Genomic DNA, 57,671 nt, shown 5'->3' on the forward strand with positions numbered 1-57,671 from the left:
TGACCCTTATTCCGTTCAATCAATAGAGGATGGATTAATAGAGCTAGATAAAAATGAAGCCCTGCGTAAAGATCTTATTCAAAAAGGATTAAAACGAGCAGAAGATTTTAATTGGGACAATACTGCTAAAATAGTTTGGGAAACAATTGTTGCCTTTGACAATTAACGTTTAAGAGCTCGATCCATTTCACGCTTCGTATCCTTGTCTTTCATATCTGTTCGCTTATCATGTAATTTCTTACCTTTTGCGATATGAATTTTAATTTTAGCCAGATTATTCTCGTTGATAAACAAAATTGAAGGAACAATAGTTAAACCTTTATCTTTTAACTTCTTTGTGATCTTTCTTAATTCAGTTTTCTGAACCAATAACTTTCTATCCTGTCTAGGATTGTGGTTATTATACGATCCGTTTTCATACTCGGCTACGTACATATTTCGAATGTAAAGCTCGCCTTTCATAATCGTACAGAAGGCTTCAATTATACTTGCTTTGCCATTCCGAATTGATTTGATTTCTGTTCCGGTTAACATAATACCAGCAACATAATCCTCAATAAATTCGAATTCAAATTTTGCTCTTTTATTTTTAATCTCTTGTTTGGCCATAATATGTATTGACAAAGTTATAAAAAATAGCAATCCGAATAATGAACTGCGCTTTTTTGTCAATTTATAAATATTATATTTGTAAGGATGATTGATTTGAATGTTTACAATAAACTAGAACCTAAAAAAGGTCGATTACTAATTACTGAACCTTTTGAAGAAAGCTCTTACTTTCAGCGTTCTGTTGTTTTATTATGTGAACACAATGAAGATGGATCATTCGGATTTGTATTAAACAATTATACCGATTTGGACTTGTCCGATTTTGAAAACCTACCACAATTCGAAACTAAAATTGGTCTTGGAGGTCCAGTAAGTGCTAAAAACTTGTATTATATCCATACACTTGGAGATAAACTATCTGAAAGCATTCATATCACAGGGAATATATATGCTGGTGGAAATTTTGAGGAATTAAAAAGCTTGATCTCTGCAAGTATTATTAAAAAATCTGAAATTCGTTTCTTTCTTGGTTATTCTGGATGGGTATCCAAACAATTGAATGGTGAATTGAAACAAAATGCTTGGTTAGTAGCTGATGTTGAAAATACGGAAGAAATAATGGACACATCCAATTCTACTTTATGGGAGGATTCTATGAAACGTCAAGGAGGGAAATACAAAGCATTCGCTCATTTCCCGAAGAATCCAGCATTGAACTAAGTAGACTTAACTAACATGCCACTTTTCATTTAAGAAGTTGATTAACCTCTTGGCCACCTCATTCGAATATTCCTTTGTGCGATAAGTACTCACCCAACTGATTCCCTGTATTGCATTCGTTAAAAAGATCTCGTCAGCAGTGAGTAAATGTTGGGGGGAAATATTACACTCGTAGACCTTTATATTATGTTCTAACGCCAAATTAATAATCTGCATCCGCATCGTTCCTCCTAAACAGCCCAAATCAATTCCAGGGGTATACAAAACACCATTACTTACAATAAAAAGATTAGAGCTGGCGCTTTCTATAATGCCCATTTTATCATTCTGAATCAAGAGTTCATCCATTCCTAATTCATTACCTTTAATTTTTGCCATGATATAAATCAGACAATTTTTGGTCTTGTACGGTGAAAGAATGTTTATTTGCTTTTTAATATCTTGAAACAATTCGATCTTCAAACCTTCGCCATTTAAAACATAACGATTTTCGATAACTGGATCTGCTTCAATAAAATACTCAACATCGTTTGACAAAGGCAAATAATGACCTCCTATTTTACGGTCAATTGACAAACGAATTCTTGCACTTGACTTAATATTATTCTTAATGAGTAAGGCTTGGATTTCTCGCTCAAAAAAAGCGACACTAAAATCACTCGGTTTAACCATACTAAGGATTTTCATCCCTTCAAACATCCTATTTAAATGATGTTCTAAATTAACTGGAACATTATTTAATACACGAATTGTTTCAAAGAGTCCATCCCCATAAAGATGCCCCCTATTACCAGCCATTATTGCATGAGAATTCCCATCCAATAAAAGGCCATTACTATTTACAAATCTACTCATAGGCCGAATTGATCAATGAATTTAAATATAAAGTTATAATCTAATGCGATGATAAAAATTATTCCATAAATCGCACCAGCAAGATGCGCATCATGGGCAATACCTGTCCCTCCACGTTTTGCCATTAAGTATTCTAAAAAAAGAATAATTGGACCAAAAATATACGCTGGAATTTCAATCGGTATAAAAAAAAGTTCCAATTCCACATTTGGGTAAAGCATAATAAAAGCAAATAAAATGGCAGAAACAGCGCCTGAAGCACCTAACGAATTATATCCAGGATTATCTTTATGCTTATACAATGCCGGCAATGCTGCGAACATTATTGCCGTTAAATATAATAATGGGTAAAGCATATAGCCACGCGCACCATACGAAGCGATAAAAGTACCTTCTAACGCCACTCCGAACATGTAAAACACATACATATTGAAGAATAAATGGATATAATTGGCATGCACAAATCCATGCGTAAAAACACGATACCATTTGCCATAATGTATTACATCATTCGGATTCAATAATAATTTTCTATTAAAGCTGGGATCATTTATTCCCTTTAATGAAACTAATACCGTGACAGCCAATAAAAAATAAGTTATGTACATTCAAAAATTAAAGTTTAATTTCGCCCAGATTATTATCTTTGCCATCAAATGAAAATCAAGACACAACTTGGTATACTAATCCTTCTCATTTTCGTTACAATTTGTAGCTGTAAAGTGAATTCTAACGATGAAAACGTAGTTACTATTTCATATATTGAAAAAATTCAAAATGTAATAGATACCATCTCCGTTATATCTACTGGTAACGATAGTTTACTTGCTCTAAATGAAGTTAAAGCATATTATAAATCGAACGATTTTGAACCAATTTGGACAGATCAAACAGCACTTAGTACTGCCGGTCAAGAATTATTTGATTTATTAAAAAATGCATATGCTTATGGTTTAATGCCTGAGATGTACCAATTCAACCGAATCAACGCTTCAATTGATTCGACAACGGAACTAACAGAAGTCTTATTGATGAATGGATATTATTTGTTTTCAACACATGTCTCAGTAGGTTGTATCGATACTAGTGATTTCCATTACAAATGGAAAAAAGACTTGATCCCCTTTAATTTTGATGAAGATTTAGCAAAAATAAAAGAAGAAAATAGTTGTAAATCTATTATCCTTAGTCATCAACCACAGTTTTGGGAATATCAACATCTACTGATTGGCTTAAATGATTTTTTAACGAAATATGACATTTCTGATACTTTAAAATTTGATGTACCTAATTTTAAAACGGACAGTCTTTTGTCGCGAGAATTGGCTAAAAAAGCATTAATTGAATATGATTTTTTAGATACAACGGCTAGTAAAGTCGACTCTTTGGTTGATATAGCTTTAAAAGAATTCCAGAAACTAAGCGGTTTAGTGGACGATGCAATCATCGGAACATGGACCAGCAATGCTTTATCGAGAAATCATGCTGATCGTTTTTTTCAAGCTGCATTAAGTCTTGAAAAATGGCGATGGAGAAGCCCTTTTCCAAGTCGATACATGTGGATTAACATTCCGGAATTTAATTTATACTTTGTTGATAGTACAATTGTAAAAAGAAAACATAAAGTAATTGTTGGTGCAAATAAGACGCAAACACCCGAATTTCAAGCAACAATGCGAAGGTTAGTAGCAAATCCATATTGGCATGTCCCCTATTCTATTTCTTCAACTGAAATATTAGCGAACCTTAAAAAGGATACATCTTACAGTAGACGAAGAGGCTATAAATTTTTCAGAGATGACAAAGAGGTTGATCCTCTGACTGTTGATTGGAGTGTTGTGAACAATACAAATTTTCGCTATCGTGTTCGACAAGATGCTGGACATTCGAATAGTTTAGGGTTGATTAAATTTTTATTCCCAAATGACCAATCAATTTTTGTCCATGATACACCTGGGCGATATTTATTTGCGAATGATGTACGCGCATATTCTCACGGTTGCATCCGAGTTGAACATCCTTTTGATTTGGCAAAAGAAATTTTAGCCCTCGATAAACATATCATAGTAGCCGATACGCTCGATAGCCTAATTCAAAGAGGCACACAAAGAGTCGCTGAATTGAACGAACCTTTTGAAGTGTTTATTGAATACTTTACGACTACTGTCGACAGTAGTGATCAAATCATTTTCCATTCAGACATTTATGGAAGAGATGAATCTTATTTAAAAAATAGTTTAAGACAATTTCAAATTCCTTCAAATTCATGGCAAAAGCACCAGTAGCGAAAAAAAAAGAACATTTGCTTACATTACATGGTCATCAAAGAATCGATAATTACTTTTGGTTAAGAGATAGAGAAAACAAAGATGTTATCAAATATATCGAAGCTGAAAATAAATACACCAAGGATATCTTAGCGCCAACCGATGAATTGCAGAAAACACTTTACCAAGAAATGCGTTTACGCATTAAAGAGGATGATTCGTCTGTACCTTATCTAAAAAATGGGTATTGGTATTATACGCGTTTTGAAGAAGGTTTGGAACTTCCTATTAACTGTCGAAAGAAAGGGGAGCTCACAGCGCAGGAAGAGATCTTAATTGATGAAAATCAAGAAGAAAAAGACCATGCTTATTACGAGGTTGTCGCGTTTTCAGTATCTAGAGATAATAAAATATTAGCTTTTACAGAGGATATTACAGGAAGGCGTTTGTACCAAATTCGTTTTAAGAATTTAGAAACTGGTGAAATTTTAGATCATTGCATTGAAAATTCAGGCAGTGATTTGGCTTGGCACAATAACAATACAACTTTATATTATTCGGTAAAGGATCCAGAGACTTTGCGTCCACATCTGATTAAAAAATTCGACATTCTTACTGCAGAACATGCAGATGTATATGAAGAAACTGATGAAACTTATGTGGTTAACGTAAATAAATCAGGGGATTATAAATACATTTTTATTGGATCTCATAGCACATTGACGACAGAGTTCAGATTTATGCTAGCGGATCATGTTGCTGATTTCGAATTGTTCTTACCGAGACAAAACGGACATGAATATTATCCTGAAACATCTGTTGATGGCGGTTTTTATGTAAAATCGAATTTAAAAGCACCGAATTATCAATTGGTATATTGTGATGAAAATAAGCGATCTCCAGAAAACTGGGAAATTATACAAGCGCATAATAAGGATATCCTAATTCAAGATTTTGAAATTTTTGATACACATCTTGTCGTTGAAGAAAAAGAGAATGGCTTAACACGATTGCGTGTCTACGATAAAAAAGACTTATCGACTAGGTTAATTCCGATGGATGAAGAAACATTCACTTTGGATTTTGGTTATAATGTTGAAACTTCAAGCGATGCTGTTCGTGTAACTTATAGCTCATTGACTCAGCCTGCAACTGTCTTGTCTTACGATTTAAAGTCTCTTGAGTCAACAATATTAAAACAACAAGAAGTTATTGGTGATTTTAATCCCGATAATTATAAATCAAAAAGAGTTTGGGCAAAAGGAGCGGATGGTGTTGCTATTCCAGTTTCATTAGTTTATAGAAAGGACAAGTTTAATCAGGACGCAAAAAATCCTTTATTATTATATGCTTATGGTTCATACGGAGTTACTGTTGATCCTTATTTTAGCTCGAATAGATTAAGTTTATTGGATCGTGGATTTGTATTTGCAATAGCACATATTAGAGGTGGTGAATATTTGGGTACAGCTTGGTATGAGGATGGCAAATTATTACATAAGAAGAATACCTTCATTGATTTTGTTACTACAGCCGATTTTTTAATTCAAGAAAAATTTACTGATCCTGAAAACGTATTTGCGATGGGGGGAAGTGCTGGCGGATTATTGATGGGAGCAATCGCTAATTTACGTCCAAATTTATGGAAAGGTGTTGTTGCACAAGTACCTTTTGTTGATGTAGTTTCTACTATGATTGATGATACTATTCCACTTACAACAGGTGAGTATGACGAATGGGGTAACCCGAACGAAAAAGTATTTTATGACTATATGCTTTCCTACTCACCCTACGATCAAATAGAAAAGAAGGCTTATCCAGCGATGCTAATTACAAGTGGATTATATGATTCGCAAGTTCAATATTGGGAACCGACTAAATACGTGGCAAAATTAAGGGAATTAAAAACCAATGACGAGCCAACTTTATTATTTACCAATATGGATGCCGGTCATGGAGGATCAGCAGGACGATACGAATCCCTAAAAGAAACCGCATTGGAGTACGCATTCATTCTTTGGCGAACTGGATTATAAATTCTATCTTTAAAGGACGATGATAAAAAAACGTGCTTCATTTTACAAATTATTCGCTTTACCAGTCATTCTTTTGACCGTTAATAGTTGTGTTGATCAGGAATTTCCGAATGTTATTTCTCCTCAATTAAATGTCAGCAGTCAACCGACTGCGCATCAACAAAGTCCAGTTGATATAATCGATGAAGTTGGGAAAACAATCCTTACTCGTTTTAATGTTCCTCAAGGGTACGAGCGCATTGCGTCAGCAGATAATTCTTTTGGTGCTTATCTTCAAAATCTACCTTTAAAACCACACGGCTCACTTGTTAAATATTATTCAGGTGAAGAGAAGTCCAATTACGGCGTTTATGAAGCTGTTGTTGATCTTGAGATTGGAAAAAGAGATTTACATCAATGTGCGGATGCAATAATGAGATTATGGGCGGAATATTGGTGGGAAAGAGAGATTTATGAACCCATTCATTTTAATTTCACTAATGGTTTTCGCGTTGACTATACCGAGTGGATGAAAGGAAAGAGAATCAGTGTCAAAGGAAGTAAAGCGAGCTGGTATCAAAAGGGATCTGCTTCTAATACCTATAATGACTTTTGGAAATATATGGAAATAGTATTCAGCTATGCTGGAACATTATCCCTATCAAAAGAGCTCAAGCCTGTCCATATAAATGATATGCAAATTGGCGATATATTTATCCAAGGTGGTTCACCAGGACACGCTGTAATTGTTGTCGACATGGCAATAGATACTGTAAACGATAAAAAAGTTTATATGCTGGCACAAAGTTATATGCCTGCGCAAGAGATTCAAATCCTCAAAAACACATCAGGTGATGAAAGTCCTTGGTATGTTTTAAGCGATGTCGAATCTTTCCGAACACCCGAATGGACCTTCAAATCAACTGACCTTAAACGGTTTGAAAAATAATTACTGATAAGTCAATTTCTATCGTCTGCCCTCTATTCGATTAATCTGATTATTTATTGAAGTAATCTATAAATTTTTAAATAGTATTCAATATATTTGAGTCATAGCAACTAAGATATTGAATATGAGTTTTTTTAATTTTTCTAAACGGCAAGAACCAACAGAAGCTCTTGTTCAAATTAAGCATGAATCCTATTTTAACGAATTATTCAATAAAGAATTTAGTCGCTTAGGAAAGCAGAAACATGTTTATCTTGATTATACAGGCGGCGGTTTATATGCAACGATTCAATTAAGAAAACATCACGAAATGCTAGAGAGTTTGGTATTAGGAAATCCTCATTCTTCTAATCCTTCTTCAAAAAAATCAACAGAATTAGTTGAAGAAAGTAGACAAGCTGTACTAGACTTTTTTAATGCTGATGATTATTGCTGTGTCTTTACTCAAAACGCAAGTGGAGCTTTAAAAATTGTTGGTGAATGTTACCCTTTTAATGAAGATGCCTGCTTTAGTTTATTGATGGATAATCACAATTCTGTAAATGGAATTCGAGAATTTGCAGTTAGAAAAAATGCTAAATTCTATTATTGCAATATTCTAAAAGATAACCTGAGACTTGATGAGGATTGTCTTGCTGAACATTTTGATCAACATGATGATGTAAAGAATAAATTATTTGCTTATCCCGCACAATCAAATGTATCCGGTGTAAAACACGATTTAAAATGGGTTAAATATGCTGAAGAAAGAGGATGGGACATATTATTAGATGCAGCAGCATTCGTACCTACTTCAAAATTAGATTTGAGTCAAGTAAAACCATCTTTTGTTGCGATGTCGTTTTACAAAATATTTGGTTATCCAACAGGTTTAGGTTGTTTACTCATAAGAAAAGATAAATTTCATAAATTAGAGAAACCGTGGTTTGCTGGTGGAACAGTCTCAATGGTTTCCAATACAAAAAGCAAACACTTTTTAGCCGAAAGCAATGAAAGGTATGAGGATGGTACTCTTAATTACTTAGATATTCCCGCTATAAAAATCGGCCTAGATTTTATTAAAGGGATCGGTATCGAAAAGATTACTGAAAGAGTTACTGAATTACGAAAATACTTGTACAATGCTTTGAGTGAAATCAAACATGATAATGGCAATGCTGTGGCACGAATTTATGGTCCAACTGATCATCAAAATATTGGTGGAACAATTATTTTTAATGTAATAACCCAAGGGGGTGAAACCATATTTTTTGACGAAGTTGAAAAAGAAGCCAATAAAGAGTTAATCTCACTGCGAACGGGTTGTTTTTGCAATCCTGGAATTGATGAAATCAATAATGAAGTTAGTAGCGCGAAATTAACAGACTTTTATAAGGATCAGAGTAATGTGAACATGAATGATGCTTTAAACTTTTTCGATTTCCAACGCGGTGCAATTCGTATCTCAGTTGGTATTGCAACCAGACAAGTTGATTTAGACAAATTTATTCAATTCATTATCAAGAACTACCAAAATAAATAGCTTGAATTAAGCTTCAAGGCTATATTCAAAAACATTTAAAGCCTCTATCTTTTTAATAAAGTCATTCTCTACCGTTACTTTCATTGTTTTTGAAGGCATTTTAACCCGTGTATTAGATTTATAATCTTTGATCAAAAACTTTAGATGACAGGTTCCTTTATTATCAGAGACCAATGTAAATAAGTTCTCCATTAATTCATCCGTAATATCAGCCGATTCAACTTCTAACCATAGTGATTTTGCTTTTTTACTTTTCAACTCGGTCAACAAGTCCATGGTTTGGATTTTGAATTCTAAACCTTCCCCCCATTTTTTTGCTTGCACACGGCCGACTGTATAAATAAAACGACCAACATCAAGTAAATGTTTGAAGCGTAAATAATCCTCCCCAAAAACAAATAGTCGCGTATTTTCTGTGTAATCTTCAATATCAAAAGTTCCAAAAGGATGTCCATTTTTGGTTCTTCGATGTTGTGCATCTGTAATGATACCTGCCAATCGCAATTCTTGATTCGACAATTTATCCAAGTCAGACAAGTCTGATACGGTACCTTTACAGAAGCTATCTATTTCCAATTTATAATCATCCAATGGGTGACCAGAAATGTATATACCAACTACTTCTTTTTCTTTACTCAATTTGGTCAGCGTAGGCCAATGGTCGACCTTTGGTGGCTGCGGTTCTGGAACATCTACATTTGCTTCACCACCAAACATTGATACTTGCGTCGAATCTTTATTCTCTTGAACACGACTTCCAAACTTCATAATATTCTCTAAGAACATTCGGTTATTTGAATCCTCTGCAAAGTATTGTGCGCGGTGCATTTTGCCAAACGAATCGAAACCTCCTGCTAAGACTAAGCTTTCGAATACCCTTTTATTCATGGCTCTTAAACTCACTCTTGAAGTCACATCGAATACAGAAATAAAATGCCCATTTTCAATTCTTTCTTCCAGAATAGCTTGAACCGGCTTACTTCCAACTCCTTTTATCGCACCCAATCCGAAACGAATAGCTCCAGCTTTATTCACGGTGAACTTATATTCAGATTCATTGATATCAGGACCCAAAACAGGAATACCACCACGTTTACACTCCTCCATAAAAAACGAAACAGACTTGATATCATTCATGTTATTACTCAAAACAGAAGCCATATATTCGGCAGGGTAATGCGCTTTTAGGTAAGCCGTTTGATATGCAATCCAAGCATAACAAGTAGAGTGAGATTTATTAAATGCATAAGCTGCAAAAGCCTCCCAATCAATCCATATTTTCTCTAATTTGGCTTTATCGTGTCCGCGTTCATGCCCTTGTTCCAAGAATTTAGGCTTCATTTTAGCCAGCAAATCGAAACTCTTTTTACCCATTGCTTTACGCAAGGTATCGGCTTCACCTTTAGTAAATCCCGCTAAACTTTGAGACAGGAGCATTACTTGCTCTTGGTAAACAGTAATACCGTATGTTTCTTCTAAGTATTCTTTTGTTGCATCAATATCGTAGACAATTTCTTCGATACCATGTTTACGTCGAATAAATGAAGGAATATATTCTAAAGGACCAGGACGATACAGGGCATTCATGGCAATTAAATCGGCAAATACAGTCGGTTTTAATTCCCGTAAATATTTCTGCATTCCGGCAGATTCGTATTGGAATATACCAACAGTTTCACCGCGTTGGAAAAGTTCATATGTTTTCTCATCATCCAATGGAAAATCATCAGGAATAAGTTCAACACCATGTTTTTCCTTAATTATTTTGACAGCGTCTTTAATTAGGGTCAGTGTTTTTAACCCCAAGAAATCCATCTTCAACAAACCTGCGTCTTCAGCAACTGAATTGTCGAACTGTGTACAGTACATGTCCGAATCCTTTGCTAAAGCAACCGGAACGAATTTTGTAATATCGTCAGGCGTAATAATTACACCACAGGCATGAATCCCGGTATTCCGCATTGAACCTTCAAGAATCACAGCCAACTTCACAACCTCTGCCGACAAATCATTGCCTTCAGCGATTCGTTTTAATTCGTTCGCTCTGTCAATATCATCTTGATTATTACCTAAACTATCTGCTAAAGCCACTTCATCAAAGCTGAAAATCTTTTTCAGTTTCATGTCTGGTATTAACTTCGCTATACGATCGGCTTCATACAATGGTAAATCTAAAACCCTTGCAGTATCCCGAATTGAAGACTTTGCAGCCATTGTACCGTATGTAATAATTTGCGCTACTTGATTCGCGCCATACTTTTCAATTACCCAATCAATAACCCTTTGTCTTCCTTCATCATCAAAATCAATATCAATATCCGGCATCGAAACCCTTTCAGGATTCAAGAACCGCTCAAATAGCAAATCGTAAGCGATTGGATCGACATTCGTAATTCCTGTACAGTAAGCAACTGCCGAACCGGCAGCAGACCCCCTTCCAGGACCGACACTCACGCCCATCTCTCTTGCAGCTGTACAAAAATCTTGTACAATTAAGAAATAACCAGGATACCCAGTATTGGCAATTGTTGCCAACTCAAAATCTAATCTTTCTTTAATTTCCGGTGTTATTTCACCGTATCTTTTTTTAGCTCCTTCGTATGTTAAATGGGCTAAAAAGTTATTCTCTCCTCGTTTTCCACCATCTTCATTATCTTTAGCATCTAGAAATTGCTCAGGAATATCGAAGGCAGGTAATAAAATCTCCCTTGCCAATTCATAAGGCTCACATTTATTGACGATTTCATTCGAATTTTCAATTGCTGTTGGTATATCAGCAAATCGCTTTTTCATTTCGTCAGGTGACTTGAAATAATATTGATCATTTTCTAATCCATATCTAAATCCTCGACCTCGACCAATAGGCGTCGAACGCAATTCACCATCTTTTACACACAATAAAATATCATGTGCAACCGAATCTTTTTGCTCTAAATAATACGTATCATTTGTAGCAAGAATTTTTACATCATGCTCTTTATGGAATCTTAATAAAGTTTCATTAATTCTTGACTCTTCTTCTAATCCATGTCGAATGATTTCTAAATAAAAATCATCACCAAACTGTTCATTATACCACAATAAAGACTCTTCCGCTTGCTTCTCCCCAACATTTAATATTAGACTTGGAATTTCACCACTTGTATTACCAGAAAGACAAATAATATCCTCCTTATGTGCTTCAATAATTGCTTTATCAATTCTTGGCACATAATAAAATCCATCAGTAAATGCTAAAGACGACATTTTTGCCAAATTATGGTAGCCATTTTTATTTTTGGCCAACATAACTACCCTTGCCCCATTGTCCTTATGAGACTTATCGGTATGATCTGCACAAACATTAAATTCACAACCTACAATTGGAACCATCGGTCTTCCTTCAAAAGCTTCCCCTTTTTCCTCTGCAGCAGCTTTTTTCTGTTCAACCGACTTATTATAATTCAATACTTCCCGAACAAAATGGAACGCAGCCATCATATTCCCTGTATCAGTTAAAGCAACTGCGGGCATATTATAAGATGCCGCTTTAGCAACCAAACCTTTAATTTGAATGGTAGACTGTAGGATAGAGAATTGAGAATGATTATGTAAATGTGAAAAACTAACATCTTTTAATCGCTCAGTATTACCAGAAATATCAATTACCTTATCATCGACTTGATCATTCGAACTTAAAGCTTTTAGCTTATCACTTTCTTGCTTTAAATTGACATGCTTAAGTCCTGCAGGCTCTATTTTACTTGTATGTTTTGTGATAAAAGCACGCAAATAATCATCCGTTGCATCAAGTTCTTGACTAGAATAATTACCCGTTCGTAATAATTCAAAGAAACAACGAGTTGTAGCCTCTACATCGGCAGTTGCATTATGTGCTTCGCTAAATGGTATTTGAAATAAATGCTGGTGTAATTCTGTTAGTGTTGGAAGTTTAAATCGACCACCTCTACCTCCAGGTAATTGACATAAGTCTGCCGTTTTTTCAGTACAAGTATCAAGTACTTGCATTTCATTTAATGGTGTTTCCGTTTCTAATCGAACGTACTCACACCCCATTACTTTTAAATCGAAGTCGACATTTTGACCAACCACAAATTTAGCTTTGCCAAGCGCTTCATTAAAACTTTCTAAAACCTCTTTTAGCGGCACACCTTGCTCAGCTGCCAATTCAGTAGAAATACCATGAATTCGTTCTGCATCATATGGAATATTAAATCCATCAGGCTGAATTAAAAAATCTTTATGTTCGATTAATTCCCCTAAATCATCATGCAATTGCCATGCAATTTGAATACACCTTGGCCAGTTATCAGTGTCCGTAATTGGTGCTTTCCAATTTTTTGGTAAGCCCGTTGTTTCGGTATCGAATATTATATACATGGAGACGGTTTTCTACTTTGAAAAATAAGCTCTAAGTTAAGCAAAATAAAGCCCCAATTCGAAATAAGTTTTCAACAGATTTCTAACGAACTGGAACTTCAAAAGGCTCATTACTTTAAGCCCGTTTCAGCAAAATAATTTTAGGTATATTTGAAACAAATAAGAAAATAATGTTTGCATTTCGTTCGATTTTTTCCAGTATTAAATATGCTGTATTATTAGTTTTTAAAAAAAACGTATTGCCTTATTTTATTCCAAGCATTATTCTAGCCGTCTTATTCTACACTGTTGTTTTAGCAGGAGGTTCCATTCAAAGTCGATTGGATTTCATGCAAAATTACTGGGGACTAAAATGGATTTACAGCTTTTTTAATGAGAGTATTAGTTTTATTTCGATCGTCTTTTTTGAATTCATTATTTTAGTTGCCCTCACACCAATCAATTCCATTCTCGCCGAAAAAACGATTGAAGATATAACCGGAATAACCTATCAATTTTCTTGGCGTGTATTAATCAAATCGATTAGAAGAGCTATTGTTGTTTTGACAATTATGTTCTTTTTTCAATTCCTTTTTTTAGCCATTATTTGGATTGCATCAATGTTGCTGGGAAAGGTGTTTTATGAATATGCGAGTATTTTGAATTTATCCTTTTTTATTGGCTTTTCATTTTTTGATTTCGCATTGGAATTGGACGATATAAAAGCAAAGAATAGTTGGGGATTTGCTAAACGAAACTGGTTGTATTGCTTAGTTATTGGGTTGATTTTTTCATGTTCGATTTATATTCCCCAAAAACATGAGATGCTAATGATTTACTTGGTTGGCATAAGCATCGTTCCTCATTTACTTACTATAATCTCAACACATATTTATTATTCGAATAAAGCAAATCTTTAAGAAAAAGAAAAAACAGTTATTGAACAAGTTTAATCTCTTCCGTATAAGAAATAGTGCCACCATCATATTCACCAGTCAAACCTGTCATACCATCAATATTAGTAATATTTAAGGTACTGTGGGCATCAAGTTTCCAAACCATCTCTTTATTTTTTAAACGATCTATATCGTACAATAAGACAAATTCATTTTGGTTAAATTCTCTGACAACAATTTCACGGTCACCACCTTCAAAATCACTGGTTGAAGTATGATTCAATACACTAAATTGAACACGTTCTTTATTCTTGTAATTCCCTTTATTCTTTCCAATAAATGACCAGGTACCTGTCATTTCAAACTGTTCTTTTGTATTGATAATCAAAGTATCATCTGCGATATAAATTTCACTTACCGTTAATCGCGTTAATGATGATGACCAATTACCATCTTTCTCAATAACAAAATTATAATCTGAAATGGTTACATCATCTGGATCTTCAACAATTGACGTTGTCCCTTCATCAACAGTTGTAGTGACTTTAAATACTGTTAATCCGTTAAATACTTCTTCAACCTCAATTTTCTCATCACCATCCACATTCGATGCTAACTTTTCATAACTATCAACTTTCCAAGTACCGGCAAGTCTAGCTTTACGTGAAAGCAAACTAATAAAAGGGTCATTATCACCCTTTTTGCAATTAAACATTGAAAGAGTTACGGTTAACGTAAAAACAAGAATCAGAATTCGCTTCATGCGTTGGTTAAGTTAATTTAAGGAATACTAAATTAACAAAAAAAGCTTCTAGGTGATCATTCTCTAAGAAAATGAGCACTTAGAAGCTTTAAAATATTATATGAATTATTTATCTAGTTTTTAGCTAAATAATCAGCAACACCTTTGTGAGAAGCAGTCATTCCTGACTCACCACTTTGCCAGTTTGCAGGACAAACCTCACCGTGCTCTTCTGTAAACTGTAATGCATCTACCATTCTAATTGCTTCATCAACGTTTCTACCTAAAGGTAAATCATTAACAATTTGATGACGAACAACACCTGCTTTGTCAATTAAGAATAATCCTCTATATGCGATCATTGTATCAGACGCTACTAAACGACCGTCCATATCATAATCATACTCACCTAATAAAACATCATAAGCATCAGCAATTGTCTTATTTGTGTCAGCGATAATTGGATAAGTTACACCTTTAATTCCACCATCATTTTTAGACATTTGCAACCAACCCCAGTGAGATTCTTCTGTATCTGTTGAACAAGCAACGATTTTTACGCCTCGTTTTTCGAATTCATCCAATTTAGATTGAAAAGCATGTAATTCACTCGGGCAAACAAATGTGAAATCCTTTGGATAAAAGAATAAAATCACTTCATTTTTCCCAATAAATTGATCCAATGAAAAATTTTCTACAACTTCTCCGCCATTAATTACTGCTGGTGCAGAAAACGAAGGTGCTTTTTTACCTACTAATACTCCCATTTTTTTTATGTTTTTATATCTAATTTATACTTATGCAAAGATACACAGAATTTGAATGAATATTTATCATTTTTATTTATGCCATGATAAATTTTGTTTATGTCATTGTTATTTTTGATGTAAGCAGATCAAATCGAATTGTTATACTACATTACATCAATAATCCAACAGCAAATCCAGCTATAATCGCAACTAACTTCAGAAAGTTAATTTTATGTCCCTCACTTGATTCGAAAATAATTGTGGTAGCCACATGGAAAAACATACCTATTGCTATTGACAATAGCCAGTTTAAAGACATATTAACAGCAGTTGCAAGCCATTCGCCTAAAACTAAACCTAAAGGTGCCATTAAAGCAAAAACCAATAAATAGAACCAACTTGCCTTTTTAGACATCCCCGAAACATCTAAAATTGTTTTTAGGGCTACAGCAACTGGAATTTTATGCAAAAAAACACCCCAAAAAAGGTTGTCGACATGGTGATGTCCGCCATGATTTAAAGGTATAGCTTCTAGAAAGGCGTGAAGACATAAACTTAAGAAAATAGCTATTGGAAAATGCTTTAAAATTTCATTGCTATGAATATGTGTATGTCCATGTTCTGCCCCTTTTGAGAAGTATTCTAGAATTAATTGCAATAAAAATCCAATCAAGATGAATATACCTGTATTGGGAAATGAGGTATAAGAATCGGGCAAGATATGGGTAAAAATAATGGTCAATAGAAATCCACCGCTAAATGATAAAAGCAATTTAATATTGGTAGATTTCTTTAAAATCGAGACCAATAAACCTCCAATAATTACGGAGCCAATTAAAGTAATTAATTGTTCTACTATTTCCATTATTATAATTTTTCAGCAATAATAATTAATCTTTCCGCATCCTTATCAAAATTGTCTAACTGATAATTACCAAAAGTTTCTTTAATTCTAAAGTTTGCTTTAGTTAGCAATCGCTCAAAATCTTCTAATTCTAATGCTTGAACCTGTTCTTGAAAGGTAAAATCCCTTCCTTTGTCGTTAAAATTTATATCCTTAATTATAAACCCATTCTGCTCAGACTTTTTAATTTCAAATTTGATTCCTTCTATCTCTTTCACTTCGACTGCAAGCATATCTTTTTTGACTTTTATCGCATTAAAAAAATCAATCACCAATAAACCATCAGCGTTTAAGTAAGACGAAATAGAATCAAAAACTTGCAAATTTTCTGAATCATTATTGAAATATCCGAAGCTTGTGAATAAATTTAGCACTAAATCAAACGATCTGTTTTGCATTGGTAAACGCATATCATGAACGAAGAAATCTAAGCGATCATTACTACTTTCTTTCGCTGTTAGAATGCTCTCTTCAGAAAGGTCAACCCCAGTTGTTTTGAACCCTAAAGAATTCACAAGAATACTGTGTCGTCCCTTACCACATGCCAAATCCAAAACAGATTTGTCTTCACTCAAATTTAAATAATTGAATAAATTCCGAATGAAAAGCTCAGCTTCTTCATGGTCCCTATTTTTATATAAAATATGGTAATAATGTGTATCAAACCAAGATTCAAACCACTCCTGCATGCTTATAAATTTGAGCACAAAAGTACAATAGATTTAAATCTAAGCCAAATATCCTGACCTTAAAGCAAAAAAATGAATTTGGAGTATGAATCTTTCTCTTTAGTAACTGGTTGAAAAATATCAATATTGATTGATTCAGAATGGAATTTTAATTTATATATTTGCGAGAAGGATTAAAACTAAGTGAAGACTGTTTACGACATATACCAAATGCTAGAAAAGAAGAATGTGATTCTAGCTTTTCAAGGTGTCATGACGTCTGAATTGTTAACGTCCATTCTTCAGATCATGGAGACTAAAATGGATCGTCTAGAGGAAACACCAAAAATTAAGAAGAAAGTTTTTAATATTTTGGTCGAATGTTTGCAGAATCTTTACCATCATATTGATTTAGATGAAATAGATGATGGTAATAGAGAAGAAAACAGCTCTTTGTTTATGATTGCCAAAACAAATAATATGTATACCATTACGACTGGTAATTACATGAAAAATGCCGAGGTAGAAAACTTAGAGAATAAATTAGGACTTATCAATAGTATGAGTTCTGAAGAATTAAAAACATATTATAAGGAAGTATTAATTCAAGGAACAATGTCTGAAAAAGGGACGGCTGGATTAGGAATGATTGACATTGCTAGAAAATCAGGAAAAAGCCTTGAATTCAACTTCTTAGAAATAAATAAAGACTTAACTTTTTTTAGCCTTTCGGTTAAAATCGCTGATTAATAAAAATGAATTATGGAAAATTTAAATCTAGAAGGATCTGCTAAAACTCCAACAGTAAAATTTGATTCAAAAAGTGGTAAGCTTGAATTGAAAGGAAGATCTATTCCTGAAAATTCAATTGAATTTTATAAACCGCTAAATGATTGGATTGATGGATATGCAACGAATCCAATCGGTGAAACGACTGTTGATATTAAACTAGAGTATTTTAATACATCTTCTTCAAAGTGTATTTTAGATTTATTTAAACAATTAGAAACTTTAAACAAACAAGGCACTGCAGTTAAAGTGAACTGGTATTTTGAGGAAGATGATGAAGATATGGCTGAAGCAGGTGAAGATTATCAAGCGATAATCGATCTACCTTTTGAAATGATTGAAGTAGAAGAAATTTAATTCTATTATGAGATCAATCGGGATAACCGGTGGAATTGGTGCTGGGAAATCAATGATTTGCGGCATTATACAAACTCTAGGTTATCCTGTATTTAATTCCGATAAAGTTGCCAAAAATATTTTGTCGACCGACTCTTCTGTAATTAATCAAATTACTGCCATTTTTGGTGAATCTGCCTATATTAATGGTGTTTATAACAAACCTTTCATAGCCGAATCAATTTTTGGAAATCAAAAATTATTGGAATCTATAAATGCGATTGTACATCCAGCAGTACAAGCCGAATTTAAATCTTGGGCAAGCCAACAATCTTCCAATCTTGTTTTTAATGAAGCTGCCATTCTCTTTGAAACGAACTCTTACCAACGATTCTCAAATACGATTCTAGTTACCAGTCCAATTGATTTACGCATTACACGTATTAAAAAACGAGATAATGTTACTGAAGAACAGGTTTTAGCTAGAATGAGTAAACAGTGGCCTGATGAAAAGAAAATACCTTTAGCTGATTATGTTATTGTCAATGACGAATCTCAATTAATTATCCCTCAAGTATTAGAAACTTTAAAGCAGTTAGAAGCTTTATAATTACATTCTAACATTAAATCCGAAATTTATACTTGTTGCAAACATCTTATGCACTCGTCTAAATGTATCATTGCCATAGGTGTTTAATAAATGACGTCTAAATTCAGGATAAAGCGTCAATCCTATTCTTTCATTGAAATAATAATTCAAACCAATACTTGCTGTTGCCATAAAATTAATACTTACAAAGCCTTCTTTAATAACTTCATCGTCATTCTCATATTCTATCCCTGAGTCGATCGTATAATTACTTTTATAATTGATATTTATAATGTTCAACGGTGTGATTCCAAGTGCTCCGAAGAACTGAAATTTATCCCCCACTGTGTATTGTAACTTAACAGGAATACCGATTTGACGATAATTATTTTTATAGTGAAAAGTAGAATCCGTTGCCTCATCCTTATAATTATATGCCTCAGCATTTGTAAAATAACTAAATCCTATTCCCAATGAGAAATTCTGATTTAATGGAATATAGGTACCAATAGAGAATCCCCCAGAAATTGCGGATTCTTCGTCTTTTAATTTTTCATACTTGTTAAAAACCGATTCGTCTTGAAATGTTCGATACGAGTTCTGTATTAATCCCGTAAGAAAATAAGTACTTCCTGTTAAACTGTCTTTTTCAGTTTTAACTTTCGATTCTTTATTCTTCTTTTTATCTAGTTTCTCGTCCTCTGTAGAAGTCTGTTCGATTTCACCACCAGTAATCTGTGCAAAAGCATTACTATTTATAGTTGAAATAAAAATTAAAACACCAATAAAAACAAAGCTATTTAATCTATATTTGATATTCATTTTACAAAAATAATTAAAGTATTTCGGTCAATACTATGAAAATCACATTTAATTCTCCCGCAATATTAACGTTTTCCTTTATTAGTGCAGCTGTTTATATCCTAACCGGTCCACTTGGCTTATTTAAGTCGGCATTTATCTTATTTCCTGTTTGGGACTTTAGTCATTTTGAATGGTACTTTAGATTATTCTCTAACACTGTTGGCCACGCGAGTAGCAATCATTTAATGGGCAACTTGGCGTTAATTTTGTTATTAGGACCAATAGTTGAAGAAAAGTACGGAAGTAAAAACATGATATTCATGATTCTTATTACCGCTGTGGTAACCTCTTTAATTCATATTAGTTTTTCAAATTCTGCATTGTTAGGAGCTAGTGGTATTGTATTCATGTTGATTCTATTGGTCTCTATGGCTAATTTTAAGAATAATCAAATTCCACTGACCTTTATTTTGATTGTGATCATTTATTTGGGCAAAGAGATTCTGGGCTTTTTTCAAGATGATAATATATCACATACGACACATATTATTGGTGGCCTTTTAGGAGCTGTTTTTGGTTATTTATTCAGTCAAATGAAAATTAAAAAAGGGTAATAATGAAAGAATAACTGATATTGTTAGGAATTCGAACTATTATCATATTCTACTAAACTCTCTTTTCAAAAGTTTGACATTTCATTGAAACAAAAATATTAACTGAATATCTTAAAACAAATAGTGATTCGAAGATAAGCGCATCAAACGATTGCCAATTTGAGTTCTTGATTTTTAAAAAAGCTTAAATTCAAAAACTTATCTTCTATTCCTCTTACAGTGTCGATTGCTTTTGCTATTTTTATACCTCTAAAATAAACTATGCAACAATTATCAGATAAAGAAGGTATTGATCTTCTAGCGAAAAAATTTCAAGTATTAAAAGCAGAAATTCACAAGGTTATTGTCGGGCAAGATGACGTGGTAAATCAAGTAATCATGTCAATATTCAGTCGTGGTCACAGTCTACTTGTAGGTGTTCCTGGTTTGGCTAAAACATTATTAATTCAAACAATTTCTGATGCATTAGGCTTGTCGTTTAAACGAATTCAGTTTACACCTGATTTGATGCCTTCAGATATAGTAGGTTCGGAAATTCTTGACGAAAACAGAACTTTTAAATTTATAAAAGGGCCAATTTTTGCCAATATTGTTTTAGCAGATGAGATCAATAGAACACCGCCAAAAACGCAAGCGGCTTTACTAGAAGCAATGCAGGAAAAAACGGTTACAGCTGCTGGTCAACGTTACGATTTAGACAAACCTTTCTTTGTATTGGCGACACAAAACCCAATTGAGCAAGAAGGAACATATCCTTTACCTGAAGCACAGTTAGACCGTTTTATGTTCAATATTTGGGTAGATTATCCAACATATGCCGAAGAAATTGCGATTGTTAAAAACACTACAAGTGATACAAGTAGTCAATTAAATAAAGTTCTTTCAGGTGAAGAAATTATGTATTTTCAAAATTTAGTTCGACGAATTCCCGTGCCTGAATTGGTGTACGAATATGCCGTTAAACTAGTCGGAAAAACACGTAAGAACAGTGAATTCACGCATCCTTTAACAGAGAAGTATTTGGATTGGGGTGCAGGACCAAGAGCTTCACAATATTTGATTATTGGCGCAAAATGTCATGCAGCAATGAAAGGGAAATATTCTCCAGATATTGAAGATGTTAAAGCTGTTGCATTTGCAATTTTAAGACATCGTATTGTACGTAATTATCGTGCAGAAGCTGAAGGTTTCACAATGGAGAAAATTATTGAAACCTTGATGAACGACTGAGAATAATTTATTTCCCTAGTCCTGACTTAATGCTGTAAATCGCACCACATCGGTCGATCAAAATTATATTCCAACGTTTTCCGAGGGGCTGACTAGCTTTAATCCTTTGTTTTAACTATCTTTGCCGCTTATTAAAAAGATAAAAAATGAATGCTTTAACTGCCATTTCTCCTATCGACGGGAGATACAGAAGCAAAGTTGAAAAATTAGCTAATTATTTTTCTGAATTTGCATTAATCAAATATCGTGTAACTGTTGAGATCGAATATTTTATTGCGTTAACTGAAAATGACATTAAAGCATTAAGCGATTTCCCTAAAGACAGAATTGAGGCGTTAAGAAGAATCTATACTGATTTTACTGAAGCCGATGCTGAAAAAATTAAGGATATCGAAAAAACGACCAACCACGATGTAAAAGCGGTTGAGTATTTCATAAAAGATAAACTAGCTGCGCTAGATTTAGATAAATACGAAGAGTTTATTCATTTTGGATTAACTTCTCAAGACATAAACAATACAGCTGTTCCTTTAAGTTTACGTGATGCTGTACATGAAGAATATATTCCACTTCTAGATGAATTGATTCATACATTGAATGATTTGTCGCAAGCTTGGAAAGAGATTCCAATGTTAGCACGTACGCATGGACAACCGGCTTCTCCTACTCGTTTAGGAAAAGAAATTTTCGTTTTTGTTGAACGTTTAGACATTCAAAAAAGACAATTATTAGCTGTTCCTTTTTCTGCCAAATTTGGTGGAGCAACAGGAAATATGAATGCGCATTTTGTAGCTTATCCTGAAAAGGATTGGGTTGCTTTTGCAAATAATTTCGTCAACAATACATTGAAAATTGAACGTAGCCAAACAACAACGCAAATTGAGCATTATGATAATGCCGCTGCTTTGTTTGATGCAATGAAACGAATCAATTCAATTATTTTGGATTTAAATAGAGATATGTGGACATATATTTCTATGGATTATTTCAAACAAAAAATAAAAGATGGTGAGATCGGTTCTTCTGCTATGCCACATAAAGTTAATCCTATAGATTTTGAAAATTCTGAAGGAAATATTGGTCTAGCGAATGCACTTTTTGAACATTTAGCTGCTAAATTACCTGTTTCAAGATTACAAAGAGATTTAACCGATTCAACTGTATTAAGAAATGTAGGCGTTCCAATTGGCCACACAGTTATTGCTTTACATTCGACACTTAAAGGTTTGAATAAACTTTTATTAAACGAAGGTAAATTGGCAGCTGACTTAGAGCAAAACTGGGCTGTGGTTGCTGAAGCAATTCAAACTATTTTACGTCGTGAAGGTTATCCTAAACCTTACGAAGCGTTAAAAGGTTTAACAAGAACCAATACTTCGATTACTGCAGATAGTATCGCAGAATTCATAAGTACTTTAGATGTTTCTGATGCTATTAAAGCTGAATTGAATGAAATAAATCCTCAAAACTTTACGGGGATTAATATGGTCCACTAGACTATTGCCAATTATTTTATCGTTCTACTCACTAAGTGATTAATTCTTGATGATCCTTAAACTAAAATCTATATTTTAGCTATCAGTAATCATTTGCATTTAACTGAACTAAAATGAGCAGAAGAAAATTCTTAAAAACCAGTGCATTGGCAACAGGTGGAATTCTATTAGCTGGCTGCGTTCAAGCTACCGAGAATAAAGCTATCGATAAACCGATTGTCCCAAAACCGCAATTGAATAAACCTATTGTTATTTCTACTTGGATTCATGGGTTGGATGCCAATCAAGGAGCATGGAAGGTATTGTCGAATAAAGGAACGGCCTTAGACGCTGTTGAACAAGGCGTGAGAATTACGGAGTCAGAAAAAGACAATAGAAGTGTTGGTATTGGTGGCTTACCAGATCGAGATGGTATTGTAACTTTAGATGCATGTATCATGAACCACGAAAACGAATGTGGTGCAGTAGGTTGTTTGACAGATATAGAACATCCCATTTCTGTTGCTCGTAAAGTAATGGAAGACACACCACATGTGATGCTTGTTGGTCAAGGTGCATACGATTTTGCTATTGAAAAGGGTTTTCCTAAAATAGATTTGTTGACACCTGAATCAAAAACTCTTTGGGAAGAATGGAAAGCATCTGAGGATTTAAAAAAGCCTGAAATTAATTCAGAAAATCACGATACTATAGGAATGTTGGCCATGGATGCTGATGGAAATATTTCTGGTGCTTGTACTACCAGTGGGTGGGCTTATAAATTACACGGTCGCATTGGAGATTCTCCTATAATTGGCGCAGGATTATTTGTTGATAACGAAGTTGGCGGTGCATGTGCAACTGGCTTGGGAGAAGCTGTTATTCGTATTGCTGGAAGTGCAACGGTTGTAGAATTGATGCGACATGGAAAATCACCACAAGAGGCTTGTGAAATAGCTGTCAATCGAATCATAGCTAAACATAAGGATATCACAGGCTTACAGGTTGGTTTCTTAGCCATGAATAATAATGGAGAAGTTGGGGCACATAGTGTATTTGCAGGATTTAATTATGCGCTCACCAAAAAAGACACACACGAATTAATTGATGCTACTTATGAGAATGAATGGTAGATTATTGCTGGCTTTCTTCGTACTCTTCATCACAAGTTGTAGTCATCGAATCAATGAAAATATTATTTTTAAATCAGCAGGTGAAATTGACATCATTCCGCAAGTAAGCGAGTTGGAAGTTCTTGATGGTTATTTTAAATTGGACCAAGAAACAGTAATTCTAACCTATCCAACATCAAAAATTACGGCCAGTTTATTACAAGAAGCTATTCGTGAATCTTCGAATTTCACGCCTGAGATAGTGATCATCAACAATACTGATCAGTCCCTCAAATATACTTCTTATATCTTCTTGAATAGCATGATAAAAACAGCTAACCAAGAGGGATATATTTTAAGTATTGACAAACATAAAGTTGAAATAAATGGTAAAACGAATGCAGCAAAAGGGCATGCTATTCAAACCTTAAAACAATTATTTGTACCCGAATTCTTCGCTAAAGAAAAAAGAGACCAATGGTTTTTACCTTGTTTAAAAATAAGTGATGCACCAAAATTTAGTCACCGTGGAATGCTTTTGGATTGTGCCCGTCACTTTTTTGAGAAGACAACCGTTAAAAAATACATCGACTTACTCGCTTTTTATAAAATGAATGTGTTGCATTGGCATTTAACCGAGGATCAAGGTTGGCGGATTGAAATTGATGCCTTCCCTCAACTAACGGAAGTTGGTGCTTGGCGAATAGAAGCCAATGGAGAAAGATATGGCGGCTTTTATACGAAAGATGATATTAGAGAAATAGTAAAGTACGCAGCCGATAGAAACATCACCATCATTCCCGAAATTGAATTACCAGGGCATGCACAAGCTGCAATTGCATCCTACCCTCACCTATCTTGCACTGGCGATTCTGTTGATGTTGTGAATGATTGGGGCGTTTTTAAAGAAATCTATTGTGCCGGAAATGATACCGTATTTGACTTTCTAGAAACTGTATTGACTGAAGTGATGGAATTATTCCCAAGTCAGTACATTCATATAGGTGGTGACGAAGCACCAAAATTCAGATGGGAACATTGTGATAAATGTCAAAAAAGAATTGCGAACGAATCGTTAAAAGATGAACATGAATTACAATCCTATTTTATTCATCGCATTGAAAAGTTTTTGAATAAAAATGGACGAAAGATAATTGGCTGGGACGAGATTCTTGAAGGCGGTTTATCTCCTACCGCAACTGTTCAAAGTTGGAGAGGTTTTGACGGTGGAATTACAGCAGCTAATGCCAATCAATACGCAATTATGTCTCCAACCAGTCATTGCTATTTCGATTATGATTTAAAATCAATCGATTTAAAGAAAGTATATACATTCAATCCAATTCCTGCGGATTTAGCGAAGGATAAACATCAATTTATTCTGGGTAGTGAATGTAATCTATGGTCTGAACATATTCCTGATGAAAAAGCTTTAGATGCAAAGGTTTTCCCTAGAATGTTAGCAATAGCCGAAGTACTTTGGACTGATCTTGCGCAACAAAACTATGCTGATTTTCAAAGTAGATTATCTACACATTACCATTACTTAAAATACTTTAATGTCGCTTATGGATTAGAAGGTCTACCTGGTAAAATATCTATCAATATTGAAGAAGGAATTGTTCATATTTCAGGCGAACCTGGAAATGATGAGATATCCATGGAATATAAATGGGGCAAAAACAGTGCTTTTACGGAACTGACAAAAGAAATTTCCCTTACACAATCAGATACACTATTTATTCAACCTTATAAAAACAAGGAAAAATATGGAACTTTAATTCAATATGTTTTTGCATATCATTCAGGCATCGGTACGACAATCAATTATACAACTGAATTTGCTGAACAATACCATGCGGGCGGTAAAACAGCACTTGTTGATGGGAAATTAGGCTCAGCCGATTTTAAGGATGAGAACTGGCAAGGGTTCTGGGAAACAGGATTCGCAACCATCATGGAATTTAAAGACTTGACCAAAATCAGCCACTTTTCAACGCATTTTTATCAATATTCTAATTCGTGGATCTTTATGCCTGAAGAATTGATGATCACAGGATCTAAAGATGGCGTAAAATATTTTCCAATCGGCACAATTAAGGCTAAAACAAATCCAAAAGAACGCGGTAAAATTATTGAAGAATTTAAACTTGATTTCGATCCTATTGAACTAAAAACCTTAAAAATAACCGCTAAACATTTAAAAAAAGTTCCTGATTGGCATGAGGCTGCAGGTGCAGGAACATGGCTATTTACAGATGAATTAATTGTCAAATGAAATTAGAGATATGCACAGAGAGCATTGCTACCGCCGTATTTGCAGGCGAACTAAAAATTGATCGCATAGAACTTTGTTCTGCTTTAGATTTAGGTGGATTGACTCCAAGTTTTGGATTAATTGAAGCTTGCGTAGCACAAAGCAAATGCGAAACTCATGTAATGATTCGCCATAAAGCAGGTGACTTTGTTTATTCAGCTGAGGACATGAAAATAATGTCAAACGATATTGAAAAAGTCAAATTAGCGGGCGCACATGGCGTAGTTTTCGGTTGTCTGACAGCAACCAACGAGATTGACTTTCAACATACAAATTTATTGACGGAACAGGCAAAAAATATAGGATTAGAAGTCACATTTCACCGTGCTTTTGATTTTGTATTAAACCCTATTGAAGCGCTCAACCAGCTTATTGACATTGGAATTGATCGCATTTTGACTTCTGGGGGTCAAGAAAAGGCTGAAAATGGGCTTGAATTGATTCGTACGCTCGTTAAAACTGCTGAAAATCGTATACAAATAATGGCTGGAAGTGGAATTAATGCTGAAAATGCCAAACTTTTTACGTCTGCAAATGTCGATGCTATTCATTTTTCCGGTGACCTAAAAACTGCAGCACTTAGCGGTTTTGGAATGGGAAATAATGTATCAATAAATTCAAATAAAATTAAAGCTATTCATCAACTCATTAGAGGATGAAATATTTAATCATTCTATTTGCTTTAGTATTTATAATTCGTTGTGAAAATTCGAATCAAATTCCAACACACAAAATCCAATTGTCTGCGGAATGGACTTTTAAGCAAACGGATAAAATGGAATGGTTTCCGGCGACAGTTCCAGGAGTTGTGCATACCGATTTATTGGCGAATCAATTAATTGAAGATCCTTATTGGGAAAACAACGAATTAGAATTGCAATGGATTGAAAACGAATCCTGGTCGTATAAAAACGAATTTTTAGTAGATGAAAAACAGCTCGAATTTGAGAATATTACCATTGATTTTGAAGGCTTGGACACTTATGCCAAGGTCTATCTAAATGGATCACTCCTGCTCAAAGCAGACAATATGTTTCGGTCGTGGAAAAAGGATATAAAAGAAAATCTGATTATTGGGAAGAATGAGTTATTGATTGTTTTTGAATCTCCGATTGCACACAATAAAGCAATTGTTCAATCAGCCAACTATAAATTGCCTTCGGGAAATGAAAAAGGCGACATTCAAGTTAGTTCCTATACAAGAAAAGCCGCTTATCATTTTGGTTGGGATTGGGGACCACGATTTGTCACTGCAGGAATTTGGAGACCGGTTTCCATAAATTCGTGGAATGGAGTCGAAATCGAAAATGTACAAGTACAAACTATCTCAATTAGCGATTCTTTAGCAAAATTGAGATTTATCATACAAATTGACGCCAAAATAGAAGAAAACAATCAATTATTCATCCAAATTGAGAATGAATTAAAACCAATTGCATCTGGTCAAAAAACAATTCAATTCGATATTAATGTGAAGAACCCCAAATTATGGGAATGTAATGGTTTAGGAGATCCTTATATTTACGAGTATCCAATCAAGTTATTGCATGGGGAAAATTGTATTGACAGTCTGATTCAAAAGGTAGGCATCAGAACAATTGAATTAATTAACGAACCTGATAAAATTGGTACATCGTTTTACTTTAAGTTGAATGGAAAGCCCATTTTTATGAAAGGTGCGAATTACATACCTCAAGATCTGTTTTTGCCAAGCGTTGATTCTGCCCGATACATCAAACTCATCAATCAAATTAAGGAATTAAACATCAATATGATTCGAGTTTGGGGCGGTGGGATTTACGAGCGTGATTTCTTTTATGATTTATGCGACCAAAACGGAATTCTTGTTTGGCAAGACTTCATGTTCGCTGGAAGTATGTATCCAGGTGACAAAGCTTTTAAAGCCAATGTAAGCGAAGAAGTCAAACAGAACATCATTCGATTGCGGAATCACCCTTGTATTGCGCTATGGTGCGGAAATAACGAAATAGAAGTCGCATGGAACAATTGGGGTTGGCAAAAACAATTTGATTATTCCACAACGGATTCTGTAGAAATTTGGCATAATTACCTCAGCATTTTCGACACGATTATTCCACAAATAATTGATACTTATAATCCTCTAGTCAATTATACGCGCACTTCACCTTTGAGCAATTGGGGAACACCTGAAAATTTCAATCATAGCTCCATGCATTATTGGGGTGTATGGCATGGGAAAGATAATTTCGACGATTATGTAAAGAATATTGGACGTTTTATGGTTGAATATGGATTTCAATCATACCCTTCGATGGAAACTATTAAGCTGTTTACCAAAGATAGCAGTCGATATTTACAGTCAGCAGTGATGAAAAACAGACAGAAAAGTTATGTTGGGAATGGCTTAATTCAACAAGAAATTGAACGTTATTATGCCCCCTCAGATTCCTTTGAAGATTTTATAATGAAGAGCCAAAAGGTTCAGAGCATTGCTTTGGGCAAAGCAATTGAGGCACATTTAGCGGCAGAACCACATTGTATGGGCACACTTTTTTGGCAATTGAATGATTGTTGGCCTGGACCAAGTTGGAGTATCATTGATTATTACGGTAATAGAAAAATTGCTTATGATACTGTAAAAACGAAATTCAAAAATTAAATTATATAAGATAGGCATAACGAAATCAATTTCAGAAATGCACTATCTTAAGATAACAGTGGAATTATTTCCCAGCTTTTTTAGCTCTTTTTTCAGCTTTCTTTTCTTTAGCTGATTTTAAAGGCTCTTTCTTTGCGGTTTTCTTCGCGTCTTGACTTTTTGCCATGATTCTAAGTTTTAATTTTTTATCTAATGTACGTTAGATTTGTGAAACTTTAACTGATTTGATTTTATTTCTCAATTATTTCAAAAAGTTATAAATCAATTAATAGCAATTTAAACTATATAGCTATGATCAGGGCAATACTGTATTATTGCACAACTAATTTCTTTGAAACTCTTTCTTGATTATCATTGATTAAAGTGACAATATAAACACCTGATTTTATAAGGTTAACCGTATTAATGCCTTGATTAGGTTGATCATTTTGAACAATTAAACTTCCATCAATCGAATAGACAGTAATTTGATCAATTTTCATTTCAGTTTCTAAGATAAACTCACCTTTATCAGCTCCTTTATATATTTTTATTTCATGCGCGATATTTTCTATTGCACTTGGCTCATCAGGACCATAAGAGACAACTGATATTTTACCGTCTACCCTTGAATGAACAATTCCATATACCTTTTGCTCGGCTTGATAAATCTGAAAACCTTTTGTATCGGCTTGCATCATTTCATAACCCTCTCTATCAATTACATTCCCAACAATTTCCGGATCAACAACATCTTCCCATTCAGATCCATTCCAACTTTTTAGATTCATCACAATATTAGATGTTTCATTATCAAATTGTGTGTATAACAACCAAACTTCACCGGTAGTTTCATTCATCATTATATCTCCACCATAGGCATGTGCGAATATATTTATATCTTCATCTTCTTCACCTCCACCTATATTCGTCCAGCTATCACCATTCCAAGTAGATACGGCGAAAGAAGACATTATAACATCGGGACACATTCCTGTATAAGTATTGAATACAACATCGTAAAGTAAATTATCTGATTCAGAATATAATAATCTATTATTGAATGAACTATTAATACAAGGAGCAAAAACTGAATTCATATTTGGAAGCGTGGTCAATGTGCCTTCTGGACTAAATTTACTGTGATAATTAACTGCCCCTGCATCATCCCCGCAAACAAAGACTTCTTCAGCTTCATTTATTATCAATGTTCTATAGTCAAGCGGATTTCCACCAAATGCAGTTGCTCCAAAAACATTCCATTCACCATCAACCAATTTGAAAACTTTATAAGGATTATAGCCTTCCCCCTCTATTTCATAATCGATATCATCGAATTCAAGTCGTATAAACACATAAGGGGTTCCTGTACGTTTATCAAAATCCAATCCATGTCTGTGGCCACTTGATAAGAATGCCCTTCCTACCTGTTCCCATTCATCTCCATTAAACTTTTTGACGTAAGCAGAATCTGTATCTCGATAGAGTAAATATGGCAAATGGTCCACTGGATTAATTTTAAAATTATGTAACCAAGATATTGGAAATTCAGAAATAATCTCATCACTTAAGTCTGTCCAAATTCCGTCAACTAATTTCTTGACATATAACTGTGGTACAATAGCTTCATTATCATAATAAGAAATATAAGGGACACCTGTTTCTTGATTGATTTCTAAACAAGCACCACTAAGACCTCCTGCAGAAAAATTATCATTGCCAACATATTCCCATTGTGAGAAAGATACAAATGAAAAAGATAGAATAGCGACAAAAGCAAATGCTGTAGATAATAATTTCATAAGTTTTTAAGTTAGGTTTTGACTTTAAAGATAAGAAATTTAAAGCAAAACGTAAATTAAAACGTTATTAAAAGAATTATTGCATGGATTTAATCGCTTGTTTAATTTCATCCTTTTCAGCTTGTGTCAATTGCTCGTCTGGAATTTCCTTATTCAAAGATTGAAGTAAAGTGTGTAATACCTTTGAATCATTACTATAATTCGAACAGCATTTACACATATAAGTATGTAACTTAATACGTAACTTTTCTGAAAGTTTAAGGTCTTTTAATTGACCTTTTTCAATAAGGTATGTTATTTTTTCGCAATTCACTGTTTAAACCATTTATGTTCTAGGCAATCACGCAGCTGAATTTTAGCTCTGTGTATGATTACCCATAAATTTGACGCAGTAATATCATGCTCATTACAAACAATTTCACTTTTTTTATCTTCGATGAGCTTATCTCGAACAATTCCCTTCCATTTATCGGGCAAACTATCAACGCATCCCGCCAAGGCAGCCCCTAATTCTTCATTCTCAATATTCGCTTCAATTTCATTTAATCTTCCTTGTGGTCGGTGGTTTTCAAGAAAACTGGTCCCCATTAATCCACTTTGATCAAAATAAGAAACAGGTTTTGTTTTGCGCGATTCTTGCTTTCGCCAATGATCAATTATTTTTCTCTTCAAAATAGAAAACAGCCAAGTCTTTACAGTGCTTTTACCTTCAAAATCCCTATAAGCTTTCAAAGCAGAAACAAAAGTATCCTGTACTAAATCCTTTGCCAATTCATGGTCGTTAACCCTTACCTTGGTATAATTAAACAACATATCGGAATACTCGTCCACCCAGGTCGACGTCTCTTCTGCTATTTTTCCAATTTCCATCACTCAAATCTAATTAAAAATGAATTACAACCAGAGTCCCAACAAAAAATAAATCGGTTTAAATTGTAATCGCAAAAAAAGCCTGCAATGATTAATTCTTTGCAGGCTTTAGATAATGATTATACTATTTCTATTATAAGTTTACCGCATCTGATAAACAATATTCATTCTTTTCAATAAGTGTATTTGCAATTAATTGTCTTGCATTCTTAGTATTAAAAGGAGCAACTTTTGTGAATCTTCTAAGCCCCATTAACATCATTGTTAATTCATCCTCTTCAACAAAAGCCATTAAAGCATTCTTTCCTGCAACATGGATTCTGTCTGCAGCATCAAAAATATACGTTTGCACGATTGCTTTATACTCCGCACAGTTTTCTTCACCTCTTTTATTGATCATTTTTTCAACACGCAATAAAGTTGATTCTGCTACATAAATATCATTCACGATATCTGCAATATTCATCAGTACCTCTTGCTCTTTCGACAATTGCATCATTAATTTTTGCGCTGCCGTTCCAGCAACCATCAATAACGCCTTTTTGAAGTTGGCGATGTATTTCTTCTCTTCTGCGAACAATTCATCCGAAGGATCAGCGAAATCAGGAATACTCATTAATTCACTGGCAACAGCTTGTGCAGGGCCCATTAAATCGAGCTCACCTTTCATTGCTTTTTTCAAAATCATATCAACTGTTAATAGTCGATTGATCTCATTTGTTCCTTCAAAAATTCGGTTGATTCTTGAATCCCTATAAGCTCTTTCAACAGGTGCTTCAGCAGAAAATCCCATTCCACCATAAATTTGAACACCTTCGTCGACACAATAATCAAGCGTTTCAGAACCAACAACTTTCAACATTGCACATTCTGCAGCGAATTCTTCAATTCCCTTTAATGTTGCTTTTTGCTTATCCATTCCTTCGCTTATTAAATGAGCTATAGCCTCATCAATATTTGCTGAAGCACGGTAAACAGAAGACTCTAGAGCAAAGGTTTTAATCGCTTGCTCCGCTATTTTATGTCTAATCGCACCATATTTTGAAATAGCACGACCGAATTGTTCTCTTTCATTCGCATACTTTACAGAATGATTGATTACTTCTTTAGCTCCACCTAATACACCTGCAGCTAATTTAATTCGACCTATATTTAAAATATTGATTGCAATTTTAAATCCTTTATTTCTTTCGCCTAATAAGTTTGTAACAGGTATTTTAACATTGTTAAAAAACACTTGTCTCGTCGAAGATCCTTTGATTCCCATCTTCTTCTCTTCAGGGTTTAAAGTAATTCCTTCGCTATCTGCTTCAATAATAAATCCTGTCAAATTATCATCATCGCCAATCTTCGCAAAAACTGTAAATACATTTGCAAAACCAGCATTTGTAATCCACATTTTTTGACCATTAACGATGTAATGTTGACCATCATCCGTTAATTTAGCGGTTGTTTTTCCTGAATTCGCATCCGAACCCGAACTCGGTTCAGTTAAGCAATAAGCAGCTTTCCATTCGCCGGTTGCTAATTTTGGAATATATTTTTCTTTTTGCGCATCAGTACCGTAATATAAAATCGGCAATGTTCCAATACCGGTATGTGCACCATAAGCCACAGAAAATGAATGTCCTCTACCTAAATATTCTGTCGCTAAAACAGAAGTAGGAAAGTCAACCCCCATTCCACCATATTCAGCAGGAACAGACATACCAAGCATTCCTAGTTCACCTGCTTTTTCAATCAGGCTAGGCATAAGACCTGGCTCCATTGCATCAATCTGCTCAATTTGAGAATTCACTTGTTGCTGGACAAAATCCAAACAAGTTTGAGCAATCATTCCTTGCTCTTCATTATAATCTTCTGGTGTAAATATATCATTACATGATGTTTCATTAATGATAAATCCGCCTCCTTTAATTGGTGTCTTGGTATCCATTGTTTTAATTTTTATAATTCGATAAACATTAATTTATGCGGTCCGATATTTGGGACTTCATACACTTTTCCTTTGACTTTAAAGCCAAGTTTTTCGTAAAACCCTGTAGCGGTCAATCGCGCATCGCACCACAATAATTCTACGTTTTTTCTTTTTAATTCACTTTTAATCTCATTAATTAAGGCTGCTCCAACTCCCGCGCCGCGCACTTTTGGAGAAGTAGCCATTGCTCTCAATCTATATTGATTCTTCGTTTTAAATTTTTCATTTACATCAACAATTAATGTTGAAACGCCAATCACATTTTCTTGCAGTGTTGCAGCTATATGAAATGTCGTTATCTCATTGTCTGGTTGAATTGTACATGCGGCCTCGTTTTCTAAATGCGGCCATAATACCTCATACCTCAATGCTTTTATTGCGTCAGTATTAACTTGTCCTATTCGATAATCCATTACATCATTTCAATTACTCCTGCAGCACCTTGACCAGTTCCAATACACATAGTAACAACACCATATTTACCTTTACGTCTTTCTAACTCATTCATAATTTGTACAGATAATTTTGCTCCCGTACAACCAAGTGGATGGCCTAAAGCAATTGCTCCTCCATTCACATTCACTATTGAAGGGTCGATTCCAGTCTCTCTAATTACAGCAACTGATTGTGAAGCAAAAGCTTCGTTCAATTCGAATAAATCAATATCCTTCATTTTTAACCCAGCCATCTCAACAGCACCTGGAATAGCCTTGATAGGTCCTACTCCCATAATTCGAGGCTCCACCCCTACTACTTTATAAGAAACTAATCTTGCAATCGGTTCTAAATTCAATTTTATCATCATCTCTTCAGACATCATCAAACAGAATGCTGCGCCATCAGACATTTGACTAGAATTCCCGGCAGTGACAGAACCATCAGCAGCAAATACGGGTCTTAAACGAGACAAAGCCTCAACTGTAGTTCCAGGTCTTGGACCTTCATCTAATTTAATGACATTCGTTCTTTCTGCACGTTTTCCGTTCGCATCGATATATACCTCATCTACATTTACAGGAATAATATCCTTATCGAATTTACCCTCTGCTTGTGCTTTTAAAGCTTTCATATGTGAATTAAAGGCAAATTCATCTTGTTGTTCACGAGAAACTTTAAAACGTTTTGCTACTTCCTCTGCTGTATTTCCCATTCCCCAATACCAATCGGCATGGTCTTTAGAGATCTTTGCATTCGGCACAACTCGCCAACCTCCCATTGCTATTGCAGACATTGATTCTGTTCCGCCTGCAATAATAATATCCGCAAGTCCCGACTCTATTTTCGCTTTTGCAATGGCCATTGTTTCAATTCCAGAAGAACAATAACGATTCACCGTCATCCCAGGAACTTTGTCTGTATTTAATCCCATCAAAGAGATAAAACGACCAACATTTAAACCTTGCTCAGCCTCAGGCATTGCATTCCCCACAATAACATCATCAATTAATTCATGATCCAATTGAGGAACTTCATCAAGAATTTGTTTAATTACCACAGCAGCCATATCATCTGGTCGCGAAAATCTAAATCCGCCTTTATTGGCTTTTCCTACTGCGGTTCTATATGCTTTTACTATATATGCTGTTTTCATTTTATTAGTCTTTAGTAATTAGTCTTTAGTCTTTAGCCCTAAGCCTTTAGTAATCAGTCTTTAGTACTTGTTGTTAACAACAGGCTTTTGACCAATGATAACAATTAGGTTTCTTTTATTGTGAGTGTTTTGTTAAGTGAGTAAATCATCTTTTGAATCTCAATCAATATATTTAATACTTCACTTACTTTTATTGAAAAAATTCTTTCCATTAGTATTAGTTGAGTCTCAAGTTCGTAGGATGAGGCATTAGCGATACTTAAAAAACGGCTAAAATCCTTATTACTCTTCCTTCCTGCTCCTTCTGCAATATTTAAAGGTACTGAAAGAGCACTCTGAGTAATCTGAGAAGTTAGACTGAACTTTTCAGAATCTAGTAATCCTTTTACCAATTGATATACTTTTTCAACCATATCCATTGATTTTTTCCAAACTACTAATTCTTTATAATTATTCATATCTTTTTTTACTCATGACTACCGACTAGAGACTATCAACTCAGGACTAATTCCTCAACACCTTCCCGCTAGTAATAATACTTTGCAATCTTTCTAATGTTTTTTTCTTTGTACAAAGATCAAGGAATGCTTTTCGTTCTAGATCCAATAAATACTGTTCATCTACAAGTGTAAGTTCTGATAAATCTCCGCCTGCTAGAACGAAACCTAATTTCTCAGAAATATATTTATCATGTTCAGAAATATAGTTTCCATGTGCCATAGAATCCGCTCCAACATAAACTATACCTAATCCTTCTTGTCCGATTACTGTGATATTACGTTCTTTTACGGGTTGTGTATAACCGGCATTAAACAACGACAAGCAAGCTTCTTTGGCTCTTGTTAATTGATAATCTCGATCGATAACTACCTCATCAATTCCTTTTCTTAAATAACCTAAATCGAATGCCTCATAAGCAGATGTCGAAACTTTTGCTTGACCAACCGTTAAGAAACTCTCTCTAAACGTATTGATTCGAACATCCCCTTCTCTTAATTCATCAGAGAATCTTTTAGCGAACTCTTTTGTTCCGCCTCCACCAGGAATAAGTCCAACGCCAAATTCAACTAAGCCCATATATAATTCTGCATGTGCAACAACTTTGTCTGCATGCATCGACATTTCACAGCCTCCACCTAAAGCCATATTGTGCGGTGCGACAACTACTGGGCAAGCCGAGTGTCGAATACGCATCATAGTATCTTGAAATTGTTTGATCGCAAAATTCAGCTCATCATACTCTTGCTCAACAGCCATCATAAAAATCAGACCGACATTTGCGCCAGCTGAGAAGTTTTGGCCATTATTCGAAATAACCAAGCCTTTGTAATCTTTCTCCGCTAATTCTATTCCTTTATTAATGCCTTGTAAAACACCACCTCCAATTGTATTCATTTTTGTGTGGAATTCAAGATTCAAAATTCCATCTCCTAAATCAACCAAATGACAATCGTTGTTCTTCCAAACAGTATTGCTGTCTCTTAAATTTTCTAGAATGACTAAATTTTCAGTCCCTGGAACGACTTTATAAGATTCAGATTTAACATCATAAAAATATCGCACCCCATCTTCTACTTTATAAAAAGATTTAATCCCTTTATCAAGCATGGCTTGAATCCATTTTGCAACAGAATGATTTTCTGCAGCAATCATCGGTAATGATTTTTCAACACCAACAATATCCCAAGTTTCGAAAGGGCCTAATTCCCATCCAAAACCAGCTCTTAATGCGTCATCAATCTTATATAATTCATCTGAAATTTCCGGTAGTCTATTCGAAACATAAGCGAACAAGCCACTAAAACTCTTGCGATAAAACTCCCCTGCTCGGTCTTTATCGCCGAATAGCATTTTAATTCTTGTAGGTAAATCCTCTACTGCCTTAGTTTGCGCAAGAATTGGGAAATTTGCTTTTTCTGTCGATTGATATTCGAGCGTTTTTAAATTCAGTTCTAAAATTTCTTTTTTACCTTCATTAACAACCTTCTTATAGAAACCTTGTCCTGTTTTTGAACCTAGCCACTTATTATCAACCATATGATTGATGAATCCTGGCATTTCAAATTTTGCTTTGGCTTCATCCTCTGGACAATTTTCTTTCAGACCATTACCAACGTGAACTAAAGTATCTAATCCAACCACGTCACAAGTTCTGAATGTCGCTGATTTCGGTCGCCCTAGAACAGGACCGGTTAATTTATCAACTTCAGTGACTGTTAAGCCCATCTCTTCAACTAAGTGGAATAAAGACATGATAGAATATACACCTACTCTATTTGCAATAAATGCAGGCGTATCTTTACACAATACAGTTTTCTTCCCTAAAAATCTTGCCCCATAGTGCATAAAGAAATCAACAATACTTTGATCCGTTTTAGGTGTTGGGATAATTTCTAATAAACGCAAGTATCTTGGAGGATTGAAGAAATGTGTTCCACAAAAATGCTTCTGAAAATCATCACTTCTACCATCCAACATCAAATGAATTGGTATGCCAGAGGTATTAGAAGAAACTAAAGTTCCCGGTGTTCTATATTTATCTACTTTTTCAAAAATTATTTTCTTGATATCAAGTCGTTCAACAACAACCTCGATAATCCAATCTACATCTTTCACCTTCTCAAAATCATCATCAAAATTCCCAGTTTGAATTCTGCCTGCAAATTCCTTTTTATAAAGAGGTGCAGGATTAGATTTTATTGAAGCTGTTAGATAGTCGTTAACCATGCGGTTTCTAACAACCTTATCTTCTAAAGTTAATCCTTTGGCTTTTTCCTTATCAGATAGTTCACGCGGAACCATATCCAACAATAAAACACTGCAACCTATATTAGCGAAATGGCAAGCTATGGCTGAACCCATAACTCCTGACCCTAAAACTGCAACTTTTCTAATCTTTCTATTCATTTTTATTGTCTTTTAATTCTAATTGATTGATCCTGTTTGATTATCCACATTCATTATTGTGCTCGATTTTTTATCATCTAATAAACCTGTCAATACAGTATCTACTTTTTCCATCACCTCAAAAAACGCTTTTACTTTTGTCTTTGGTAATTCCTTATATAGTTTTTCGTTGAATTCTAATACAACATCACGTGCCACTTTTCTTTTTTGCACCCCTAAAGGTGTAAGAAAAACTATTGACTTTCTTTTGTCGGTATTTGAACTTTCTCTATAAATAAAACCACGCTCTTCCATATTACGAAGTGTTCTGGATAAACTAGTAGGCTCCATGCCCATTTTCGGACCTAGCGCTGTACTTGGCGTACCCTCTTTCTCAATATTCAACATAATAAAACCCCAAGAAAATGACATATCATGTTCGGACGCAACTTGATTGTAATACCTTGAGATCTTAAACCAATTGTTCCTTACATGGAATTCTATTAATTGTTCTTTATTCATTCTTTCTGAGGTGTTTCTTCAAATTTAACGAATATTTTTAATTATGCGTGCATAATTCTTTTAAAATTTTGTTAAAAATAATTAACAGCCAGAAAACTATAAAATTCTAAAACACGAACGTGTCAAAATAAGTTTTTGAAAAGATACAAAGAATGTTGTTATGAAAAATGATTCGCGAAGAAAAATAACAATCTCTTATTATTCCTTAATGAGTAATTTAAAAGCCACATCTTCTGAAGCTTGCAGTCTTATTAGATAAGTACCCGTCAACAAAAGAGATAAATCCATTTGATATTGATCAGTGGAAATATTGCTGACATGATTAACTAAGGTTCCGTTAATACTGAAAATATCAATTTGTGTGATTGGGGTGACAGAAGAAATATTGAGCACCCCATTAAAAGGATTGGGATAAACATTAAATTCAAAAGAACCTTTCTCATCAATTAAACTCAGATCATTTACAATAAGGGGATCCAAAATAGTGTCTGAAATAACGGAACAATGATTTTCGTCGGTATAACTCACCCAATACATTCCATTTCTGTCGACATCTACATAATTTAGAGAATCATTAACTTGGCCTATTAACAAGTCTGATTCTAAATACCACTGATTACCTCCTGGATAAGAAGAGATCAAATAAAATCCAGACTTCGTAAGCACTGGTCTATCCGGTAAAGGATTCACAAGCACTAAAATTGTATCTGTATTGACACAACCAAAATCATCCTCACCGAAAACCACATATTCTGTTGTTACCCTTGGATAAGCAGCAGGGTTTAAAATTGCTACATCAGACAAACTACCATCGAATCGCCAATTATAAATTGAGGCACCTTCAGCACCCAATATTGTCGTATCATTTTCACAGATTACAAGATCAATTCCTGCACTTATAATCGGGAGAGATTTAACAGAAATAATTACAGTATCCTTATTTTTACATAAATTCCCATCCTCACCTGTCACTATAAACTGCGTATTAATAATTGGATCTGCAATTGGATTCGCAATAGCATATTCTGACAGTGCTAAATCGTAAACCCATCTATAATTAACAGCTCCAGTCGCCATCAATTCAATTTCATCTCCTATACAAACATAATCATCTAGTCCAGCATTCACCAATGGTAATTCGTTTACACTAATTCTTAATGTATCACTATTCGAACAACCATTAATATCTGTCCCCCTAACCACATATTCAGTTTCATCTAAAGGACTTGCATAAGGATTGAATAAATCTAGCGCAGACAGACCTAAATCGTCTCGCCAAATATAACGATCAACTAAACCTCCTGTAGCGCGCAAACGAATTGAATCGAATTTACAAATAGCTAAATCTTCGCCCAAATCGATATGCGGTAAACTAATCGTAGAAACGGTAATTGAATCTATATTTTCACAACCATTCGCATCCGTTCCAATCACATAATATCTTGTCAAGCTTGTCGGTTTTGCCCAAGGGTTTGGAATATCTATAGCACTCAAAGTCGGTTCAAAAGACCAATTATAAGACTCACCGCCAGTTGCAGCGAACCTCACAGAATCATTTCTACAAATAGAAACATCCCTTCCTGCATTAATATTGGGCAAGGCGAATATCGAAACAAGAATACTATCTACATCCACACAACCAAAACCATTGATCCCTTCAACTATGTAATTTGTTTCTATTGAAGGAAAAGCAAATGGGTCAGCAATAAACCTATCCGAAAGATCTGGCTCTTCACTCCACAAATAAACATCAGCTCCGGAAGCACTTATATATGCCGTATCTCCCAGACAAATAGTCAAGTCGTCACTGACAAGAACTTCCGGTAACGGATTTACAATCACTTCAACAGTAGCCACTCCAAAACATCCAAAACTATCCATCACAGTCAAATCGACAAGCCCTGCAATACTTACAAATGTTGAAATTGTATCACTACCATTCGTCCAAGCATATGCATCATATTCATCAGTAGTCAATTCAACAGAATCACCAAGACAAACCTCTAGATCATCGTCAAAATAAATTGTCGGTACAGGGCTTTCTTTAACCGCAACCATTACCGTATCAATATCTGTGCAACCAGAGAGACTTTCACTACTTACCAAATAAATAGTTTCAGTATTTGGCGTTGCTATCATTTCATCGCAAACTTCACAAGACATACTTTCTAAATCTCCAGAGAATACCGACCAAGTAATATTAGTTCCACCAATCGCGCTTAATTCGACAGAATTACTTTGGCAGACAAAGGTATCTGCACTTGCGATGGTTTGTAATTGACAATACTTAATTGTACTATAATCTAAATTCGTTCCAGCTCCACCATGACTATTCCCTGTAATAAATATATTATCTGTATCATCTAATACTAACTTTACAGCCTGATCACTATTTGAGGAAGGCCCGTCAAAATTCACAACCCAAAGCTCATCTCCCAAAAGACTATATTTAATCGTTGTAAAATCATTATTAGAACCTGGAATAAAACTATATCCAGTTATATACAAATGTGTTCCGGCAGAATTAAGAACAATATCTTTCGGTTCGTCATAGCGCAAATCGGGGGTTGAATAACGAGCTTCCCATAATTCCACCCCAAAAGCATTATATGCTATGGTATAAAAATCTTCTGCAGTACTTATACTCTTACTTTTCCCAGTGACATAAACATTATCATCACGGTCGACAACAACAGCATTTATCTTATCCAACGATTCACCATCACCTGCAAAAAAACGCCTCCACATGAGCGTTCCTGAACTTCCATTCACCTTCATGGTTAAAAAATCTTCTTCATTGATAAGATCTGTAAATCCTTGACCAGCGAGAATAATATGACCTGATGAGTCTATCGCGATTGCGTTCGGCGTGTCCAATTGGTCAAAACCCGAATCATAAGCATTCGAAAACAATTCGACTCCTGCAGGACTTAGCTTTACAAGTCTAAAATCAATATATGTATCATCCGAATCGAATTCACTATGTCCTCCAATATAAATATTATCCAAGTCGTCTAATACAAGAAGTTTGGCATCATCATTCATACCTCCATCCATTACATAGGTCCATTGCAACACGCCATCACTATCATATTTAATCGCAATAAAATCTGAGTTTAAAACAGTTGTTTGTTGAGTACCAACCACGATTATTTCATTGCCAGAATCGATTTTTAAACTCGCTCCAATATCGTAATTCGATGAACCAACATAAATATTCGACCAAAGCTCTACTCCTGTAATTCCGTCGTATTTCACGGTAACAATATCCCAATCACTGCCAGAAACATTTCTCGCTCCTGTTATAATCACATTATTATCCTCGTCCAAAACTAGGTCTCGAACTTCATCAATACCAGCACTACCATAGGTTGAACGCCACAATTCGACACCTTCAGTATCATATTTTACCGTTACTAAATCGAAACCGCCAATTGAATAAGATGTACCAGTTACGTAAGAATTACCATCGGCATCCAAAACTAAATCTTTTGCCTTGTCAATATATGACCCTGAACCGTTGAGACGTGATTCCCACTGAACATTAACCTGCCCAAGAGCATTCCAACAATAGAAAAACCCTATTAATGAGACTATTATATATAAATTGAATTTATTTTTCAATACCACCACACTATAAATAAATGAAAAAATCGGGTGAAACAACATTTAATTTCGACGAACCTTTTAAATAGTTAGACGAAGATTATTAATATTTGTTTCATCTAGTAAAATTTAATACTTTTGTACCGAAATGAAAAACATTGTTCCCAGTTCACGTAAAGTAAATGAATGAAACGGATACTTATACTATTTTCGATTATCGCTACATTAAATGTACACGCGACACATATTGTAGGTGGTGAATTGAGCTACCAACATCTTGGAGGCTCTTCATATTATATAACTGTAAAACTATATAAGGATTGTAATCCTGGAGTAGCTAATTTTCCTAATGACGTGGAGGTTGAAGCCATCACTGGATTTGGACTAGACACGCTAGATTTTATAGTGCTACCTAGGTTAGGCCGTGATACGCTTTCTCCTGAAATAGACACCTGTGCTTTTGACCCAGGTGTTTGTGTTGAAGAAGCTATTTATGGTGGTATTGTTAGCTTACCTCCAATGGATGGTGGTTATCATCTTTTTTACCAAACTTATGCCAGGAATGGGAGTTTAGTAAATATTGAAGATCCTTTATTGGCCGGTGAAAGCTTCTATGCTTATGTGCCCGACAATAAAATATTCTTTACAAATTCGAGCCCAGTTTTCTCTGTACCGCCACCTGTTTTTGTCTGTCAAAGCTATGATTTAGCTGTTGATTTTTCAGCAACGGATAGCGATGGCGATTCATTGGCTTATTCTTTTTACACACCTTATACAGGTCGAACATTCGATCATCCAGAACATTACGATGCCGATTTTTATTATCCTACTGTTGATTTAGATGGTACGCCACCTGACAATATTACTTTCCCGGAAGTTGTCTGGGGTCCTGGATTTGATGCAGACAACCCTTTAAACGCGATTGGTGGAGTAGGTCTGACGATTAGTAGTGATGGACTTATTTCAGGAACCCCAGAAGCGCTTGGACAATACGTTTTAGGTGTAATGGTTGAAGAATATCGTGATGGTGAAAAGATCGGTGAAGTCGTGAGAGATTTTCAATTAAACGTTGTTAGTTGCCCTCCTCCTAATGACGCATTGATTGGTGCTGTTGATGGTTGTTCAGGATACGACATTACATTTACCAATGAAAGTGGTCTAGGTGCAAGTGATTTCTGGTGGGATTTTGGTACAGGGAATCCGGCCGATACCAGTCTTTTAGATGAACCAACATTTGATTTCTCTGCCTATGCTCCTGGCATTTTCACAATTACATTAATTGCAGAAAAAGGATCGAGATGTGCAGATACAGCTTATTATGAATTAGCCTTATCAATTATTGATGCAGATTTTGAACTACTTGACACTGCTTGTACTTCACAGGTTGTCGAATTTGGGAACAGGTCTACAACATCAGTGATTACTTCAATAGATTCATATACTTGGGATTTTGGTGATGGAACGACTTCGTATGAAGAAAATCCGAATCATATCTATTCGACACCTGGCGACTATACTGTTCAGCTTATAGTCGAATCAGCTTTAGGTTGTATTGATTCTATTTCTAAATCAATTCATATTAAATCTCCTCCTGGTGCTGGAATTCGACCAATTATGGGTTGTGTAGGATTAGATGTTGATTTCACAAATACAAGTGCTGCCGATGCTGAAAACTTCCATTGGAATTTTGGAACAGGTATAGCAGGTGATACAAGTAATGTAGAGAATCCAAGTTTTACATTCCCTGATTATGGAGAATATACTATAACATTAATTACACAACACAATACTCCATGTTCTGACACAGTAACCTACGTTTTAAAAGTTTCAAATGCTACTGCTGATTTTGTTGCTTCTGATACTACTTGTGCTGACATCTTAATTAGCTTCGAAGATTTATCAACGTCAAATAACGGATCAATAAATTCGTGGGAATGGAATTTTGGTGATGAATCATTCTCAACTGATGAAAATCCTACGCATGGATATACAGAACCAGGTGATTATACCGTTCAATTAGTTGTCTTGTCTGATATTGGTTGTACAGATACAATTACAAAAGAAATTCATATTGACGAAGTCCCTACCCCTGCTTTTGAAACAAGCGACTTATGTGATGGGTTAGCTGTTGATTTTACGAATTTAAGTTCTGGTGATGCAACTACTTTTTGGTGGGATTTTGGAACAGGTGATATTGCCGACACCAGTATCGTTGAAAACCCAAGTTTCACATATGGAAGTTATGGTAGTTACACGGTAACACTTACTGTTCAAAAAGGATCTGATTGTGAAAGTTCAACAAGTATTGAAATAACAGTATCTGAATTAGTTGCAGCTGCAGATTTCGCTGACACTGTTTGTATCGGATCATTGGTAGAATTTACGGACTTATCGAGCACTGCTGATGGAACTGTGATAGACACATGGGAATGGAATATTGGTGATTTGATTCGTTCAGAATTAGAAAATCCAAGTATCCTTTTTGAAACAAGTGGCGATTTTGACATTGAGTTTATTGTAACAAATTCTGTTGGTTGTACTGATACATTAAATGGTAATCTTTATGTGCAAGCTGCTCCAATGGCATCTGCAGGAATTGATACAGCTGTTTGTGTAGGTGATCCTTCGTATGATTTGGAAGGTGAGATCTTTAATGCTGAATCTGGTTTCTGGACTGGCATGGGAGGTGTATTCACGCCTAGCAATACAGACTTAAACGCAACTTATTTTCCAACATTAGATGAATTAGTAGATGGAGTGACTACCTTATTCTTAACAACTGTAGGTAACGGTTATTGTGAGGCTCACGTTGACACAATCCATATTAGATACTTAGGTACTCCTGATGTAATTGCTATGGAAGATATCAGTCTTTGTAATGATTCTCTATTTGTTAATATTGAAGCTACTTTAGCTTTTGATAGCAATACAACATGGACAAGTTCTGGGGATGGAACATTTGATGATGCTGAAGATTTATTGACAACTTACCATTTCGGTCCAGATGACATTACCAATGGCGAAGTAATTCTATTTATAGATACATATAATTTTTCAGGTTGTCCTAATGATGTGGATAGCATTACAATTACGATAAATACACCTCCATCAATGGATGCGTTTGTTGATACAATGGTTTGTTTTGGGTTCCCTTTAGCGCTTGATACAAGAATCTCTACTGAAAACGGACTATGGTCGACTTCTGGTGATGGTATTCTTGATCCTACTGAAGGCGCAACAACTACTTATACGCATGGTGCATTAGATGGTGAAGGAGCACCTTTCCTGATTTATTTTGAATCTACAGAAAACGGAGGTTGCCCTGCTATATTTGATACACTAACGGTGAATATTATCCCTACTCCTAATGCGGACTTTGATTTTAACGAAGCTTGTTTTGGTGAAGAAACTACATTTGAAAATAACTCAAGTAGTACAGATCTAATTGTAGGTTATGAATGGACTTTTGAGCCTGGTTCAACATCAGGTGAAACGAATCCTTCATATCTATTCAGTTCTGCCGATATGTATGAGGTTGAATTGATTGTTATTTCAGAAAATGGATGTAGTGATACGACTAGAAAAACGGTTGAATCACATGCCATTCCTTTCGTTAATTTTGAAGTGCCTAAACCTTGTTTAAAAGGAGGAACAGAATTCTTCGATTTAAGTACTGTTGCTAATGATAGCATTGTGTCATGGACATGGGATTTTGGTGATTTAAGTAGAAACGATACTGCCCAAAATCCAATCCACATCTATGCTGTTGACGGAACTTATGATATCAGTCTTGGTGTACGTTCGAGTTTCGGTTGTTTTAACGACACATTAATTTCAGTTTTGATTAATTTAGGTCCTGAAGCCAGATTTAATGCTAACCCCAAAATTGCACACCCATTCCAAGATGTTGTATTTACTGATGGTTCAATTGAGAACGGTTCTCCAATAATCGATTGGTCTTGGGATTTTAAGGATGGTGATCCTTCATATCTTCAAAACCCAACTCATGCTTATGATGATGCTGGAGAATATTTTGTAGAACTAATTGTTATAGACGAAATTGGTTGTTCAGATACAGCTGTTAAGATGGTTCCAATTTTTCACGGTCCTCTTATCCCTTCAGCATTCTCTCCAAATGGTGATAATAATAATGATTGGTTAATGTTACTTGGTGCTAATTTTAGTTCAGTTGACTTTACCATTTATAATAACTGGGGAGAAATTGTTTTCAATACACAGGATGTAAACTCTCCTGGTTGGGATGGAACATTCAAAGATGAACCGCAGCCACTTGGAGTATATGTTTATGTTGCGACAGTAACTACTTATGACGGAGAAGAACACTTCTTGTCTGGTGATGTTTCATTAATTAGATAATGTCGATCAAATCATGAAAAGAATTATTCTATTTTGCTTAGCAATCTGTACGACCTTTTTGCTTAAAGCGCAAGATTTTCATCTTTCTCAATATGACGCAGCACCTTTAAACGTGAACGCTGGTTTAACGGGTGTGTTTGAAGGAGATTACAGATTACATGCTCACTATAGAACACAATGGTCTTCTGTCGCTACAAAACCATTCACTACAGGACTGTTTAGTTTTGATGCTAATTTAAAGAATTGGGGAATTGGATTACAACTCGCTAATTTCAGAGCTGGAACAGGTGGATATAATGTTGCAAGCGTCTTACCTTCTGCCGCCTATAAAATTAGTCTTGGTAAAAAGAAAAATCATTTTATTACAATTGGTGCACAAGTTGGTTTTTTCCAAAAGTCCATCAACGCGTCGAGTTTAGAATTTGCCAATCAATATGTAAAAACAAATGGTGGAGAGTTCAATACAACACTTTCTAATAATGAGAATATTGGGAGTAATGGAATTTTTAAGTTAGACATCAACGCTGGCTTCATGTATTATTTTGCTAAACAAGGTGTGCGGGTTAATCCTTTCTTTGGTGCGAATTTCTTCCACTTAAACAAACCAACAGAATCATTTTTAAGTGAATCTAATAAATTAGCTATTCGTCCTCAAGCAGTCGCTGGAGCTCGCGTATTGATCAATCCAAAAATTGCAATCACACCAAAACTTTATTACCAATATCAAGACGAGGCAAGCGAATTTACAACTGCTGTTACTGGACAGTTTTTTTTAGAAACTTACGACATTTATTTATTGGCGACAGCAATCTTTAGAAATAAAGATGCCGCTATATTTGAATTTGGTGCTAAATACGCAAATTTTATAGGTCGTATTAGTTATGATTTTAACACGTCAAGCTTGAACAATGTTTCAAGCGGACGAGGAGGCACAGAACTATCGTTAACCTATATTTTTAGCAAAACAAATCCTAATCCAATTCCAACTTGTCCAAAAATATAAGCATGAAACTTTTTCAAACACTTTTTGCGCTATTCTTGACATTCTCACTATTTGGTCAAAGTAATAATGAATTAATTAGATTGGGTGACGCAGCCATGGTGAATGGCCAATACACGAATGCAGTCTATTATTATGCCTATACGCTATATAAAATAGAAAAGGAAGAAGACGCATCTTATTATCCTTACGAAATCAGTACAAATTTAAAAGCTCCAGAAAAAAACGATCAAGGTGCTTTGACGCCACCAAAAAATCCAACGGCCAAAGAAATTATTACAATTCATAAGTTGGCATTGGCTTATTTAAAATCTGACGATTATAGAAATAGCGAGACATGGTTTGAAAGTGCGATTCAGTATCCAATTGAAACGGATCCGAATGCAAGATACTTTTACGGTTTGACATTGATGTACAACGATAAATTTGAATTGGCTCAACAACAATTAGAGCTGTTTCAGGAAGAGAATAATTTACCCGATAGTAAATACCAAAAATTAGCTGCGGATCAAATTGTCAATTGTCAATTTGCCTTAAATCCTAACAACACCAATAATGACATTCGTGCTTACCTAATGGAAGGTCAGTTTAACGAAGGTTCGACCAGTTTTGGAATGCAATTCTCTAAAAGCGATGCCATTCTTTTTTCAAGTGCTCGAATTGACAGTATTGTTGATCCAGCCGCAAAACCAGTTGAAAACGAAAAGTATTTATTAGATATTTACCAAGCGCATTTAGATGAAGATGGTAATTATAAGGATGCTGAAAAATTTCCTTTGATTATCAATAGTCCTGAATTTCATGAAGCGAGTGCAGTGCTGTCACCTGATGGATATAGTATGTTTTTTACGAGAATGAATCCAGAGAACAAAAACGAAACTGAGATTTATGTAAGTAAGAAATATAATAATAACTGGATGCAGCCTTTAAAAATGGATGCCAACGTGAATCAACCTGGTTTCAGATCACTTTCCCCCTATTTCTCTCCGTTGGATTCAACTTTGTATTATGCTTCAAATAGACCGGGCGGTTTAGGTGGATTGGATATTTGGGCGACGAAAATAAACGAAAATGGAGAGACTCAGCCACCTGTTAATTTAGGCAGTCAAATCAATACCATTAGTGATGAATTTTCTCCTTTTTTCCATTTGCCGACAATGGTGATGTATTATTCTTCTGGAGGACATATTGGATTTGGTGGTCAAGATATATTCTACAATAAATGGGATCCGGATGCTAACACTTTTAGCGAAGCAATTAATGCTGGAGCGCCAATTAATTCATCAAGAGATGACAGTTATTTTGTACTCAACCCTCCGCAGGAATTTGGATATGTTACTTCTAACCGATCTGAATGTACGGATTGTGACTCTATTTACAACTTAAAAGTACACTGTAATCGACTATTTGAAATTAGAATACCCGATTTAGAATTCAGTATTAATGGATTTGTTTATGATAAGACGACCAATAAAGTTTTACCGAATGCGCGGGTAGATTTTAAAGATGTTACATACACTTGGGAACATTTCTCTATTCAAACAGACGAAAACGGTTATTATGAGCATGATTTGATTCCTAATTTAGAATTGTTCATGAAGGCCTCTTTACATGATTATTTTGCTGACAAGGCTATTATATCAACAGTTAACGAAGTGGAATCACGTGTGTTTAATCAAGACTTTTATTTAGAACGAATTCCAGACACGGAGATTACGATTGAAGGAATTGAATACGATTTTGACAAGGCTACTATTCGACCAGAATCAGCAATTATCTTGAATAAGTTGATTGAGTTCCTTGAATTAAATGATAATATTAAAATTGAGATTCGATCACATACAGATTACAGAGGTAATGATGATTACAACTATGATTTATCAGAGAGAAGAGCACAAAGTGTTGTTGATTATTTGATAGAACACGGTATAGATTTTGATCGATTGGTACCACAAGGATATGGCGAAACAATGCCTGCAGAGATCCCTGGTCCTGATGGAGAAATGGTTACTTTAACATTCCAATATATCCAAAGCATTCCTTGGGAAAATCGAGAAGAAGCCCATCAACGAAATAGACGAACAGCATTCTTTGTTCTTGAACAGAAATAATCCTTTTAAAAACGCTCGAAATATCGAGCGTTTTTATTTTTATCTTTGCACAAAAAATTAAGCATGACAGAATTAAAAGAAGCAGCAAGCTATAGTGTTGGTATGAGTATTGGTCAAAGTTTAAAGGAGCAAAACCTTGACAATCTTGATATGAAATCCTTTTCAGAAGGAATCCAAGCGATATTCAATGATGAAAAAACAAAATTTACGCCCGAAGAGGCAAACAGTAAAATTGGTGCATACTTAAATGCGATCAATGCGTCAAAATTTGAAAAAAACAAAACTGAAGGTGAACAGTTTTTAGCGAACAATGCTAAAAGTGATGACGTTGTAACACTGCCTTCTGGACTTCAATATAAAATTGTTGAAAACGGAACTGGCGCTAAGCCAACAGCCACATCTCAAGTATCTGTTCATTATCATGGTTCTTTAATTAACGGGATGGTTTTTGATAGCAGTATCGAAAGAGGAACGCCTGCATCTTTTGGTGTAAACCAAGTAATTAAAGGTTGGACAGAAGCACTTCAATTGATGCCTGCAGGTTCTAAATGGACATTATACATTCCACATGATTTAGCTTATGGTGCAACTCCACAACCTGGTGGACCGATTGAACCTTATGCAACGTTGATTTTTGATGTTGAACTAATTGATATCTTATCTTAAATGAAAAATCTATTTTATACAATTGGTCTTATTACATTTTTAGTCGCTTGTAATGGTAACCCAGATCAAGAAACAACAACGAATGAAACCGTAGACGCTCCTTTAGATTCGTTAAAATTCGAAAATTATAATGATCAAATTAGCTATTCTATAGGTTTAGATCATGGTGCTGGTTGCGCAACAGTTTATTCTGGCGAGCAAACAAAAGGCAAATTTGTAATTGCCGAAGTTGCAGCTGGTGTAACGGATTATTTAGCTGACAATCCTCTTCGAATTAAAGCTTCAACAATTGATAGCTTATTAGGATTATATCTTGCTCCTCAAGGGCAAGTTGATTCATCTAAAGTCAGTATCAATGATGCGAGTTATGCGATTGGTTTAGGTGAAGCCCAATTCTTAGTAAACTCTTTAGTTGCTCGAGGTATAGATCAGAATATTGAGATTGATAAATTAGTAGAAGGTATTAATGACGGTATTGCTGGAAAAAATAGAGGTTTATCTCTTGAAGATGCACGTAATATGGTTTATGCTTACTATATCGAGTTAAACAAAAGTTTAGGTGACAAATTCCTTTCTGAAAACAAACTAAAAGACAGTGTTATTACAACTGCTAGTGGTTTACAATACCAAGTAATCAAAGAAGGTAATGGCAAGAGACCAAATTTAACAGACTCTTGTGTTGTACATTATACAGGTAGATTTATTGATGGGAGAGTTTTCGAATCGACAGTGGAAAGCCAAAGACCTGCACAATTCACTCCAATGGGTGTAATTTTAGGTTGGCAAGAAGGTTTACAATTAATGAAAGAAGGCGGAAAAACAAGATTCTTTATTCCTTTTAATTTGGCTTATGGCGAAAACGGAAGTGGTAAAATAGAACCTTACTCTACCCTAGTTTTTGATATCGAATTAATTAAAGTAATACGATTTAAATAACTGATTTGACATTACGTTTAAACCGATTCTTAAAACGGTGAATACGCGCATTGTCTATAAATAAAATATAAGTTATAATCATTATACAACCAAAAGTGAAGATCCCCATTCCTATGGCAATTGATACATGTAGTATTACGCCTAGAATTAAAAAGGGGATCTTCACTTTTTTTACCCAAACAATTATTGGGAATAAAATCTGATAAGCCAAAGTTGTATATGTTGCAACGGCAGAAAGCACATAACTATCCTTAAATATACGCTTCATCATCCCATTAGAAAAGGACTCTATTTGACTGATGTACATAAGTGCATTCCCTGAAATCCAATCAATATCTAATAGCTTATAAAAGGTAGAAAAGAAATACAAAACAAATATTTGTATTATAATGATCACATAAAAAGTGTTGTTCAATAAATTTTGCCAATCATTAAAAACAGGAGCAACCTCTGACTTAGATCGATCGATAAAACGAATATTAGGACGATTAGACTGATGAATAAACATCATATAAAAAAGTAGAATATTTACCAATACTTCCCCCCCTGTAAAAGCTAAATATCCTTTCAAGAATAGATTTGCAGTGAAAAAATAAATGAATACGGATGAAATTTTCGGAAAAACATTTAAAATTCCGAGGATAAGAAAAATTATCTGCCCTCCTAAAAACACTTTATAAATCCAGGTATACGCTAAATTCCATGGGTGACTTAGCACATTTAAAATGCCGTAACTTCCTTGATAATACCATGGAATATTTGATCGCCAACCTCTAGTTCCAACCAGCCCATCATATCCGAATATTTCACTAGCTATTGGCAATAAGCTTATCGTATTCAATAATAAAAAAACATAGAGCGTTAATCGAAACAGCTCGTATTTTTCCCAATTGGGAAAAGGCATAATAAACCTGTTTGCGATTTCTCCTATTTTCATAAATTAATTTTCGGTAAATACAGCACACCCTTTTTACCAGTTTTCACATTTAAATAATCATATCGCACCACATAAGCTTGAACTCCAGTTATCCCATTTATTCTTGAATAACCTTTAACATAATTCTGTAATTTTCGGTAAGAATAGCCCTTTCTAAAGTCAGACCATTGTTCAGGATTCATAGTCTCAGTATCAATTAAATCCAAATAGTCAATATCTACTTGCACCCAATACGCCATATTACTTTCAGCTAATGCCAGCTCCCCGTAGAAGGTAAACCTTGTTTCCATATGGCGTTTTAGGGCATTTAACGCTGGCCTTATCCAAATTGATGAATCACCATTTTTAAAATAATACTTCACTTCAATTGTTGATTGAATTACCGGTGCAGGTGCAAACATATTCCATTTTTGGTCGAATACTGGGCTGACATAATGCGCAGCCATACCTTGTACTTTTTCAGGAATAATATTCGGCGGGAAAGCATAAATTATTATACATACAAAATGAAAAATGACAAAAAATAATGCCAACCATCCTTTGTGTATTTTATTTTTAGGATTCAAATCAATAATATATTTATTAACTTTAATTTTGATAAAAATAAGAATATTAGTCTATTAATATTTGATCTAGTTTTACATAAGAAAAATTAATTATAAATCCTTGATAGCATTGCATCCGAAATATGATTGTATTTAGATTATTCCTTTTAGTTTTTAGTTTCTCTTTAGCAGTTAATTGCCAAGAAATCCCAGATTATTATCAGAATGGCCAGATCAAAGAAACGGGGAAATTTAAGCAAGAATTAAAACATGGAAAATGGACCTATTTCTATGAAAATGGCAATAAACGTGCTTATGGAAAGTTTAAAAAGGGGAAAGAAAATGGGAACTGGCAATACTTTTACGAGAATACGCATTTATTTGAGGAAGGTAAATGGTTAGATGGAAATAAAACTGGATTTTGGAATACGTATTATCCAAATGGTAATATTGAACACAGTGGTTTTTATTTAAACAATAAGGCAACAGGCATTTGGACTTATCAATATCCTTTAGGCGCATTGAAAAGTAAAGGTGTATTTGTTGATGATTTACAACACGGAAAATGGACTTATTTTTATGAGAATGGTCAAATTAAAGAAGTGGGGAATTGGAAAAACAATTTGAATGATAGTATCTGGACGTATTATAATGAAAACGGAACACTTAAGAAAAAAGGAAGTTGGGAAGACAATAAACAAATTGGAAAGTGGGAATATTATAATGAAGAAGGACAACTAACGGAGACCGGAAATTGGAAAAACGGTTTGCAAGATGGACTTTGGCAATATTTTGATGCCAATAGTCAACTTAAAGAAGAAGGAAATTGGCAATCAGGACATCAAATAGGAACTTGGCTATATTATGATAGCACTGGTAATATTTATAAGGAAGGAATGTGGGACAATGTCAAGAATTCTGGACATTGGAAATATTATTATCCTTCAAAAGCTTTAAAAAAGGAAGGTATTAGAACAAACGGATTTCCAATTGGACAGTGGAAGTTTTACTATGAAAATGGGCGTATTTATATGCTAGGAAAATATGATGAAGAAGGACACGAAGAAGGCGTTTGGCAAACATTTTATGAAAATGGCAATTTAATGCATAAAGGGAGTTGGAAGGCAGGTGAACAAGATGGAAAATGGGAATATTATACCGAAAATGGCACAATATCTGAGGTTGGTAAATGGAATGAGGGTGAACAAGACGAATTATGGTTATATTATAATGAAAAGGGGCAATTAAGTTATCAAGGCTATTGGCAAAAAGGAATGCAACATGGAGAATGGACATATTATCATGAAAATGGCAATATAAAAAGGCAAGGAAAATACGATTTTGGAGTTGCCATTGGCGAATGGAAATTGTACAATAAGAAAGGTAAATTTATTTCATCAGAAGAATTTTAATAAAACATGAATACGAATACAAAAGAAATAAATCTAGAACAAGAACGAGAAGAGATCTTAAATGCCTATCGTGGTTTATTGCGTGCAAGTAAAAATATTAGAAATAAAGAAGACACTAAACTAATTCGTCGTGCTTTTAATGTTGCTTTAGAGGCACATAAAGAAATGCGTCGTAAATCTGGAGAACCTTGTATTTTCCATCCGATTGCAGTGGCAAGAATTTGTGCAGAGGAAATGGGTTTGGGAACAACAGCAATTGTATGTGCATTATTGCATGATACGGTAGAAGATACCGATATAACACTACAAGATATTGAAGATATGTTCGGACTAAAAGTTCGAATGATCATTAATGGTTTAACTAAAATACCTGAGGTTTTTGATGATAATATTTCTATACAAGCAGAAAATTTTAGAAAGTTAATTTTAACGATCTCTGACGATCTGCGTGTAGCATTTATCAAAATTGCCGATCGTTTGCACAATATGCGTACGTTAGATTCTATGCGTCCAGATAAGCGATTAAAAATTGCTTCGGAAACAGAATTCTTATATGCGCCATTAGCACATAGATTAGGTTTTAATACGATCAAGAATGAATTTGAAGAAATTATTTTTAAATATAAGGAACCTCAAATTTATACGCAGTTAGAATTAAAGCTAGAGAAAACGGCAGCTGTAAGAAATCGATTCATTCGACAATTTATGAATCCTATCAAAGAAGCGATTGATAAGGCAGGTTTTAATTTTAGCATTAAAGCGCGTACCAAGAGCATTCCTTCGATATTCAAAAAAATTCAGAATAAAAACATCACTTTTGATGAGATCTATGACATCTTCGCTATTCGTATTATTTACGATACACCAGTAGAAAATGAAAAGGCGGATGCTTGGAAAATTTACAGTATCGTAACAGACTTCTATCAACCAAATCCTGATAGGCTAAGAGATTGGATTTCTATTCCAAAAGCAAATGGTTATGAATCTTTGCACACCACAATTATGAGTCCTACTGGTAAGTGGGTTGAGGTGCAGATTAGAAGTAAAAGGATGGATGAAATAGCCGAAAAAGGTTATGCCGCTCATTGGAAGTACAAAGACAATAATTCTGTTGACAATACTTTCGATCGTTGGATTGGTGAAATTCGAGAATTATTAGAAAATCCTGATGCAGATGCAGAGGAATTTATCAATGATTTTAAAATGAATCTTTTCAGTGATGAAATCTATATTTTCACACCAAAAGGAGACTTAAGGGTTTTACCTAAAAACTCAACGACGCTTGATTTTGCATTTGATATTCATACAGACATTGGTCTTACTTGTATTGGCGCAAAAGTCAATGGAAAACTAATGCCGCTAAGTCATGTGTTAAAAAGTGGAGATCAAGTTGAAATTCTCCGTTCTAAAAAACAAAAACCGAAAGAAGATTGGTTAAAATTTGTTGCGACAGCACGTGCTAAATCAAAAATAAAAACGGCTTTAAAGGATGAGCAAAAGCGTTTAGCAAGTGATGGAAAAGAAATTCTGAAAAGAAAATTACGCCAATTGGATGTAAAATGGACGAGTGGCAATATTGAAATTATCGCCAGTTTTTATAAAGTTCATCGCCCATTGGAACTGTACTTTCAAATTTCTAAAGGCAAGATAAACCTATCTAAGCTTAAAGAAATAGAAGTTGACAATAAGAATTTTGTTGAAGCTAAATCGTCACAAACAAATAGCGGTAACCAGTCACTTAAACAAATTGTAAGTGGTGTAGATAGTAAGAAGGATACAATTATTATTGGCGAAGACTTTAAAGAGTTTGATTATAAACTTGCCGTATGTTGTAATCCAATTCCAGGAGATAGTGTTTTTGGATTCATTACCGTTTCTGAAGGCATTAAAATTCACCGAACCAATTGTCCGAATGCGACGCAGTTGATGTCAAACTATGCTTACCGAATAATTAAAGCGAATTGGAAAAGCAATCAATTAACAGAACGTTTATGTGGTTTAACCATAACAGGAATAGACGATATAGGGATTGTTAACGATATTACGAACCTTATTTCGAGACAACTCTCTGTTAATATGAAATCCATCTCATTCGAATCTACAGATGGTATTTTTGAAGGTAAAATAATGCTTTTCGTATTCGATACAGAACAATTGGATGACCTGATTCTTAAGTTTGAACAAATTGATGGTGTCAAAACTGTCGAAAGAATCTAGAAACGACATATACCTAACAGAAAATCATTATCTTTACTGCTTTAAGGAGGTGCTATGAATAATGAACAATTGCAGGATACGGTAAAAGGAATATTTTCTATTTTTTTAGAGAAGAACGGACACCGTAAAACGCCTGAACGTTTTGCTATTTTAGCAGAGATTTATGCACAAGGGGGGCATTTTGACATTGAGTCTTTATATGTAAAGATGAAGCAAAAGAACTACCGTGTAAGTCGAGCGACCTTATACAATACGATTGATTTATTATTGAATGCAGACTTGGTTCGAAAGCACCAATTCGGAAATAATATTGCGCAGTTTGAAAAATCGCATGGTTATCAACAACACGATCATGTTATTTGCACCAACTCAGGTGAAGTGATAGAGTTTTGTGATCCTAGAATTGAAAAAATTAAAGCGACTGTTGAAGAGTTGTTTAATGTGAAGATTCATCACCATTCATTATATTTCTACGGAGAAAAACTTGACAAACCAGTAAAATGAGTTTTACAGTAAATACAAAAAATCACGATGATGCTGTTGAAATCAGCTTGAGCGGATCAGGAATGATAACGACAGATTTTGACGAATTATATGAAATATCTGATGCTTTAATAGCAAAAGGAAGCGTGAATCTTATCCTAAATATTGAAAACGTAAAAGTTTTAAATAGTATAGGATTAAACGCTTTGATTAAAATGTTAACAAAAACACGTAATGCAGGAGGAGATTTAACGATTGTTAATATCTCAGATAAAATTAATCAACTACTTTTGCTTACTAAATTAAATACAGTGCTTAATATTGCAAATTCAATTGAAGAAGCAGTATTAAGTTTTAAAAATTAAAATTTTATTTATCGATAACGTCCATTACGTTTTAAATATAACGTAGTGGTTTTTTATTTTTAAATAATCGCTAAAAAACAAACTATGAAAGTTGATGTTTTACTCGGATTGCAGTGGGGAGATGAAGGAAAAGGAAAGATTGTTGATGTTGTAACTCCTGATTATGATATAATCGCTAGATTTCAAGGTGGACCAAATGCTGGTCACACTTTAATTTTTGACGGACAAAAACAAGTTTTGCATACAATTCCATCTGGAATATTTAGACAAAACACCATGAACG

48 protein-coding genes (2 of these 48 running past the window's edge) are annotated in these 57,671 nt (G+C 34.6%); 27 read left to right on the forward strand and 21 right to left on the reverse strand.

Annotated features, from left to right (window positions below):
• Window positions 1-166: the end of a glycosyltransferase family 4 protein gene (locus T367_RS21720; protein ID WP_035842862.1), read on the forward strand. It extends 959 nt beyond the left edge of the window; 166 of the gene's 1,125 nt are visible here — the last part of the coding sequence; its start codon lies off the left edge, out of view; the stop codon is at window positions 164-166.
• Here the strand turns inward: T367_RS21720 and smpB are convergent.
• Complete coding sequence (gene smpB / locus T367_RS0107395; protein WP_027419271.1) at window positions 163-609, reverse strand: SsrA-binding protein; 447 nt, start codon at window positions 607-609, stop codon at window positions 163-165. The genes T367_RS21720 and smpB overlap by 4 nt on opposite strands.
• Before the next feature lie 87 nt (window positions 610-696).
• Between smpB and T367_RS0107400 the strand changes: the two genes are divergently transcribed.
• Window positions 697-1,272 carry a YqgE/AlgH family protein gene (locus T367_RS0107400; protein WP_027419272.1) on the forward strand — a complete coding sequence of 192 codons (576 nt, stop codon included), beginning with the start codon at window positions 697-699 and terminating at the stop codon, window positions 1,270-1,272.
• Window positions 1,273-1,278: 6 nt separating this feature from the next.
• Here the strand turns inward: T367_RS0107400 and T367_RS21725 are convergent, their stop codons facing one another.
• Complete coding sequence (locus T367_RS21725) at window positions 1,279-2,127, reverse strand: aminotransferase class IV (RefSeq protein ID WP_051568429.1); 849 nt, start codon at window positions 2,125-2,127, stop codon at window positions 1,279-1,281.
• Window positions 2,124-2,735: a rhomboid family intramembrane serine protease gene (locus tag T367_RS0107410; RefSeq protein WP_027419273.1), complete on the reverse strand. Its 612-nt coding sequence runs from the start codon at window positions 2,733-2,735 to the stop codon at window positions 2,124-2,126. The genes T367_RS21725 and T367_RS0107410 overlap by 4 nt, the downstream gene beginning before the upstream one ends.
• Before the next feature lie 48 nt (window positions 2,736-2,783).
• Here T367_RS0107410 and T367_RS0107415 point away from each other — a divergent pair, with 48 nt between their 5' ends.
• From T367_RS0107415 to T367_RS21730, 4 genes are all read left to right on the forward strand, one after another.
• A complete protein-coding gene (locus tag T367_RS0107415; protein ID WP_084274344.1) occupies window positions 2,784-4,412 on the forward strand; it encodes a L,D-transpeptidase family protein in 1,629 nt (542 codons plus the stop codon).
• Window positions 4,394-6,430 carry a S9 family peptidase gene (locus tag T367_RS0107420; RefSeq protein ID WP_035842866.1) on the forward strand — a complete coding sequence of 679 codons (2,037 nt, stop codon included), beginning with the start codon at window positions 4,394-4,396 and terminating at the stop codon, window positions 6,428-6,430. The genes T367_RS0107415 and T367_RS0107420 overlap by 19 nt, the downstream gene beginning before the upstream one ends.
• Window positions 6,431-6,449: 19 nt before the next feature.
• Window positions 6,450-7,358 (forward strand): DUF4846 domain-containing protein, encoded by a 909-nt coding sequence (locus tag T367_RS0107425; RefSeq protein WP_027419276.1) that lies wholly within the window; start codon window positions 6,450-6,452, stop codon window positions 7,356-7,358.
• A 124-nt stretch (window positions 7,359-7,482) separates the two neighbouring features.
• Window positions 7,483-8,880, forward strand: a complete 1,398-nt coding sequence (locus T367_RS21730; protein ID WP_084274345.1) for an aminotransferase class V-fold PLP-dependent enzyme — start codon at window positions 7,483-7,485, stop codon at window positions 8,878-8,880.
• 6 nt (window positions 8,881-8,886) lie between these two features.
• Here T367_RS21730 and dnaE read toward each other — a convergent pair whose 3' ends face one another.
• The gene (gene dnaE, locus T367_RS0107435; RefSeq protein WP_027419277.1) at window positions 8,887-13,260 is read right to left on the reverse strand and encodes a DNA polymerase III subunit alpha; all 4,374 of its coding nucleotides are present in this window, start codon (window positions 13,258-13,260) and stop codon (window positions 8,887-8,889) included.
• Between the two features lie 170 nt (window positions 13,261-13,430).
• Here dnaE and T367_RS0107440 point away from each other — a divergent pair, with 170 nt between their 5' ends.
• Window positions 13,431-14,159 (forward strand): hypothetical protein, encoded by a 729-nt coding sequence (locus tag T367_RS0107440; RefSeq protein WP_027419278.1) that lies wholly within the window; start codon window positions 13,431-13,433, stop codon window positions 14,157-14,159.
• Between the two features lie 16 nt (window positions 14,160-14,175).
• Here the strand turns inward: T367_RS0107440 and T367_RS0107445 are convergent, their stop codons facing one another.
• From T367_RS0107445 to T367_RS0107460, 4 genes are all read right to left on the reverse strand, one after another.
• Window positions 14,176-14,898 carry a hypothetical protein gene (locus T367_RS0107445; RefSeq protein ID WP_157454159.1) on the reverse strand — a complete coding sequence of 241 codons (723 nt, stop codon included), beginning with the start codon at window positions 14,896-14,898 and terminating at the stop codon, window positions 14,176-14,178.
• Between the two features lie 113 nt (window positions 14,899-15,011).
• A complete protein-coding gene (locus T367_RS0107450; protein WP_027419280.1) occupies window positions 15,012-15,644 on the reverse strand; it encodes a peroxiredoxin in 633 nt (210 codons plus the stop codon).
• Window positions 15,645-15,795: 151 nt separating this feature from the next.
• Complete coding sequence (locus T367_RS0107455) at window positions 15,796-16,491, reverse strand: ZIP family metal transporter (protein ID WP_035842869.1); 696 nt, start codon at window positions 16,489-16,491, stop codon at window positions 15,796-15,798.
• A 2-nt stretch (window positions 16,492-16,493) separates the two neighbouring features.
• Window positions 16,494-17,219 (reverse strand): class I SAM-dependent DNA methyltransferase, encoded by a 726-nt coding sequence (locus T367_RS0107460; RefSeq protein ID WP_051568430.1) that lies wholly within the window; start codon window positions 17,217-17,219, stop codon window positions 16,494-16,496.
• A gap of 183 nt (window positions 17,220-17,402) precedes the next feature.
• Between T367_RS0107460 and T367_RS0107465 the strand changes: the two genes are divergently transcribed.
• The 3 genes from T367_RS0107465 to coaE are packed head-to-tail and all read left to right on the forward strand — an operon-like array spanning window position 17,403 to window position 18,933.
• Window positions 17,403-17,948 (forward strand): SiaB family protein kinase, encoded by a 546-nt coding sequence (locus tag T367_RS0107465; protein ID WP_027419283.1) that lies wholly within the window; start codon window positions 17,403-17,405, stop codon window positions 17,946-17,948.
• Window positions 17,949-17,960: 12 nt separating this feature from the next.
• Window positions 17,961-18,344 carry a DUF1987 domain-containing protein gene (locus tag T367_RS0107470; RefSeq protein ID WP_027419284.1) on the forward strand — a complete coding sequence of 128 codons (384 nt, stop codon included), beginning with the start codon at window positions 17,961-17,963 and terminating at the stop codon, window positions 18,342-18,344.
• 7 nt (window positions 18,345-18,351) lie between these two features.
• Window positions 18,352-18,933: a dephospho-CoA kinase gene (coaE, locus tag T367_RS0107475; RefSeq protein WP_035842872.1), complete on the forward strand. Its 582-nt coding sequence runs from the start codon at window positions 18,352-18,354 to the stop codon at window positions 18,931-18,933.
• On the opposite strand, the gene T367_RS0107480 is transcribed toward coaE, so the two are convergent.
• Window positions 18,934-19,734 carry an outer membrane beta-barrel protein gene (locus T367_RS0107480; RefSeq protein ID WP_027419286.1) on the reverse strand — a complete coding sequence of 267 codons (801 nt, stop codon included), beginning with the start codon at window positions 19,732-19,734 and terminating at the stop codon, window positions 18,934-18,936. It abuts the gene before it with no gap.
• A 35-nt stretch (window positions 19,735-19,769) separates the two neighbouring features.
• Between T367_RS0107480 and T367_RS0107485 the strand changes: the two genes are divergently transcribed.
• The 7 genes from T367_RS0107485 to T367_RS21735 all read left to right on the forward strand — a co-directional run bounded on the left by T367_RS0107485 (window position 19,770) and on the right by T367_RS21735 (window position 29,105).
• Window positions 19,770-20,330 carry a rhomboid family intramembrane serine protease gene (locus tag T367_RS0107485; protein ID WP_027419287.1) on the forward strand — a complete coding sequence of 187 codons (561 nt, stop codon included), beginning with the start codon at window positions 19,770-19,772 and terminating at the stop codon, window positions 20,328-20,330.
• A 261-nt stretch (window positions 20,331-20,591) separates the two neighbouring features.
• Complete coding sequence (locus tag T367_RS0107490) at window positions 20,592-21,560, forward strand: AAA family ATPase (protein WP_027419288.1); 969 nt, start codon at window positions 20,592-20,594, stop codon at window positions 21,558-21,560.
• A gap of 146 nt (window positions 21,561-21,706) precedes the next feature.
• Complete coding sequence (purB, locus tag T367_RS0107495; protein WP_027419289.1) at window positions 21,707-23,056, forward strand: adenylosuccinate lyase; 1,350 nt, start codon at window positions 21,707-21,709, stop codon at window positions 23,054-23,056.
• Window positions 23,057-23,169: 113 nt separating this feature from the next.
• Window positions 23,170-24,168 (forward strand): isoaspartyl peptidase/L-asparaginase, encoded by a 999-nt coding sequence (locus tag T367_RS0107500; RefSeq protein ID WP_027419290.1) that lies wholly within the window; start codon window positions 23,170-23,172, stop codon window positions 24,166-24,168.
• Window positions 24,143-26,425 (forward strand): beta-N-acetylhexosaminidase, encoded by a 2,283-nt coding sequence (locus T367_RS0107505; RefSeq protein WP_084274346.1) that lies wholly within the window; start codon window positions 24,143-24,145, stop codon window positions 26,423-26,425. Before T367_RS0107500 ends, T367_RS0107505 begins: the two co-directional genes overlap by 26 nt.
• On the forward strand, window positions 26,422-27,123 hold the full coding sequence (locus tag T367_RS0107510) for a copper homeostasis protein CutC (protein ID WP_027419292.1): 702 nt from the start codon (window positions 26,422-26,424) through the stop codon (window positions 27,121-27,123). Before T367_RS0107505 ends, T367_RS0107510 begins: the two co-directional genes overlap by 4 nt.
• Window positions 27,120-29,105 (forward strand): glycoside hydrolase family 2 protein, encoded by a 1,986-nt coding sequence (locus T367_RS21735; protein WP_051568432.1) that lies wholly within the window; start codon window positions 27,120-27,122, stop codon window positions 29,103-29,105. Before T367_RS0107510 ends, T367_RS21735 begins: the two co-directional genes overlap by 4 nt.
• 311 nt (window positions 29,106-29,416) lie before the next feature.
• Here T367_RS21735 and T367_RS0107525 read toward each other — a convergent pair whose 3' ends face one another.
• The 10 genes from T367_RS0107525 to T367_RS0107570 all read right to left on the reverse strand — a co-directional run bounded on the left by T367_RS0107525 (window position 29,417) and on the right by T367_RS0107570 (window position 42,357).
• The gene (locus tag T367_RS0107525; RefSeq protein ID WP_027419293.1) at window positions 29,417-30,886 is read right to left on the reverse strand and encodes a T9SS type A sorting domain-containing protein; all 1,470 of its coding nucleotides are present in this window, start codon (window positions 30,884-30,886) and stop codon (window positions 29,417-29,419) included.
• Window positions 30,887-30,962: 76 nt separating this feature from the next.
• Window positions 30,963-31,199 (reverse strand): hypothetical protein, encoded by a 237-nt coding sequence (locus tag T367_RS21740; RefSeq protein WP_035842875.1) that lies wholly within the window; start codon window positions 31,197-31,199, stop codon window positions 30,963-30,965.
• The gene (locus tag T367_RS0107535) at window positions 31,196-31,756 is read right to left on the reverse strand and encodes a sigma-70 family RNA polymerase sigma factor (RefSeq protein ID WP_027419294.1); all 561 of its coding nucleotides are present in this window, start codon (window positions 31,754-31,756) and stop codon (window positions 31,196-31,198) included. Before T367_RS0107535 ends, T367_RS21740 begins: the two co-directional genes overlap by 4 nt.
• Before the next feature lie 133 nt (window positions 31,757-31,889).
• Window positions 31,890-33,692 carry an acyl-CoA dehydrogenase family protein gene (locus T367_RS0107540; RefSeq protein ID WP_211252691.1) on the reverse strand — a complete coding sequence of 601 codons (1,803 nt, stop codon included), beginning with the start codon at window positions 33,690-33,692 and terminating at the stop codon, window positions 31,890-31,892.
• 11 nt (window positions 33,693-33,703) lie between these two features.
• Entirely contained in the window at window positions 33,704-34,147 is a 444-nt protein-coding gene (locus T367_RS0107545; RefSeq protein ID WP_027419296.1) for a GNAT family N-acetyltransferase, read from the reverse strand.
• A complete protein-coding gene (locus T367_RS0107550; protein WP_027419297.1) occupies window positions 34,147-35,325 on the reverse strand; it encodes an acetyl-CoA C-acyltransferase in 1,179 nt (392 codons plus the stop codon). The genes T367_RS0107545 and T367_RS0107550 overlap by 1 nt, the downstream gene beginning before the upstream one ends.
• A gap of 104 nt (window positions 35,326-35,429) precedes the next feature.
• Window positions 35,430-35,783 carry a four helix bundle protein gene (locus T367_RS0107555; protein ID WP_027419298.1) on the reverse strand — a complete coding sequence of 118 codons (354 nt, stop codon included), beginning with the start codon at window positions 35,781-35,783 and terminating at the stop codon, window positions 35,430-35,432.
• A 46-nt stretch (window positions 35,784-35,829) separates the two neighbouring features.
• Window positions 35,830-38,232: a 3-hydroxyacyl-CoA dehydrogenase/enoyl-CoA hydratase family protein gene (locus tag T367_RS0107560; protein ID WP_027419299.1), complete on the reverse strand. Its 2,403-nt coding sequence runs from the start codon at window positions 38,230-38,232 to the stop codon at window positions 35,830-35,832.
• Between the two features lie 18 nt (window positions 38,233-38,250).
• On the reverse strand, window positions 38,251-38,733 hold the full coding sequence (locus tag T367_RS0107565; protein WP_027419300.1) for a MarR family winged helix-turn-helix transcriptional regulator: 483 nt from the start codon (window positions 38,731-38,733) through the stop codon (window positions 38,251-38,253).
• Between the two features lie 198 nt (window positions 38,734-38,931).
• Entirely contained in the window at window positions 38,932-42,357 is a 3,426-nt protein-coding gene (locus tag T367_RS0107570; protein ID WP_169736039.1) for an SBBP repeat-containing protein, read from the reverse strand.
• Between the two features lie 168 nt (window positions 42,358-42,525).
• Between T367_RS0107570 and T367_RS0107575 the strand changes: the two genes are divergently transcribed.
• The 5 genes from T367_RS0107575 to T367_RS24865 all read left to right on the forward strand — a co-directional run bounded on the left by T367_RS0107575 (window position 42,526) and on the right by T367_RS24865 (window position 51,429).
• The gene (locus T367_RS0107575; protein ID WP_027419302.1) at window positions 42,526-46,716 is read left to right on the forward strand and encodes a T9SS C-terminal target domain-containing protein; all 4,191 of its coding nucleotides are present in this window, start codon (window positions 42,526-42,528) and stop codon (window positions 46,714-46,716) included.
• Window positions 46,717-46,729: 13 nt separating this feature from the next.
• Window positions 46,730-47,719 carry a PorP/SprF family type IX secretion system membrane protein gene (locus T367_RS0107580; RefSeq protein WP_072032175.1) on the forward strand — a complete coding sequence of 330 codons (990 nt, stop codon included), beginning with the start codon at window positions 46,730-46,732 and terminating at the stop codon, window positions 47,717-47,719.
• A gap of 2 nt (window positions 47,720-47,721) precedes the next feature.
• Window positions 47,722-49,827 carry an OmpA family protein gene (locus T367_RS0107585; RefSeq protein ID WP_035842879.1) on the forward strand — a complete coding sequence of 702 codons (2,106 nt, stop codon included), beginning with the start codon at window positions 47,722-47,724 and terminating at the stop codon, window positions 49,825-49,827.
• Window positions 49,828-49,890: 63 nt separating this feature from the next.
• On the forward strand, window positions 49,891-50,493 hold the full coding sequence (locus T367_RS0107590; protein ID WP_027419305.1) for an FKBP-type peptidyl-prolyl cis-trans isomerase: 603 nt from the start codon (window positions 49,891-49,893) through the stop codon (window positions 50,491-50,493).
• Window positions 50,494-51,429 (forward strand): FKBP-type peptidyl-prolyl cis-trans isomerase, encoded by a 936-nt coding sequence (locus T367_RS24865; protein ID WP_051568433.1) that lies wholly within the window; start codon window positions 50,494-50,496, stop codon window positions 51,427-51,429.
• On the opposite strand, the gene T367_RS0107600 is transcribed toward T367_RS24865, so the two are convergent.
• Together T367_RS0107600 and T367_RS0107605 are read right to left on the reverse strand one after the other, a co-directional pair.
• Complete coding sequence (locus T367_RS0107600) at window positions 51,422-52,366, reverse strand: hypothetical protein (protein ID WP_027419307.1); 945 nt, start codon at window positions 52,364-52,366, stop codon at window positions 51,422-51,424. The two genes, T367_RS24865 and T367_RS0107600, sit on opposite strands and share 8 nt — an antisense overlap.
• Window positions 52,363-52,932, reverse strand: coding sequence for a DUF5819 family protein (locus tag T367_RS0107605; protein ID WP_027419308.1), 570 nt, complete (start codon window positions 52,930-52,932; stop codon window positions 52,363-52,365). Before T367_RS0107605 ends, T367_RS0107600 begins: the two co-directional genes overlap by 4 nt.
• A gap of 122 nt (window positions 52,933-53,054) precedes the next feature.
• On the opposite strand from T367_RS0107605, the gene T367_RS0107610 reads away from it, so the two are divergent.
• From T367_RS0107610 to T367_RS0107630, 5 genes are all read left to right on the forward strand, one after another.
• Window positions 53,055-54,323 (forward strand): toxin-antitoxin system YwqK family antitoxin, encoded by a 1,269-nt coding sequence (locus T367_RS0107610; RefSeq protein WP_027419309.1) that lies wholly within the window; start codon window positions 53,055-53,057, stop codon window positions 54,321-54,323.
• Window positions 54,324-54,329: 6 nt separating this feature from the next.
• Entirely contained in the window at window positions 54,330-56,540 is a 2,211-nt protein-coding gene (locus tag T367_RS0107615; RefSeq protein WP_027419310.1) for a RelA/SpoT family protein, read from the forward strand.
• 54 nt (window positions 56,541-56,594) lie between these two features.
• A complete protein-coding gene (locus T367_RS0107620) occupies window positions 56,595-57,044 on the forward strand; it encodes a Fur family transcriptional regulator (RefSeq protein ID WP_027419311.1) in 450 nt (149 codons plus the stop codon).
• On the forward strand, window positions 57,041-57,388 hold the full coding sequence (locus T367_RS0107625; protein ID WP_027419312.1) for an STAS domain-containing protein: 348 nt from the start codon (window positions 57,041-57,043) through the stop codon (window positions 57,386-57,388). Before T367_RS0107620 ends, T367_RS0107625 begins: the two co-directional genes overlap by 4 nt.
• An 84-nt stretch (window positions 57,389-57,472) precedes the next feature.
• A protein-coding gene (locus tag T367_RS0107630; RefSeq protein ID WP_027419313.1) for an adenylosuccinate synthase crosses the window boundary here: on the forward strand, window positions 57,473-57,671 show its beginning. 1,070 nt of this gene lie beyond the right edge of the window; 199 of the gene's 1,269 nt are visible here — the first part of the coding sequence; its start codon is at window positions 57,473-57,475; its stop codon lies off the right edge, out of view.

The organism is Crocinitomix catalasitica ATCC 23190, from assembly GCF_000621625.1.
GTDB lineage: Bacteria > Bacteroidota > Bacteroidia > Flavobacteriales_D > Crocinitomicaceae > Crocinitomix > Crocinitomix catalasitica.

Bases quoted from the DNA above. Each gene is read 5' to 3' on its own strand.
- T367_RS0107455 (WP_035842869.1), bottom strand. From the start codon at position 16,491: ATGGAAATAGTAGAACAATTAATTACTTTAATTGGCTCCGTAATTATT.
- T367_RS0107480 (WP_027419286.1), bottom strand. From the start codon at position 19,734: ATGAATATCAAATATAGATTAAATAGCTTTGTTTTTATTGGTGTTTTA.
- T367_RS0107450 (WP_027419280.1), bottom strand. From the start codon at position 15,644: ATGGGAGTATTAGTAGGTAAAAAAGCACCTTCGTTTTCTGCACCAGCA.
- T367_RS0107610 (WP_027419309.1), top strand. From the start codon at position 53,055: ATGATTGTATTTAGATTATTCCTTTTAGTTTTTAGTTTCTCTTTAGCA.
- dnaE (WP_027419277.1), bottom strand. From the start codon at position 13,260: ATGTATATAATATTCGATACCGAAACAACGGGCTTACCAAAAAATTGG.
- T367_RS21730 (WP_084274345.1), top strand. From the start codon at position 7,483: ATGAGTTTTTTTAATTTTTCTAAACGGCAAGAACCAACAGAAGCTCTT.
- T367_RS0107460 (WP_051568430.1), bottom strand. From the start codon at position 17,219: ATGCAGGAGTGGTTTGAATCTTGGTTTGATACACATTATTACCATATT.
- T367_RS0107500 (WP_027419290.1), top strand. From the start codon at position 23,170: ATGAGCAGAAGAAAATTCTTAAAAACCAGTGCATTGGCAACAGGTGGA.
- T367_RS0107425 (WP_027419276.1), top strand. From the start codon at position 6,450: ATGATAAAAAAACGTGCTTCATTTTACAAATTATTCGCTTTACCAGTC.
- T367_RS21735 (WP_051568432.1), top strand. From the start codon at position 27,120: ATGAAATATTTAATCATTCTATTTGCTTTAGTATTTATAATTCGTTGT.
- T367_RS0107400 (WP_027419272.1), top strand. From the start codon at position 697: ATGATTGATTTGAATGTTTACAATAAACTAGAACCTAAAAAAGGTCGA.
- T367_RS0107525 (WP_027419293.1), bottom strand. From the start codon at position 30,886: ATGAAATTATTATCTACAGCATTTGCTTTTGTCGCTATTCTATCTTTT.
- T367_RS0107535 (WP_027419294.1), bottom strand. From the start codon at position 31,756: ATGGAAATTGGAAAAATAGCAGAAGAGACGTCGACCTGGGTGGACGAG.
- T367_RS0107490 (WP_027419288.1), top strand. From the start codon at position 20,592: ATGCAACAATTATCAGATAAAGAAGGTATTGATCTTCTAGCGAAAAAA.
- T367_RS0107555 (WP_027419298.1), bottom strand. From the start codon at position 35,783: ATGAATAATTATAAAGAATTAGTAGTTTGGAAAAAATCAATGGATATG.
- T367_RS0107580 (WP_072032175.1), top strand. From the start codon at position 46,730: ATGAAAAGAATTATTCTATTTTGCTTAGCAATCTGTACGACCTTTTTG.
- T367_RS0107470 (WP_027419284.1), top strand. From the start codon at position 17,961: ATGGAAAATTTAAATCTAGAAGGATCTGCTAAAACTCCAACAGTAAAA.
- T367_RS0107440 (WP_027419278.1), top strand. From the start codon at position 13,431: ATGTTTGCATTTCGTTCGATTTTTTCCAGTATTAAATATGCTGTATTA.
- T367_RS0107540 (WP_211252691.1), bottom strand. From the start codon at position 33,692: ATGGATACCAAGACACCAATTAAAGGAGGCGGATTTATCATTAATGAA.
- T367_RS0107620 (WP_027419311.1), top strand. From the start codon at position 56,595: ATGAATAATGAACAATTGCAGGATACGGTAAAAGGAATATTTTCTATT.
- T367_RS0107585 (WP_035842879.1), top strand. From the start codon at position 47,722: ATGAAACTTTTTCAAACACTTTTTGCGCTATTCTTGACATTCTCACTA.
- T367_RS0107575 (WP_027419302.1), top strand. From the start codon at position 42,526: ATGAAACGGATACTTATACTATTTTCGATTATCGCTACATTAAATGTA.
- T367_RS0107565 (WP_027419300.1), bottom strand. From the start codon at position 38,733: ATGAATAAAGAACAATTAATAGAATTCCATGTAAGGAACAATTGGTTT.
- T367_RS0107510 (WP_027419292.1), top strand. From the start codon at position 26,422: ATGAAATTAGAGATATGCACAGAGAGCATTGCTACCGCCGTATTTGCA.
- T367_RS0107550 (WP_027419297.1), bottom strand. From the start codon at position 35,325: ATGAAAACAGCATATATAGTAAAAGCATATAGAACCGCAGTAGGAAAA.
- T367_RS0107420 (WP_035842866.1), top strand. From the start codon at position 4,394: ATGGCAAAAGCACCAGTAGCGAAAAAAAAAGAACATTTGCTTACATTA.
- T367_RS0107545 (WP_027419296.1), bottom strand. From the start codon at position 34,147: ATGGATTATCGAATAGGACAAGTTAATACTGACGCAATAAAAGCATTG.
- T367_RS0107485 (WP_027419287.1), top strand. From the start codon at position 19,770: ATGAAAATCACATTTAATTCTCCCGCAATATTAACGTTTTCCTTTATT.
- T367_RS0107415 (WP_084274344.1), top strand. From the start codon at position 2,784: ATGAAAATCAAGACACAACTTGGTATACTAATCCTTCTCATTTTCGTT.
- T367_RS21725 (WP_051568429.1), bottom strand. From the start codon at position 2,127: ATGAGTAGATTTGTAAATAGTAATGGCCTTTTATTGGATGGGAATTCT.
- T367_RS0107625 (WP_027419312.1), top strand. From the start codon at position 57,041: ATGAGTTTTACAGTAAATACAAAAAATCACGATGATGCTGTTGAAATC.
- T367_RS0107615 (WP_027419310.1), top strand. From the start codon at position 54,330: ATGAATACGAATACAAAAGAAATAAATCTAGAACAAGAACGAGAAGAG.
- purB (WP_027419289.1), top strand. From the start codon at position 21,707: ATGAATGCTTTAACTGCCATTTCTCCTATCGACGGGAGATACAGAAGC.
- T367_RS24865 (WP_051568433.1), top strand. From the start codon at position 50,494: ATGAAAAATCTATTTTATACAATTGGTCTTATTACATTTTTAGTCGCT.
- T367_RS0107600 (WP_027419307.1), bottom strand. From the start codon at position 52,366: ATGAAAATAGGAGAAATCGCAAACAGGTTTATTATGCCTTTTCCCAAT.
- T367_RS0107560 (WP_027419299.1), bottom strand. From the start codon at position 38,232: ATGAATAGAAAGATTAGAAAAGTTGCAGTTTTAGGGTCAGGAGTTATG.
- T367_RS0107590 (WP_027419305.1), top strand. From the start codon at position 49,891: ATGACAGAATTAAAAGAAGCAGCAAGCTATAGTGTTGGTATGAGTATT.
- smpB (WP_027419271.1), bottom strand. From the start codon at position 609: ATGGCCAAACAAGAGATTAAAAATAAAAGAGCAAAATTTGAATTCGAA.
- coaE (WP_035842872.1), top strand. From the start codon at position 18,352: ATGAGATCAATCGGGATAACCGGTGGAATTGGTGCTGGGAAATCAATG.
- T367_RS0107445 (WP_157454159.1), bottom strand. From the start codon at position 14,898: ATGAAGCGAATTCTGATTCTTGTTTTTACGTTAACCGTAACTCTTTCA.
- T367_RS0107505 (WP_084274346.1), top strand. From the start codon at position 24,143: ATGCTACTTATGAGAATGAATGGTAGATTATTGCTGGCTTTCTTCGTA.
- T367_RS0107410 (WP_027419273.1), bottom strand. From the start codon at position 2,735: ATGTACATAACTTATTTTTTATTGGCTGTCACGGTATTAGTTTCATTA.